The sequence below is a fragment of the Spirosoma radiotolerans genome, assembly GCF_000974425.1.
Classification (GTDB): domain Bacteria; phylum Bacteroidota; class Bacteroidia; order Cytophagales; family Spirosomataceae; genus Spirosoma; species Spirosoma radiotolerans.
Genome location: NZ_CP010429.1, coordinates 6,299,020 through 6,356,690, shown reverse-complemented (window position 1 = coordinate 6,356,690; position 57,671 = coordinate 6,299,020). Strand labels below are relative to the sequence as shown.

General features: G+C 47.9%; 51 protein-coding genes and 1 tRNA gene (2 of these 52 only partly in view). 34 read left to right on the top strand and 18 right to left on the bottom strand.

The genetic code is table 11. The features are described 5' to 3' along the window. The 7 genes from SD10_RS25850 to SD10_RS25820 all read right to left on the bottom strand — a co-directional run. Positions 1-1,334, bottom strand: the 5' portion of a protein-coding gene (locus SD10_RS25850; RefSeq protein ID WP_046578007.1) for a GH3 auxin-responsive promoter family protein. 193 nt of this gene lie to the left of the window's left edge; 1,334 of the gene's 1,527 nt are visible here — the first part of the coding sequence; it begins with the start codon at positions 1,332-1,334; its stop codon lies beyond the left edge, outside the window. A 71-nt stretch (positions 1,335-1,405) separates the two neighbouring features. Beyond that, complete coding sequence (locus SD10_RS25845) at positions 1,406-2,311, bottom strand: glycerophosphodiester phosphodiesterase family protein (protein WP_179945477.1); 906 nt, start codon at positions 2,309-2,311, stop codon at positions 1,406-1,408. Between the two features lie 48 nt (positions 2,312-2,359). Then, complete coding sequence (locus tag SD10_RS25840) at positions 2,360-5,956, bottom strand: VCBS repeat-containing protein (protein ID WP_046578005.1); 3,597 nt, start codon at positions 5,954-5,956, stop codon at positions 2,360-2,362. 93 nt (positions 5,957-6,049) lie between these two features. Further along, the gene (locus tag SD10_RS25835) at positions 6,050-7,585 is read right to left on the bottom strand and encodes a RagB/SusD family nutrient uptake outer membrane protein (RefSeq protein WP_046578003.1); all 1,536 of its coding nucleotides are present in this window, start codon (positions 7,583-7,585) and stop codon (positions 6,050-6,052) included. Positions 7,586-7,610: 25 nt separating this feature from the next. Then, a complete protein-coding gene (locus tag SD10_RS25830) occupies positions 7,611-11,084 on the bottom strand; it encodes a SusC/RagA family TonB-linked outer membrane protein (protein WP_227699071.1) in 3,474 nt (1,157 codons plus the stop codon). A 17-nt stretch (positions 11,085-11,101) separates the two neighbouring features. Continuing rightward, complete coding sequence (locus tag SD10_RS25825) at positions 11,102-12,094, bottom strand: FecR family protein (protein WP_052731296.1); 993 nt, start codon at positions 12,092-12,094, stop codon at positions 11,102-11,104. A gap of 79 nt (positions 12,095-12,173) precedes the next feature. Then, entirely contained in the window at positions 12,174-12,758 is a 585-nt protein-coding gene (locus tag SD10_RS25820) for an RNA polymerase sigma factor (RefSeq protein WP_046577999.1), read from the bottom strand. 164 nt (positions 12,759-12,922) lie between these two features. On the opposite strand from SD10_RS25820, the gene SD10_RS25815 reads away from it, so the two are divergent. The 28 genes from SD10_RS25815 to SD10_RS25685 all read left to right on the top strand — a co-directional run bounded on the left by SD10_RS25815 (position 12,923) and on the right by SD10_RS25685 (position 41,197). Continuing rightward, positions 12,923-15,349, top strand: coding sequence for a penicillin acylase family protein (locus tag SD10_RS25815; RefSeq protein ID WP_046580171.1), 2,427 nt, complete (start codon positions 12,923-12,925; stop codon positions 15,347-15,349). A 91-nt stretch (positions 15,350-15,440) separates the two neighbouring features. Further along, on the top strand, positions 15,441-15,818 hold the full coding sequence (locus tag SD10_RS25810; protein ID WP_046577998.1) for a hypothetical protein: 378 nt from the start codon (positions 15,441-15,443) through the stop codon (positions 15,816-15,818). Positions 15,819-15,875: 57 nt separating this feature from the next. After that, entirely contained in the window at positions 15,876-16,472 is a 597-nt protein-coding gene (locus SD10_RS25805; protein WP_046577997.1) for an OmpH family outer membrane protein, read from the top strand. A 345-nt stretch (positions 16,473-16,817) separates the two neighbouring features. Then, positions 16,818-17,279, top strand: coding sequence for an SsrA-binding protein SmpB (smpB, locus tag SD10_RS25800; protein WP_046577996.1), 462 nt, complete (start codon positions 16,818-16,820; stop codon positions 17,277-17,279). A gap of 176 nt (positions 17,280-17,455) precedes the next feature. Further along, a complete protein-coding gene (locus SD10_RS25795) occupies positions 17,456-17,971 on the top strand; it encodes an HNH endonuclease (RefSeq protein WP_046577995.1) in 516 nt (171 codons plus the stop codon). 257 nt (positions 17,972-18,228) lie between these two features. Further along, a complete protein-coding gene (gene rpsA, locus SD10_RS25790) occupies positions 18,229-20,016 on the top strand; it encodes a 30S ribosomal protein S1 (RefSeq protein ID WP_046577994.1) in 1,788 nt (595 codons plus the stop codon). Positions 20,017-20,161: 145 nt separating this feature from the next. After that, a tRNA-Cys gene (locus SD10_RS25785) sits at positions 20,162-20,232 on the top strand. A gap of 228 nt (positions 20,233-20,460) precedes the next feature. Continuing rightward, positions 20,461-21,792, top strand: a complete 1,332-nt coding sequence (locus tag SD10_RS25780; protein WP_046580169.1) for a c-type cytochrome — start codon at positions 20,461-20,463, stop codon at positions 21,790-21,792. A 93-nt stretch (positions 21,793-21,885) separates the two neighbouring features. Continuing rightward, the gene (locus tag SD10_RS25775; RefSeq protein ID WP_046577993.1) at positions 21,886-24,999 is read left to right on the top strand and encodes a TAT-variant-translocated molybdopterin oxidoreductase; all 3,114 of its coding nucleotides are present in this window, start codon (positions 21,886-21,888) and stop codon (positions 24,997-24,999) included. A gap of 104 nt (positions 25,000-25,103) precedes the next feature. Beyond that, positions 25,104-26,534, top strand: coding sequence for an NrfD/PsrC family molybdoenzyme membrane anchor subunit (gene nrfD, locus SD10_RS25770; RefSeq protein ID WP_046577991.1), 1,431 nt, complete (start codon positions 25,104-25,106; stop codon positions 26,532-26,534). 99 nt (positions 26,535-26,633) lie between these two features. Continuing rightward, positions 26,634-27,167 (top strand): DUF3341 domain-containing protein, encoded by a 534-nt coding sequence (locus tag SD10_RS25765; protein WP_046577990.1) that lies wholly within the window; start codon positions 26,634-26,636, stop codon positions 27,165-27,167. A 14-nt stretch (positions 27,168-27,181) separates the two neighbouring features. Next, positions 27,182-27,793 carry a c-type cytochrome gene (locus tag SD10_RS25760; protein WP_148562512.1) on the top strand — a complete coding sequence of 204 codons (612 nt, stop codon included), beginning with the start codon at positions 27,182-27,184 and terminating at the stop codon, positions 27,791-27,793. Between the two features lie 92 nt (positions 27,794-27,885). Next, positions 27,886-29,196, top strand: coding sequence for a hypothetical protein (locus SD10_RS25755; protein ID WP_046577989.1), 1,311 nt, complete (start codon positions 27,886-27,888; stop codon positions 29,194-29,196). Positions 29,197-29,214: 18 nt separating this feature from the next. Then, entirely contained in the window at positions 29,215-30,336 is a 1,122-nt protein-coding gene (locus SD10_RS25750; RefSeq protein ID WP_046577986.1) for a cytochrome c oxidase subunit II, read from the top strand. Positions 30,337-30,363: 27 nt separating this feature from the next. Next, positions 30,364-32,247 (top strand): cytochrome c oxidase subunit I, encoded by a 1,884-nt coding sequence (locus SD10_RS25745; RefSeq protein WP_046577985.1) that lies wholly within the window; start codon positions 30,364-30,366, stop codon positions 32,245-32,247. Beyond that, on the top strand, positions 32,222-33,235 hold the full coding sequence (locus SD10_RS25740) for a COX15/CtaA family protein (RefSeq protein WP_046577984.1): 1,014 nt from the start codon (positions 32,222-32,224) through the stop codon (positions 33,233-33,235). The genes SD10_RS25745 and SD10_RS25740 overlap by 26 nt, the downstream gene beginning before the upstream one ends. A 1-nt stretch (position 33,236) precedes the next feature. Further along, positions 33,237-34,115, top strand: a complete 879-nt coding sequence (gene cyoE, locus SD10_RS25735) for a heme o synthase (RefSeq protein WP_046577982.1) — start codon at positions 33,237-33,239, stop codon at positions 34,113-34,115. Between the two features lie 9 nt (positions 34,116-34,124). Continuing rightward, the gene (locus SD10_RS25730) at positions 34,125-34,715 is read left to right on the top strand and encodes a cytochrome c oxidase subunit 3 (RefSeq protein ID WP_046577980.1); all 591 of its coding nucleotides are present in this window, start codon (positions 34,125-34,127) and stop codon (positions 34,713-34,715) included. Positions 34,716-34,731: 16 nt separating this feature from the next. Continuing rightward, complete coding sequence (locus SD10_RS25725; RefSeq protein ID WP_046577978.1) at positions 34,732-35,529, top strand: cytochrome c oxidase subunit 3; 798 nt, start codon at positions 34,732-34,734, stop codon at positions 35,527-35,529. A gap of 12 nt (positions 35,530-35,541) precedes the next feature. Beyond that, a complete protein-coding gene (locus tag SD10_RS25720; RefSeq protein ID WP_046577976.1) occupies positions 35,542-35,865 on the top strand; it encodes a cytochrome C oxidase subunit IV family protein in 324 nt (107 codons plus the stop codon). Between the two features lie 3 nt (positions 35,866-35,868). Next, positions 35,869-36,579, top strand: coding sequence for an SCO family protein (locus tag SD10_RS25715; RefSeq protein ID WP_046577974.1), 711 nt, complete (start codon positions 35,869-35,871; stop codon positions 36,577-36,579). 10 nt (positions 36,580-36,589) lie between these two features. Then, positions 36,590-37,132 (top strand): DUF420 domain-containing protein, encoded by a 543-nt coding sequence (locus SD10_RS25710; protein WP_046577972.1) that lies wholly within the window; start codon positions 36,590-36,592, stop codon positions 37,130-37,132. A gap of 13 nt (positions 37,133-37,145) precedes the next feature. Further along, positions 37,146-37,421 carry a hypothetical protein gene (locus tag SD10_RS29250; protein WP_082111692.1) on the top strand — a complete coding sequence of 92 codons (276 nt, stop codon included), beginning with the start codon at positions 37,146-37,148 and terminating at the stop codon, positions 37,419-37,421. Further along, complete coding sequence (locus tag SD10_RS25705; protein WP_046577970.1) at positions 37,372-37,749, top strand: DUF983 domain-containing protein; 378 nt, start codon at positions 37,372-37,374, stop codon at positions 37,747-37,749. The genes SD10_RS29250 and SD10_RS25705 overlap by 50 nt, the downstream gene beginning before the upstream one ends. Before the next feature lie 112 nt (positions 37,750-37,861). After that, positions 37,862-38,461 carry an RNA polymerase sigma factor gene (locus SD10_RS25700; protein WP_046577969.1) on the top strand — a complete coding sequence of 200 codons (600 nt, stop codon included), beginning with the start codon at positions 37,862-37,864 and terminating at the stop codon, positions 38,459-38,461. Next, positions 38,430-39,353, top strand: a complete 924-nt coding sequence (locus SD10_RS25695; protein ID WP_046577967.1) for a hypothetical protein — start codon at positions 38,430-38,432, stop codon at positions 39,351-39,353. The genes SD10_RS25700 and SD10_RS25695 overlap by 32 nt, the downstream gene beginning before the upstream one ends. Next, entirely contained in the window at positions 39,350-40,369 is a 1,020-nt protein-coding gene (locus SD10_RS25690; RefSeq protein WP_046577964.1) for an outer membrane beta-barrel protein, read from the top strand. The genes SD10_RS25695 and SD10_RS25690 overlap by 4 nt, the downstream gene beginning before the upstream one ends. A gap of 3 nt (positions 40,370-40,372) precedes the next feature. Then, on the top strand, positions 40,373-41,197 hold the full coding sequence (locus SD10_RS25685) for a Rossmann-fold NAD(P)-binding domain-containing protein (protein WP_046577962.1): 825 nt from the start codon (positions 40,373-40,375) through the stop codon (positions 41,195-41,197). On the opposite strand, the gene SD10_RS25680 is transcribed toward SD10_RS25685, so the two are convergent. Both SD10_RS25680 and SD10_RS25675 read right to left on the bottom strand, forming a co-directional pair. Next, positions 41,192-42,358 carry a glycosyltransferase family protein gene (locus SD10_RS25680; protein WP_046577960.1) on the bottom strand — a complete coding sequence of 389 codons (1,167 nt, stop codon included), beginning with the start codon at positions 42,356-42,358 and terminating at the stop codon, positions 41,192-41,194. The two genes, SD10_RS25685 and SD10_RS25680, sit on opposite strands and share 6 nt — an antisense overlap. Positions 42,359-42,370: 12 nt before the next feature. Next, positions 42,371-43,198 carry a UDP-2,3-diacylglucosamine diphosphatase gene (locus tag SD10_RS25675; RefSeq protein WP_046577959.1) on the bottom strand — a complete coding sequence of 276 codons (828 nt, stop codon included), beginning with the start codon at positions 43,196-43,198 and terminating at the stop codon, positions 42,371-42,373. A 113-nt stretch (positions 43,199-43,311) separates the two neighbouring features. Here SD10_RS25675 and SD10_RS25670 point away from each other — a divergent pair, with 113 nt between their 5' ends. Continuing rightward, a complete protein-coding gene (locus SD10_RS25670; RefSeq protein ID WP_046577957.1) occupies positions 43,312-43,944 on the top strand; it encodes an acetyltransferase in 633 nt (210 codons plus the stop codon). A 35-nt stretch (positions 43,945-43,979) separates the two neighbouring features. On the opposite strand, the gene fcl is transcribed toward SD10_RS25670, so the two are convergent. Further along, the gene (gene fcl / locus SD10_RS25665; protein WP_046577955.1) at positions 43,980-44,921 is read right to left on the bottom strand and encodes a GDP-L-fucose synthase; all 942 of its coding nucleotides are present in this window, start codon (positions 44,919-44,921) and stop codon (positions 43,980-43,982) included. A gap of 118 nt (positions 44,922-45,039) precedes the next feature. Here fcl and SD10_RS25660 point away from each other — a divergent pair, with 118 nt between their 5' ends. Next, positions 45,040-46,053: a toxin-antitoxin system YwqK family antitoxin gene (locus SD10_RS25660; RefSeq protein WP_227699070.1), complete on the top strand. Its 1,014-nt coding sequence runs from the start codon at positions 45,040-45,042 to the stop codon at positions 46,051-46,053. Positions 46,054-46,143: 90 nt separating this feature from the next. Here the strand turns inward: SD10_RS25660 and SD10_RS25655 are convergent, their stop codons facing one another. The 3 genes from SD10_RS25655 to SD10_RS25645 all read right to left on the bottom strand — a co-directional run bounded on the left by SD10_RS25655 (position 46,144) and on the right by SD10_RS25645 (position 49,422). Further along, a complete protein-coding gene (locus SD10_RS25655; protein WP_046577953.1) occupies positions 46,144-46,953 on the bottom strand; it encodes a tetratricopeptide repeat protein in 810 nt (269 codons plus the stop codon). A gap of 73 nt (positions 46,954-47,026) precedes the next feature. Next, on the bottom strand, positions 47,027-48,454 hold the full coding sequence (locus tag SD10_RS25650) for a DEAD/DEAH box helicase (RefSeq protein WP_046577951.1): 1,428 nt from the start codon (positions 48,452-48,454) through the stop codon (positions 47,027-47,029). Positions 48,455-48,525: 71 nt separating this feature from the next. Beyond that, positions 48,526-49,422: a fructosamine kinase family protein gene (locus tag SD10_RS25645; RefSeq protein WP_046577949.1), complete on the bottom strand. Its 897-nt coding sequence runs from the start codon at positions 49,420-49,422 to the stop codon at positions 48,526-48,528. Between the two features lie 82 nt (positions 49,423-49,504). Here SD10_RS25645 and SD10_RS25640 point away from each other — a divergent pair, with 82 nt between their 5' ends. Further along, positions 49,505-50,719: an anhydro-N-acetylmuramic acid kinase gene (locus SD10_RS25640; RefSeq protein WP_046577947.1), complete on the top strand. Its 1,215-nt coding sequence runs from the start codon at positions 49,505-49,507 to the stop codon at positions 50,717-50,719. 78 nt (positions 50,720-50,797) lie between these two features. On the opposite strand, the gene mog is transcribed toward SD10_RS25640, so the two are convergent. The 3 genes from mog to SD10_RS25625 form a co-directional block, all read right to left on the bottom strand. Then, on the bottom strand, positions 50,798-51,322 hold the full coding sequence (mog, locus tag SD10_RS25635; RefSeq protein WP_046577945.1) for a molybdopterin adenylyltransferase: 525 nt from the start codon (positions 51,320-51,322) through the stop codon (positions 50,798-50,800). Positions 51,323-51,368: 46 nt separating this feature from the next. Next, complete coding sequence (locus SD10_RS25630) at positions 51,369-53,189, bottom strand: glycosyltransferase (protein ID WP_046577943.1); 1,821 nt, start codon at positions 53,187-53,189, stop codon at positions 51,369-51,371. Between the two features lie 95 nt (positions 53,190-53,284). After that, positions 53,285-54,298: an isoaspartyl peptidase/L-asparaginase family protein gene (locus tag SD10_RS25625; protein WP_046577941.1), complete on the bottom strand. Its 1,014-nt coding sequence runs from the start codon at positions 54,296-54,298 to the stop codon at positions 53,285-53,287. Positions 54,299-54,378: 80 nt separating this feature from the next. Between SD10_RS25625 and purU the strand changes: the two genes are divergently transcribed. After that, the gene (gene purU, locus SD10_RS25620) at positions 54,379-55,284 is read left to right on the top strand and encodes a formyltetrahydrofolate deformylase (protein WP_082111691.1); all 906 of its coding nucleotides are present in this window, start codon (positions 54,379-54,381) and stop codon (positions 55,282-55,284) included. A 35-nt stretch (positions 55,285-55,319) separates the two neighbouring features. Here purU and SD10_RS25615 read toward each other — a convergent pair whose 3' ends face one another. Then, positions 55,320-56,048, bottom strand: coding sequence for a copper homeostasis protein CutC (locus SD10_RS25615; RefSeq protein ID WP_046577935.1), 729 nt, complete (start codon positions 56,046-56,048; stop codon positions 55,320-55,322). 316 nt (positions 56,049-56,364) lie between these two features. Between SD10_RS25615 and SD10_RS25610 the strand changes: the two genes are divergently transcribed. Beyond that, positions 56,365-56,586: a DUF2795 domain-containing protein gene (locus SD10_RS25610; RefSeq protein ID WP_009284883.1), complete on the top strand. Its 222-nt coding sequence runs from the start codon at positions 56,365-56,367 to the stop codon at positions 56,584-56,586. Between the two features lie 94 nt (positions 56,587-56,680). Here SD10_RS25610 and SD10_RS25605 read toward each other — a convergent pair whose 3' ends face one another. Next, the gene (locus SD10_RS25605) at positions 56,681-57,169 is read right to left on the bottom strand and encodes a sterol desaturase family protein (RefSeq protein ID WP_046577933.1); all 489 of its coding nucleotides are present in this window, start codon (positions 57,167-57,169) and stop codon (positions 56,681-56,683) included. 220 nt (positions 57,170-57,389) lie between these two features. Here SD10_RS25605 and SD10_RS25600 point away from each other — a divergent pair, with 220 nt between their 5' ends. After that, positions 57,390-57,671 carry the 5' portion of an AlbA family DNA-binding domain-containing protein gene (locus tag SD10_RS25600; RefSeq protein WP_046577931.1) on the top strand. Its footprint extends 387 nt past the window's final position, so the window shows 282 of its 669 coding nt (coding positions 1-282); it begins with the start codon at positions 57,390-57,392; its stop codon lies beyond the right edge, outside the window.

Sequence of the window (57,671 nt, the reverse complement as noted above, 5' to 3'; positions counted from 1 at the left end):
TTTATTTGCCGGAGGGTTTCGTCCAGGATTTGATTAAACCGCTGCTGATTGTCGGGTTCCTGCGTAAACTCGATCACCCATTCGTGGCAGCCATTGGCGCCGTTACTCATGTAATTTGGGCCAGCTGTATAATCGGCGATAACGGCTCCCGTTGCCTCACAGGCCTGTGTAATCGCTGTTTCGGCGTTTTCAACAATAACCTCTTCGCCAAAGGCATTGATGAAATGCTTGGTACGGCCACTCACTTTTAGCCGGTGTGGATAGAGGGAGGTAAACCGAACCGTGTCGCCAACTTTGTAACGCCATAAGCCCCCATTGGTCGAAACGATCAGGGCGTAGTTTTTATCTAACTCGACCTCATCAATCGTGAGCGCCTTGGGGTAGGGTTGATCGGCTTCTTGGAGAGGAACGAACTCGTAAAAAATGCCATAATCGAGCATCAGCAGCATTTCGCCCACGCGGGTCAGGTCATCCTGGATGGCGAAAAAGCCTTCTGAGGCATTATAAACTTCCTGATAACGAACGGCTTTCGACGGAAAAACGTGGTGTTGGAACAGCTCCCGGTAAGGCTGGAAGTTAACGGCTCCGTGCATCATTACTTCAAAGTTTGGCCAAACTTCCAGAATATTGGCTTTACCCGTTAAGGCCAGAATTTTATCGATCAGCACCATTCCCCAGGTTGGCGTACCAAGTAAACTGGTTACGTTTTCCTGCGATGTGATCTCGGCCATGCGCTCCAGTTTGGCTTCCCATTCATCCATCAACGCAACCTGAATAGAGGGTGTACGGATATACTGGGCCCAACTGGGCAGATTCGCCATCACCACTGCCGATACGTCGCCAACAGCACTGTTCGTACCGAGCGTATTGGGGTGGAGACTGCCGCCGATGGACAAGCCTTTTCCCTCGAAGGCCCGGCTGTCCGGATTATTGGCCACGTACAGAGCCATCATGTCTTTGCCACCTTTGAAATGGCTCTCGTCGAGTGACTCGGTCGTAACGGGGATAAACTTGCTTCGGGCATTGGTTGTGCCCGACGATTTGGCAAACCAGCGCACCGGCGAGGGCCATAACACCTTGCTTTCGCCTTTCATGACCCGTTCGATATACGGGAACAGATCTTCGTAGCTCGAAACAGGCACCTGTTGCTGAAAATCGTGGATTGTCTGAATGGATTTATAGGCGTGCTTTTTCCCCCATTCTGTTCGGCGGCCTGCCCGAATAAGTTGAGTAAAGACCTTCTGTTGCACCGCACCGGGTTGTTTCATCATGGCGTCAATACGCGGCAGTCGCCGTTGGAGGAGCCATTTGAGCGTGGTATTTAGAACAGTCATGGGGCTAAAATAACATAAACTAACCAGATTGAGGAGGTTAGTGATGAAAACGTAAATCAGACCGATAGGGTTTATAATCCGTTTGCCCGGTCCGGGTAATCGGTAATCAAGCCATCGACTCCCCAGCTTTTGAGTCGTTCCATGTCGTCGCGCTGGTTGACTGTCCAGGGAATGATTTTAATTCCTTGCTGATGCAGCCGGGTAATTTTATCCTGGCTGATCAGCCGAAAATGCGGGCTGTAGATGTCGGGTTTGAAGCCAAGATCATTCAGGTTTTTTTCCGGGCTCCGCAAGTTTTCAACCAAAGCCGACAGCCGAACGGTAGGATACTTGCCTGCCTGCATTCCTTTTTTCCATTGGTTTAATATGGCAAAGTCAAAGCTCTGAATAACGATATGTGTCGGATCGATATTTTTTGCCAACAGTTGTTTTTTCAGTACGGCCTGCACCAGATCGCAAAAGGCCTCGGGTTCTGGCTGGCTCTTGTTATACTCGGAACGTTCACTTTTGATTTCAATATTGTACGAAAATGAGGGAAGAGCCTTTGCCTTTCGGTAAGCTTCGGTCTGTTCGATTACCTCGCTTAACAAAGGTTTGTAAACCTTGATCTTCTGTTGTTCCGGATAGGCGGGATTACCGTTTGAACCGACATCATACCCCTTGATATCGTCGTAATCCATCTCGTAAAGAACCAGATTTTTCTGCTCTTTCTTATCGACTGGTACGCCATTGGGAGCAATGCTGAAAGCCGAGTTGAAATAAGGTTCGTGCGAAACAACTACCTGCCGATCTTTACTAATAACTACATCCATCTCAAGAGTGGTTACACCAAGATCGATTGCTTTCAAGAAGGCAGGTATCGTGTTTTCGGGCATTAGTCCCCGACATCCCCGGTGCCCCTCCAGGTCGAACGGCGATGAATCTGACTGAATAAGAGTAACATGAGCCATGAAAACCAGGAGGACAAGCGAGCGCATAGAACAAATGAATAGGCTGTCAAAAGTACAGTTTCTTTTTTAGCCATGTTATTTTTCTAAGGGCCTCGACGGAACAACCCGTGAGGACTGCGATAGGTAGCCACTTCCATAACTGTACTCCATCTTCCGTTTTCTGCCACGGCTTACTGATGTAGAAAGCGAAAAAGTGCCTGATCCTACGCGTTTGTAGCTGATCTGGTCGTCCACTTCCCTGAATACGCGTAGTGGGCCGTTGTTCTGCGTCGCTATATAATATAATTGTCCGTTGCCTAGCATCAGGCAGGCCAGCGCTTTGGCGTCTTCATCGACGACAAAGCCAGAACTTGTGGGCGTGAGGGTCTTAAAATTTCCTCGTCCGTCGCCTAGCAGACACAAGCCCAGGCCAGCATCCTGCAAGCCGGATAGCACTTCGGTTGCGTAATCGTTGCCTGCAAGCAGAACGTCCAGGTTACCATCGTGGTTGAGGTCGGTGGCCAAACTGCCAAAAACGGGCGAAAACTGAGCTTCGATGGGCAACTCGTGTAGGACAAATGCACCTGCCCGGTTTTCGATATAGGCGGATTTTAAAAATGTCGCTCGTTTAATGAGGGCCTGTTTCTGGTCATCGGCTGATAGGAGACTGGCCAGGGTGGTTTTGCCATAGGCGGCATAAGACGTCATCTTCTTTTTGAAGGACGGAATCTGGTCAGTGAGCACATCACGGGGGTGAAATGGGTATTCGACTCCACCGTTGAAGAAACTCAGGATAGGATCGAGAGTGCCGTTTTTATCGTAATCAGCTGCGTATACCGAAACGGGCTGATTGCTGGACGCCTGCAATCGGCTGTTGAGGCCAACGTTTCCGGCGATGTAATCCATATCACCGTCGTTATCAAAATCACCGGCTGTCAAACTGTTCCAGAAACCAGTAGCGTTTGCTAGTTCAGGAGTCGGTTTTGGCGAGAATCCACGACCGGCTCGGTTTTTAAAGACACTAATGGGCATAAACTCACCCGCCAGCATCAGGTCCTGCCAGCCGTCGTTGTCTACGTCTGTCCAGAGGGCAGCACACACCAAACCCACGCGGCCAAGGCCAGGAGCCAGTTGGTCAGTTACGTCGGTGAAGCGAGCGTCTACTCCTCTTTCGCTGTCATTGCGCAACAAATAACTGCGGGCAGCTTCGGGATAGCGCTGCGGAACAATCCGCCCACCAATGAACAGGTCTACATCGCCATCATGATCGAAGTCCGTTGCTATGACGCATGAGCCACTTGACATGGTGTTGGGAAGCGCCTTTGGCGACGCCCGAAAATTTCCTTTTCCATCATTCAGGTACAGGCTATCCTGGCAACTGGCTTCGTCCCGGCCAAACTCCGTACTACCATGAACGGTGTATAGATCGAGATCGCCGTCGGTATCGGCATCGACTAACAGAACACCGGTCTCTTCGGGCTTTTTGGCCGGTCGGTCTTTGCGCCGAAATGTAGCTTTACCGGTAGACGCATCCGTTTGCTGTAGCAAAAACGTACCGCCTTTGTAGGCACTTCCCGCTATATATATGTCATCCAGTCCATTCCCATCCACATCACCGATGGCCATCCCCGGCCCAATTTGCGAATGTTTATGTGAAAGGAGTGTTTGCTGAGCTTTATAATCAACGAAATCGTCTTCCTGATGCTGGAAATTCAGACCATAAGAAGCCGGTACCTCCGTCAGTAGAGGCTTAGCTGAAGGCTGCATCTGCATAAACGAAGGAGGCTGGCGAACGGCCCTTCGTTCGTCCAGAACCACCGTTTGGTTCGTGACCAGATTGCGAATCACCTGTCCATTGCCCGTTGGCCATAGAACGTGGAGCGAATCAATCCGTTTGGCCTTGCCCATGCCCAGGTGAATACCCGATGCCATTGTCGATTGATAGCCGCGCTGCCGTGTGTATTCACTGTAATATAGCTGTCCTCCGGCCCAGACGGCCACTTTAGCGCCGAGCCCTTCCAGATTACCAGACATGCCCAGGAAGCTTATTTTTAGAAAGTGATTTGCTGATGAATCAGTCGTGTTTTCGATGGTTTTATTCTGGTAAATGAACGCCGGATCGTTGATGTTATTCATGACCAGATCCAGATCCCCATCGTTGTCAAAATCAGCATAGGCGGTGCCGTTCGTGAAAGAAGATTCCGAAAGGCCCCACTCCTGAGCAAGGTCTGTAAAGTGCAGATCGCCCGTGTTATGGAAGAGGAAATTTGGCTTGTAAACGGGCTCCAGATCATGGATGCGTTTTAGTAGCTGTGTACGACGGTCAGCATCGCTACCAAACGTACCTGACTCCCGGTTATAGCTGGTAAAATCCAGGTCGGTGATGTCTTTTCGATACCCATTGGTAATCAGCATATCCCGGAAGCCATCGTTATCCAGATCTGAAAAGAGCGCGCTCCAGCTCCAGTCCGTTGCGGCTGTACCGGCCAGATAACCAATATCAGAAAAGAGAGGCAACGCTGGCGAAGCAGAGGCTGTTTGTGCGCTCTGCCAGAAACCTCTGTTCAATTGCAGCATATTCCGGATGTACTGCGGTTGATAACCAAGGCGTCGGGCCATTTGGAAGCGGTCGTAGGGAATCGACGCGAACATCGTTTTCTGCCGCAGGTTGTCATCCGGCAGCATGTCGACAACGGCGAGGTCATTCAGGCCGTCATTATTGATATCGGCCATATCCATGCCCATACTGTTGTGACTCTGGTGCTTGAGGGTCTCCGCAATTCGATTGCTGAATGTTTTATTTTGATTGTTTACCAGCCAGACGTCATTAGACTGAAAATCATTGGCAACATAAATGTCTGGCCATCCATCCTGATTGACGTCGTTTATAATAACCCCCAGGCCCCACCCTTCATGTACCAGCCCGGCTTCATCGGAAACATCCGTAAAGTGTAATGCGGCCCGCCGGAGCGATGTATTTTTGATAGCTTGTTGCGAAATAGAATTATGGGATGTTGTCGGCGTGACGGCATCATTTCGGAAAAGTTTGTCCCGGCTGCGAGCGGAGCCGTCGTTGCGTGGGCCGGTAACGTTGTTCCGGTTAAAGGTTTCCAGGGCATTTGTCAGCAGAAAAACGTCCAGATCGCCATCGCGGTCATAATCCAGAAAGGTGGCTTGTGTGGAGTAGCTCGAATCGGCCAGACCGGCTGCCTGAGCCGACTCCTCAAAATGCGGAATACCGTTAGCGTCGTTTCCCTGATTAATGAACAGAAGATTAGGAACGGCTTTTTTACGGTCAGGATGAATTGTCGAAACATAAATATCCTGTCGGCCATCCTGATTAATGTCAGCGACGGCCACGCCCGTACACCAGTAGGCTGTCCGCACACCGGCCGAATCGGTTATGTCATTAAAGGTGAAGTTTCCCTTGTTGAGGTACATCCGGCTCGACACCTGATTGCCGGCAAAAAAGACATCAGCCAGCCCATCCCCGTTAAAATCGCCGACCCCGACACCACCTCCGTTGTAGAGGTATTCGAACTCCAGTACATTCAGTGAATCGCTTTCGGTAATGGTATTGGCAAAGTCGATCCCGGTATGGCTGGCGGTTAACCGTTCGAATCGCTTGGGCGTTTGGGTACAGCCGACCAGCGTAAGTAACCCTAATATAGTCAGCCTGACTAAGTAATGCATAGTTGAAATGTAGCAAAAATCCCCGGCCTGGCAACGCGGCCAGCCGGGGATTTTATCGTTTGAGTTGAGCGTTAGCCCGGCCCGGCCAGCGTACTAATAGCCCGGATTCTGGTCTTTCTGGGTCAATTTGCTGTTGTTGTCCAGTTCCTGTTGTGGAATGGGAAGTAACTCCTGCTTGCCTTTTGCGAAATACGGAATCGGGTCAGTTTTGAATTTATTCTGTGCCCGCCAGCGTAGAATGTCACGGTTGCGAATCTGCTCTCCAGCCTGTTCTACCCGTTTTTCGTGCATAACCGCCCGGAGCACTTCATCTTTGCTGTTTACCGGGTATTTTGCTGTTGGATAGGCGGGCATGGCTACGCTTTTCCGCGCCCGAACCTGGTTAAGAAGGGCAATGGCGTTGGCGCTGTTGCCGGTTTCATTCTCTGTCTCGGCCATCATCAGCAATACTTCGGCGTAACGGATCAGGCGCATATTGATGCCCGACGTATAAAACGTTTCATTGTTTTTGTACATCGCCGTGTATTTCCGCCAACTGATTTTCTGGGCCGTACCGTTGAAGATCGACGTATTGCCCTGCACCTGCGAATCCATCAGGGTGTTGAGTCCGTTGTTGTAAGTATCGCCGATGAAATAAAAATTATACTTCAGTCGCGGATCAGTTTTGGCATCGCCTTTGGCCGTATGCTCGTATTCGGCTAGTAAACTCTCTGACGGAATCAGGTTTCGCCAGCCAATAGCCGAGTATTCCTGACTCCGGGTCATGTTTTCATTGGCGCCGTTATCATTGCCGTCGGCATCCCAGTTAAACCCGCCGATTAGGGAAAAGCCTATTTCAAAAATAGACTCGGAGTTAAACTCGGTCTCCTCAATGAAGTTGTCGGTATATTCATCCGTCAACTTGTAGAGCCCCGAACTAATAATCGACTGCAGTTGGGTTTTGGCACTGGCGTAGTCACCTTTCTGCATGTACACCCTGGCCAGTAGCGCCTGAGCGGCCCCTTTCGTTGCACGGCCAAGATCCGCTCCGCTGAAACTGGCCGGTAAGTCAGTTTGGGCTGCCAGCAGATCAGTGGTTAGCAGGGTGTAAATCTCGTCGACGGAAGACTTGGCTTTTGTACCATTGACTTCAGTTACGTAATCTGTATACAGGGGTACCGCGCCCCAAAGCGTAACCAAATCGAAGTAGGCCAATGCGCGGAGAAATTTAGCTTCGGCCACTACCCGTTTTGCCAGCGTTGGGTTGTCTTTAACCGCCGGGCCGTTATCAATCACCACGTTGGCCCGGTGAATGGTCCGATAAAGGCCGTTCCAGACGGAAAAGGCTACGGGATTCGTCGGATTTTGAGCACCAATCAGAATTTGGCTGCGTGGCGCTTCTAACTGGCCACCGCCCGTCGCTACGTCGTCCGAACGAAGGTCATTGAGAAAGAACCACTCGCGGCCAGTCAGGTTGGCACTTTGCCAGACGGCATAGACGGAGTTAACGCCCTTAAGCAGTTCGTCGGATGTTTTGTAATAATTATCCGTAATAACCTGATTCGGATTCACTTTGTCGAGGCTGCTGGTACTGCATCCGAAGAACAGTCCCATGGCCACTATACCCGTTGTCCAATATGTCGATTTCATTGTGACGTTAGTTATGTCTAATTTCTTAAAAACCAAGTTGTAAACCTACCATAAACGTGCGGGCCTGTGGAAACTGACCATAGTCGATGCCATTGGTCAGCGTGGGATTGGTATTGCTGGTCCGTGAGCCGACTTCTGGGTCGTAGCCCGTGTATTTGGTGAAGGTCAGCAGGTTCGTTGAGGCTACATATACCCGGGCCCGGCTTAGTGTTCCGCGGGAGAACGACTGGAGAACGCCCGATGGTACAGAATAGCCAATGCTCAGATTTTTTAACCGCAGGTAAGAACCGTCTTCAATAAACCGGTCTGATGTACGGGTATTGCCGTTAGGGTCGCCGTCGACAGCCCGGGGCACGTCCGTATTCGTGTTGGTTGGTGTCCAGGCTCGTAAGACATCTGTCCCGGCGTTGAACAGCCGCAGCATTCCCTGCTCCAGCACTTTCACCCCATTATAAATTTTGTTGCCCTGAACACCCTGAAAAAACAGGGACATATCGAACCCTCTGTAGTTGGCGGAAAGGTTTAGGCCATACGTGAATTTAGGCAGGAAACTACCCAGATTTACACGGTCATTCGCGTCGATTTTACCATCGCCGTTTGTATCCACGAAGCGGAGGTCACCCGGCTTGGCATTGTCCTGGGTAGGCGCTGCTTTAATCTCATCGGCGTTCTGGAAGATACCTGCTACCCTATAGCCATAGAAATACTGAACCGACTGCCCGGCTTCGGTCCGGGTGATGTCGCCCCCGCCGTAATCGGCATTGGCTCCATTCAGCAATGGCGAAACCGTTGGCCCCAGACTTAGCACTTTGTTGCTGATAAAACTAATGTTGCCCGATGCATTAAAACGAAAAGCGCCTTTTGTTTTATTGTAGCCCAGTTGCATTTCTACCCCGTTGTTCCGCATGCTGCCGACGTTCACAATCGGCGACTGCGAGTAGCCAATGGAGGGCGCAATGGGCTGATTCAGAATCAGGCCATCCGTGTTGCGCTGATAAACTTCGGCAGAAAGGGTGATGCTGTTGCTAAACAAGCCCAAATCCACCCCGAAGTTGCTCATCTTGGTTACCTCCCATCTCAAATCAGTATTACCCAGCCGGTCGAAGTAGGTTCCCTGCGCCCGGGCGTCGCCCAGGATGGCATTGGTATTTTGAGAAACGGCTACCTGCCATGAGTAATCACCAATGCCGTTGAAGCCCATGGTGCCATAACTTGCCCGAAGTTTCAGTTCTGAAATGGCCGGAACATTTTTCAGGAAAGCTTCTTCGCTGACCCGCCAGCCTGCCGATACCGATGGGAAGTTGCCCCACTTATTGCCGGGAGCGAACCGGGATGAGCCGTCACGACGGAACGAGGCACCGAGTAAATACTTTCCGGCATATTCGTAATTAACACGGCCCAAATAGGAGAGGAGCACGTTTTGCGAGCGGGTGCCGGTTAAGCCTGCACTCGTGCTGATAACCGCACTCAACTCACGGATGGTGTTCGAAGCCGCCTGACCCGTTCCAATTATTTCCAGGGTGTTGCCCGCCTGCCGTTCCGCAACAGCCACGACATTCAGCGAATGCTTGCCAAAGGTCTTTTCGTAGGTTAACTGATTCGAGATCAGGGGAGACGAATAAGTGTATCGGTCGTCGGATATACTGGCTAAAGCACGCGCGTTGAAGCTTTCGCTATAAATAGGCAGGAATGAAAACGTACGTGCCGACACATAGTCGATACCACCCCGTAGCCGGTACGTCAGGCCGTCAATGATTTTCACATCCACATACGCGCTACCCAGAATCTTCATGCGTTGGGTAGTGCTCTGATCCTGCAAGGCAGCCCGTACCGGGTTTTGCGGATCGGAGCCATCCGACCCATCAGGGCCACGGTAGCCACCGGGCAGCGTTGGGTCTTCAACGGGCATGTAAGGCGTCATCCGGATCATGTTTTGCACCTGCGTTCGGCCACCAGCACTGACTTCGTTAAGTTTGTCATCATAGGAGATGGTGAGCGTCTGACCGAACGAAAAACGCTTGCTGATGGCGTGGTCGGAGTTGATACGGAAATTGCCGCGCTTGTAGCCCGTTCCAATCATGATGCCCTGCTGATTGAAATAGCCAACAGATGAATAAAAACGTGACTTTTCATTGCCACCCGACAATTGAACGCTATGCTGGGTAATGGGCGCATTCCGAAACACCGCTTTCTGCCAGTCAGTATCCGTTTGAGCGTAGGTTTGGGTTGCCCCGGCGTAAATGGGTTGATTTAGGTTCGCAAATCGGGTTGGCACCGGCTGCCCAGCATTGGTGCGCAAGGCCGTTCCAAATTGAATGTATTCGTCCCGATTCAGCAGATCAAGTTGACGCCAGGCACTTTGCGTACCCACGTACCCGTCGTAGTTGACGTGTAGTTTACCATCGCCGGTTCCTTTTTTTGTTGTAACGATAATAACGCCGTTGGCTGCCCGCGACCCATAAATAGCGGCCGAGGAAGCATCTTTCAACACATCGACCGACTCAATGTCACGAGTGTCGAAGTTATTGAGATCACTGGTCGGAAAGCCATCGATAACATACAGCGGATTGGCTGCATAGTTAATTGAGCCAATACCCCGGATGCGCACAATCGGGGTTTCGCCGGGCGAGCCGTTCCCTACAACGGTCACGCCGGGCACGCGCCCCTGAATAGCCTGCTCGACACTGGGTACCGGCAGTTGGGTCACTTCCTGCGCCGATACCGACGAGATCGCGCCGGTTACCGATGCCCGCTTCTGTGTACCATAGCCAACAACAACGACTTCGCTGAGCGCTTTGACATCGTCCTGTAATGTGATTGTAATGCGGCTTCGACTCGATACCGGTACTTCCTGAGACACATAGCCTACGAAGCTAAAAACGAGTGTTGCGTTGTCTGGTGCGTTCAGATTATAGTCGCCGGTGGCGTTGGTTGTGGTACCCCGGTTGGTTCCTTTGATAATAACGCTGACGCCGGGAATACCCTGCCCGTTTTTATCCAGCACCTTTCCATTGATATCGGCCAGCGGTTGAGCCGACGTCATGGACCAGCCAATTCGTTCAAGCTTGTTGATTGTCTGTGTAGGCAACGTCACGGCCTCGCTTGTCTGATCGGAATTAACCTTGGAGTCGATGTGCTCAATTTTCCGAAAAAGCCGGTTATTCTTTTCCTTCATTGACACAATGGCGTAGAAATTTGGTTGAACTTTCCGGTAAGTCAACCCCGTCGTGGTCAATAGACTGGTCAACTCAGCCTCCAGATTCTGGTCATGCCGATTGGTCATGATAACTTTCGTATTAACCAGATTGGTTGGGTAAATGAATGATACGCCGTAGTGCTTCTCAAGTTCACCTAAGGCACTTTTGAGCGAAATCAGGCGAGTGTCGGTTGTCCGGCTCTGATAGGAAGCATACCGATTGCTGGAAGCCAGAAGTTGGGCCTGAGCGGGTATACTACCAATCACAAGCAGCAAACCAAGTGCAATTAGCTGTTTAGTCATAGTTTTGGAAAGGTGATTCATTGGATAATGATACGGTTTGAGTGTTGAGTAATGCGGAGGTCGAATAAGGTAGAAAGTCCATTCAGAATGGTTTGCATAGATTGATTCGGGATGGTGCCGGACAAAGTCTGCTGGCGCAAGTCGGGGTCGGCAATAACGACAGTCACCCCGTAGGTATCTTCCAGCATTTGCGCGACTTCCTGAAGTGTAGTGCCATCAAAGGTTAGCTTACCGGTTTGCCAGGCCGATTGAGCAGCGGCATCAACGCGCTTACGGTAGTATACCTTTGCCTTCACATCTGCGTAAAACAGGTCACCGGGTTGCATGATTAATTTCTCCTTCGCCTGTTCGCCTACATCGAGTCGAATTTTGCCATTGTTCAGCACGACCTTCGCCCGATTTTCCCGCGCCATTACATTGAACTGAGTACCCAGTACCTCGATGTTCAGCTTATTGGGTAAGTGGACCACAAATCGTTCATGATTTCGCTGGTGCGTTACCCGGAAAAAGCCTTCGCCATTCAGCCACACTTCGCGGGTTTGGTGGCCCGCCCAGCGAGGAGCATAACGCAGGCGACTATTGCCATTCAGGGTAACAACCGAGCCATCTGGTAAGGTGAGCGTCGACATTTTCCCGAAAGCCGTTTGGTGAATCAGATCGTCTGGGTATATTTCCTTGTAGCCATAAAAAGCAGCCGTTGCCAACACCAAAGCCCCAATAAGTACGGCAGCCCAGCGCATGGGTTGATGCCACCAGGGTAGTTGCCGGACGGGTGTCTCGACAACGGGTATAGCAGGAGGCATTCGCTGGCGAATCGATGCGAGCAGTTGATCTGCATCAGGAGCCGGAACGTTGGGCGGAGCATGCCAGTCTGCTTGTTCGAGTTGTGTGTCGAGCCGATGGGTCAGGTACGTCTGTCCCTCATCGGTCGCAAACCAATCCAGTACTTGTTGTGCTTCGTTGGCTGTAATCTGGTTGGCGAAGTAGCGTTGGAGTAACTGTTCGGTCATAGGTATAAAAAGCCTGATTGCTTACCTATACACCAGTCAGAAAAGAAAGTATTATTGAAAAGAGAAAAATATTTCTGGATTAATTCCAAAAAGAAGCAACTAGCAGTAGTATGGCTTCGATACCCGCATGTTGACGTAAATAATTCCGAAGAAACTGGCAGGCCTGGTAATAATGGACCTTAACCGTATTGATGGAAATGTGAAGTTTAGAAGCTACTTCTTCATTCGACAGACCCTGTTCGGAACGAAGCATAAAGACCAGCTTCCGCTGGGCCGGTAATTGCCGGAGACCATCCAGAAAGACAGAGCCGTATTCGTTGAGCGTGAGGGTTTCTTCCGTAGTTGTATCAACTTTGGCTTGGGTCGTCTGATGGTCTAAGTGACGAAGAATAGCTCGTTTTTCGTCCCGAATAACATTTAGTACCTGATGCCGCATGGCTGTAGCCAGGTAGTTTCTAAGGGACTGAGATTCGTCCAGTTGTGCCCGGTGTGTCCACAGTTTAAGGTATACCTCCTGAAGCGCATCCTCAGCCAGGTCGGGATTTTTTACATATTGAATAGCAATGCTGTACAGATAATGGTAATATCGCCGAAACAATGTCTCGAACGCTACCTCGTCGTCTTGTCTCAAACGAAGTGTCAATTCCATGTCTGTCAGTTCCATATCGTTTTTCGAAAGAACTTGCTAGGGAGCCAGATCAAAATGAGTTTCTAATTTGGCGTTACCGACAAATTTAAAAAAGAATTCATCTGATTAGGAAAAGAATACTTTTTATTTGCTGTGTGCAATAGTAAATGTACATTTATTCTCCGTTGCTTGTCTTTATGATGCGTTACACCAAGGCGATCACTGTTTCGCTACTTACCGTACTAGTTGTTTGGGCACTCAATCGCCCCTGGGGGAGTATACCAGCTTTTGGCCCTCTACTGAGCCCCTTTGTTGGATTCTGGCAAAATGCCGAGGCAGTTAATAACACTGATGAAGAGATTATCCTAAACGGGACCAACTCTCCCGTTACGGTTGTCTTCGACGAACTGGCTATTCCCCATGTATTTGCCCAGAATGACCACGACGCTTACTTCGCCCAGGGTTACCTTACCGCCCGCGACCGACTTTGGCAAATGGAGTTTCAAACGCACGCGGCTGCTGGGCGCGTTTCTGAACTGGTAGGCGACAAGGCTCTGGAACTGGATCGGTACAATCGCCACCTCGGCATGGGTTTCGGGGCCGAACGGGCGGTAAAAGAGATGCTAACGGATCCCCGTTCGAAGGAGTCGGTTGAGGCTTACACAGCCGGTGTAAATGCTTGGATCAATCAGCTAAAACCGGCACAATATCCTCTGGAATATAAATTGCTCGGATACGCACCTGAACCCTGGCAACCCATTAAATGTGCTTACTTCCTGAAATACATGTCGGGCGTACTAGCCCTCGGCGCCGATGACCTCAACATGAGCAACGTCTTGAAAAAGGTTGGCCCCGTTGTTACGGCCGATCTTTTTCCGGATTATCCATACCGCGAAGACCCTATCGTTCCCGTAGGCACAAAGTGGGACTTTACGCCCGTCAAGGTGCCTGCCATGCCCGACAATGTTTTGCCCGATACAAAGCCCGTTGCCATGACGTGGCAGGAACATGATCCCGGCATTGGCAGTAACAACTGGGCCGTTGGCCCCCAGAAATCCGCAACGGGCTATCCTATTCTGGCCAATGACCCACATTTGTCGCTGAGTTTACCCTCGATCTGGTACCAGATGCAGTTGGTGACGCCAACCATGAATGTGTACGGAGCTACCATGCCTGGCTCACCGGGGGTCATTATTGGCTTTAATAAGCAGGTCGCCTGGGGAGTCACCAATGTGGGCGCTGATGTGCTCGATTTTTACCAGATTCGGTTCAAAGATGCGTCACGGCGTGAATACTGGCATAATAACCAGTGGAAACCGGTTCGCCGTCGGCTGGAGATTATCAAGGTAAAAGGGAAGCCAGATGTTGTCGATACGGTATTATACACACATCATGGACCGGTTATGTATGAGGCTGGTCAGAAGCCATTTGCCAAAAACGTTCCGGTTGGTTACGCGGCCCGTTGGATCGCCCACGAAGCGTCCAATGATTTCCTGACCTATTATTTGCTCGATCGCGCCAAAAACCACGATGATTACCGGAAGGCGCTATCGTATTATGGCGCCCCGGCTCAAAACTTCGTTTTTGCCGATGTAGCCAAAGACATTGCCATATCACCCAATGGCCGTTTTCCGCTCAAGTGGAAAGACCAAGGCAAATTTTTGCTGGATGGTACTAATCCTGCCCACGACTGGCAAGGCTGGATTCCGGCCAGTCAGAATCCCCATGTGAAAAATCCGCCCAGAGGGTTTGTCAGTTCGGCCAACCAATCGTCTACCGACCCAACTTATCCTTATTACATTAACTGGCAATTTGCACCCGCCGAGCGGGGCACTCGCATTAACCAGCGATTGGCCGCCATGCAACAGGTCACCCCCGATAGTTTGCGGATGCTGCAGAACGATAACCTGAATTTGCGGGCGGCCCATGCGTTGCCAGTTTTTCTGCCTTATGTGCAGGAGAAGACGTTGACGGGAGAACAGGCAAAGGCGTTGGCCATCATGAAGACGTGGCGCTATAACCACGACGTTGCCGAAACGGCACCTACCATTTTTACGGAGTGGATGCGCCAGTACATGGATGGTGTCTGGAAAGATGATTTTCCGAGTAATGATACAACCACACTGCGTTATCCAAGTTTCGACCGGACGCTTCAGCTTGCTGAAAAAGAGCCTATGGCACACTGGTTTGATGACATCACGACGCCTGCTCAGGAGACAATCGGCAACGTGTTGACCCAAAGCTTTCGACTGGCAGTTGATTCGCTCGTCCGCCAGCATGGACCCATCGGTACGGCCTGGCAATGGGGAACTCATAAAGGCACCCGCATCAGTCATTTAGCCAGGCTGGATGCGTTGAGCGCATTAAATGTACAGATTGGCGGAGGACGCGATATTGTGAACGCCACGACGGAGCGAACCGGCCCATCGTGGCGAATGGTCGTTGCTCTTGGCCCGACGCCCAAAGCCTACGGTGTCTATCCGGGTGGGCAATCGGGTAATCCCGGTAGTCCCTATTACCTGAATATGCTCGAAACCTGGCGGACCGGTCAGCTGAATGAATTGCTGTACCTACAATCAGCGCAGGACAAAAGCCCCCGGATTAAGCGGAAAATGATCTTGAAATAAAGTGGACGTTGGGTCTGCCAATAATGCACTTTCCTGCGCGCAGTTGCCTGTATAATTTTATAAAAGTGGCTCTCTGGCCGTTTCATATCGTATGATTGAACTCATTCTTATTGCAATAGTAAGCCTATTGGCTCAACTTATTTTGCCGTGGTGGAGTCTTGCCGTGGTGGCGTTTATTGTCTGTTTCTGGCGCAGTCCGGGCAGTGGTCGGGCATTTTTATCCGGTTTTGCTGGCATTGCGCTGGTGTGGCTGATTTATGCCCTTGTTATTCACACCCGCACCGATGGCGTTTTTACTGGACGAATGAGTGAATTACTTTTTAAAACGAATGCAAGTGCACTGCCCCTGCTAGTGACGGCGCTGGTTGGTGGTTTGGTTGGCGGACTGGCCGGACTGTCAGGCTACTTTGCTAAACAGGCCATTGGAAATCAGGCTGAAAGCCGGACGGCCAATCGGCCCCACGCATAATTCCATAAATCCCTGTACCTTTGTATTATAAATTGCTAACTAACTGATTCGTTTCCTGTGAAGAATGCCTCGTTAATTCTAAACGTCATCCTGACGATTGCCGTAGCCGTACTGTACTACCTGCATTTTAAAGATCACCAGCCAGAAGCTGTTTCTACCGTAAAAGCACCCGCCGAAGCAAAAGGTAAAGCGATCGTTTATGTAAACGTCGATTCGCTTTTAACAAAATACGATTATTTTAAAGACACCCAGAAAGTCCTTGAAAGCAAGCGTTTCCAGTTAGAAAACGATCTGGCGACCAAAGGCCGTAACCTGCAGAATAAAGTTGCTTTCTTCCAACAACGGGCGGCTACCATGACTCAGGAGCAGGGGCGTGCTACCGAGGCATCGCTTCAGAAGGAGCAACAGGATATTCTGGCTTACCGGGAGCGGGCTGCCCAAAACCTTGCGGCTGAAGAGCAGGCAAAGAACAAGCAACTCTACGATCAGATTTTCGATTACCTGAAGAAACAAAATGGACAGAATAAGTACGAATTCGTGCTGGGCTATACAAAAGGTGGCGGGATTCTGTTCGCCGATCAATCGAGTGACCAAACCAGCAAAATTCTGGCCGGTCTGAATAAAGAATACCAGGACAAGCAGACGAAAAAATAAATCCTGTCGTTCCTGACAATTGCCTGACTCATCCGGCTACTAAACGAAAGTTTGGTAGCCGGATTCGTTTCTGGTTGAACAAGCCTATGTTACATTACACCGGGTTTCAACCCGGCGCAAGGCAATTCGTGTTATCATTTACGCCGGGTTTCAATCCGGTGTAAATGGTATTCTATTAAACTCAATGCAGGTAGGCTTATCAAATTTTTCAGCTTCGGTAAACCTCTCTTACTTTTCAGATGTTCCTGCTCTTACCGGGTTACTTCAGTAGCCCGATTCATTATTTAGCCTGTTGGAAACAGACCGTGCGTCATATATCCAACATCATATATCCTACATCCATACATGGCTTCTGCGTCTATTGTTAAACAAGTTGATATCCGAAATCGTCGGGCTTCCTTCGAGTATTCGTTTTTAGAGACGTATACCGCTGGTATCGTTCTGACGGGTACCGAAATAAAATCGGTTCGGCAGGGGAAAGTGAACTTGCAGGATGCCTATTGCCTAATTCATGGCGAAGAGCTTTTTATTCGTCAGATGAGCATTGCGGTCTATACCGAAGGCACTCATTATAACCACGAGCCTCTTCGGGACCGTAAACTGCTGCTGACAAAGCGGGAGATCAGACGGCTTGCTGAAAAATTGAAAGACCAGGGCCTGACTATGGTACCGATCCGCATGTTCACGAATGAGCGCGGCTTTGCCAAGGTCGATATTGCGCTGGCAAAGGGTAAAAAGCTGTTCGATAAACGCGACAGCATTAAAGAGCGCGACGTCGAGCGGGAGATGCAACGGGAGCGCTATTAGGGCAATTTATGGCAAAAAACTAGTGACCAAGTAGGGTAAAATAGTCCTTACGGGCTTTTTGACTATGTTACCTGAGTTTTGTTTTCACTCGGTATGGCCTGATATATTTTTCACAAGTATTGCCGATATGTGGATAACTCTGTAACTTGCTACCGTACAGAGGCTCTAAACGCAATATGGGTAGGAAAGTATTAGTCTTAAACCAAGATTACAGTGCCTTCAGCATCTGCTCCGTTCCCAAAGCATTTTTGCTGGTTTATTTAGACAAAGCCGAACTCGTAGCTGAATCGGAGCAATTTATGCTCCGTACTGTTTCGGCGGAGTATCCGATGCCATCGGTCATTCGCCTGCATCGATACATAAGTTTACCCTACAAAGGGGTCATGCTCACTCGGCAGAATATATTCAAACGGGATGGTCATCACTGCCAGTACTGCGGAACTACGGACGATCTAACTCTCGACCATGTGTTACCAAAGTCGCGGGGAGGCAAAACTAGTTGGGACAACCTGACCACGGCCTGCAAGCGGTGTAATTCACGCAAGGGTGACTACACGCCTGAAGAGGCTAATCTCAAGTTACGACAGCGGCCCTTTAAGCCAACATTTCTGGTGTTCCTGCGTGAATTTTCGGGTTCCCTTGAACAAAGCTGGATGCCATTTTTAACCAAAAAGGAAAAGGCCTTTAAATAGGGCTATCCGTCGAGAAGGAAAAAGCAGCGGGTGGAGTAGGTGATGCGGGCGGTTTGTGCCTGGTTTACCTGCTCCACCCGCTGCTTTTTTTGTCTTCGGCCCTCAACATCAAAGAGTTTTGCCTCTGGCGAAACTTTTTATGGAAACCAATTGCTATCTTTGCAGTCCTTTTCCGAAAGGGAAAAAATTTACAACTAAAGTCAGCCCGCCATTGACCCACGGACTGATGTACTGAGCGGGTCAGGAAACATTTTTTTATGAGCAAAACGCAGCAACGCGAACTGCCGGCATTTGATTGGGACCGGGCAGACAACAAAGGGTTTGGAAGCGGCTATTCGGTTGAAGAACACAACCGGATGTTGGAACTTTACGACAATACACTGTCGGAAGTTAAAGAAAAAGAAGTGGTTATGGGAACCGTCGTTGGGATAACGGATCGGGAAGTACTACTCAACATCGGCTTCAAGTCGGATGGCTTAGTGCCAGCTTCTGAATTCCGGGATATGCCGGACCTGAAGATGGGTGATGAAATTGAAGTTTACGTAGAAAATCAGGAAGACCCGAACGGTCAGCTGGTTCTGTCGCGCAAGAAGGCGAAAGTGATCACAGCCTGGCAGAAAATCCAACGTGCGCTGGATGAAGACCTCGTTATCGATGGTTTCGTGAAGCGCCGGACGAAAGGTGGACTGATTGTTGATATTTTCAGCATCGAAGCGTTCTTACCTGGCTCGCAAATCGACGTGAAGCCAATTCGCGACTTCGATGTGTTCGTTGGCAAGAAAATGGAGGTTAAAGTCGTCAAGATCAATTATGCTAATGACAACGTAGTTGTTTCGCATAAAGTCCTGATCGAGAAAGACCTTGAAGCACAACGCGCTCAAATCCTGAACAACCTCGAAAAAGGTCAGGTACTGGAAGGCGTTATCAAGAACATGACAAACTTCGGTGTGTTTATCGATCTTGGTGGCGTAGATGGTCTGCTGCACATCACGGATATTTCGTGGGGCCGCATCAGCCACCCATCCGAAGTACTGCACCTCGACCAGAAGGTCAACGTGGTTGTTCTTGACTTCGACGAAGACAAGAAACGTATTTCGCTGGGCATGAAGCAACTCCAGGCTCACCCTTGGGATGCTCTGGCTGAAGACATTCAGCTTGGCTCGAAAGTGAAAGGCAAAATCGTAAACGTAGCCGATTACGGCGCGTTCCTCGAAATTCAGCCGGGTGTAGAAGGTCTGATCCACGTATCGGAGATGTCGTGGTCGCAGCACTTGCGTAACCCACAGGAGTTCCTGAAAGTTGGTGATGAAGTTGAAGCACAAGTGTTGACACTGGATCGTAACGACCGCAAAATGTCGTTAGGCATCAAACAACTGACGGAAGATCCCTGGACTCGTCCTGAACTGCGTACAAAATACGCCGTTGGTACCAAGCATAAAGGCATGGTACGTAACCTGACCAACTTCGGTCTGTTCCTTGAACTGGAAGAGGGCATTGATGGTCTGGTACACGTATCGGATCTATCCTGGACGAAAAAGGTGAAACACCCTTCGGACTTCATCAAAGTTGGTGACGAACTCGAAGTTGTGGTATTGGAGCTGGACGTTGACAACCGTCGTTTGGCACTGGGCCACAAACAACTCGAAGAGAACCCATGGGATACGTTTGAAACCGTATTCGCCGTTGGCACCATTCACCGTTGTACGATTCTGAACAAAAACGACAAGATGGCTACCCTCGAACTACCTTATGGTATCGAAGGCTTCTCGTCGCTCAAGAATCTGGGTAAAGAAGATGGTACCTTCGCTGAAGTTGGTGAATCACTTGACTTTAAAGTAACGGAGTTCTCGAAAGAAGAAAAGCGGATCATGCTCTCGCACACCAAAACGTGGCAGGAGAAAAATGAACCCGTAAAAGAAGCAAAAGCACCGAAAGCCGCTGCACCAAAGGCAGCTTCAGCACCGGCTCAGGCCGAACGTGGTGCTACGCTTGGCGATCTGGACGCTCTGGCAGCTCTGAAAGAGCAACTGGAAGGCCGGAACTAGGCTAAATAGCTTACTTCGTACGAACGAAATGCCCCTAACCTTTTTGGCTTAGGGGCATTTTTTTAAAGAAGAGTTTCCTTATACAAGATAAAATCGTATGTTTGCACTCCCGAATTGGCGACCTGCGCTTAATTCAATTCAATAGGGTTCCGTGGCCGAGTGGCTAGGCAGTGGTCTGCAAAACCTCGTACAGCGGTTCGAATCCGCTCGGAACCTCCCTTATATAAAGTGCCATTTGACTAACATTCTCGGACGAGAACCGGTCAAATGGCACTTTTTTTTGTTAGAAAAAGATTAAATCCAGACCCCGATTTTAGGCTTTAACTGGCTTGTTAATTAGAAACAATATAAATAAAATAGGCAATCAAATAACTAAAGAGCAAGTTTTGACTATACAGCAATCGTGTCGTACTTTTGGGCGCTAATAAAATGGCGGTGGTGATTATGTCAATCAACTCAATAAATATAGTTCATAAAATGAGTCGCTTCTATAAGCTTTGCGTGGCTATTGTTCTATCGCTGACACTGTTGGTTTCCAACAGCCAAGTGAAAGCGCAGGATGCAGCAGCCGGTGGTGCTCCAGCTGCAGGTGCGGCAGCCCCTGCTGGGGGCGGTGGTGATGCCGAAAAAGGGAAATCACTGTTCACAAATAACTGTGCACAGTGCCATGCGGTAACCGATGAGAAAGTTGTTGGTCCTGGTCTGAAAGGAATTGAAGGACGGGCACCCAGCAAAGACTGGTTACACAAGTGGATCAGAAATTCATCGGCGGTGATTGCCTCAGGGGATGCCTATGCAAACCAGGTTTTCAACGCCAATGGTAAAGTACAAATGTCGAGCTTCCCGAACTTAACGGATGCAGACATTGATGGCATTCTGGCTTATATTGATCAGCAAGGTAAACCTGCACAGGCTGCCGCAGTTGCTGGGGAAAAAGACTCTAAAAATGCCGGTGGCCCTGGTGGGTCTGGTCCATCAACAAGCGGTGGCCCATCGGAACTGTTCACCTTTGTTCTGGTGGCATTACTGATTGTTATGTTACTGGTGCTTGGCGTATTATTAGCGATCGTCACAATTCTATCGAAAGCTGTAACCCCTGCAACGGTTGACGGCACACAGCCAGTCGGTTCACTAGGCCAACGCATCAAAACAGGTTTGTCAGATGCATTCAACAACACAACCCTTCGTTCGATTGTCATCTGGTTGTTTCTACTGGTCGTTACCAAAGCGACCATCGATGGGGCTTATGGTGTAGGTATCCAACAGGGTTATGCACCAAAGCAGCCGATTGCTTACTCGCACAAACTACACGCAGGTCAGTACAAAATTGACTGTAACTACTGCCACACAGGCGTTAACAAAGGTAAGAGTGCAACGATCCCATCGGCAAACATCTGTATGAACTGCCATGGCGTCATTAAGAAAGAGTCGCCGGAAATTCAGAAAATCTACGCGGCTATTGAAAATAACCAACCTATCGAGTGGGTTCGGGTGCACAACCTACCTGATCTGGCTTACTTCAACCACGCTCAACACGTAAACGTGGGTAACGTACAATGCCAGACTTGTCACGGTGCCATTGAGCAAATGGAAGTAGTTGAACAGCGCTCGTCGTTAACGATGGGCTGGTGTATCGATTGCCACCGTCGTACGGAAGTTAACACCAAAGACAACGCATACTATGACAAGCTGGTCGCTTTGCACCGCAAGGAAAGTAAAGAGCCGCTCAAAGTAGCGAACATCGGTGGTCTGGAATGTTCTAAATGTCACTATTAATTTAATGTATCACGAACGTCAGGAGCGCTATTGACTCTTGGTTGATCTCACTGTATACATTACTCATTTTAACCATTGCCGCATACAACACGCATGGAAAATACATCTAAACGGTATTGGAAAGGGGTTGAGGAGTTACGCAATGACGCGACGTTTGTCAAGAACGCCAATAGCGAATTTGCTAACCCCGATCTGAGTGAATCATCGAAGGACCTGGACGGTCTGCTCGGCGGTTCAAACACCCAGCGCCGTGACTTTTTAAAAGTAATGGGCTTTGGTATGGCCGCTGTATCACTGGCTGCCTGCGAAACGCCGGTACACAAGGCTGTTCCCTATATTAATAAGCCAGAGTTTACATTCCCTACAATCTCTGATTACTACGCGTCTACCTATGTTGAGGGGGGCGATTATGCCGCAATTTTAGTAGAAACCCGCGAGGGACGGCCTATTAAAATAGAAGGTAATCCGCAGTCGAGTATTACAGGAGGTGGTACTACCGCTCGTGTTCAGGCTTCTCTTTTGTCGCTGTATGACATCGATAAACTAAAAGGAGCAAAGCGTGGTGAAACAGATATCGATTGGGCTACTGCCGATCGTGAAATTGTTAACCAGTTGAACTCGGTTGCTAGCAAAGGTGGTGCAATCCGAATAGTATCGTCAACCATTCTCAGTCCGGCTACAAAAGCGGTAATTGCTGACTTTGCGGCTAAATACCCAACCGTACGGCACATCACTTATGATGCGAACTCTGTGTTTGGCATTGTACAGGCTAATCAGGCGTCGTTTGGCAAAGCAGTCATTCCTTCCTATGACTTAAGCAAAGCGGAAACGATTGTTAGTATCGGTGCTGATTTCTTGGGAACCTGGATAGCTCCTCTCGAATTTATGGGGAACTACGCCAAAACACGTAAGATTGGTGCTATTGGTGGTGGCAAAAAAACCATGTCACGCCATTACCAGTTTGAAACAGGCTTGTCCATGTCGGGCGCTAATGCTGATTACCGGACGCCGATCAAACCTTCACAGGAAGGGCTGGTCGTCGCAGCGCTTTACAACAAAGTCGCGGCTAAACTGGGTGGTACCGCAATCAGTACGCCATCGGTGGCGGTTGATAACTTAGATAAAGCTGCTAACGATCTAGCCAAGTCACGCGGCAAGGCGTTAGTTTTAGCGGGGTCTAATGATCCAAACGTACAGATTGTTGTCAATGCGTTGAATAGCTTGTTAGGCAGCTATGGAACGACAATTGATCTGAATACCCCCGTCAATTACCGTCAGGGTAATGACCAGCAAATGAACGCCTTCATCAATGAGGCAAAAGCTGGTCAGGTTGGTGCTGTTCTGTTTTATGGTGCCAACCCAGTATACGATCATCCAAGAGGTGCTGAATTAGCCGAAGCGCTGCCAAAAATTCCGCTATCTGTGTCGTTTGCTGACCGCGCTGATGAAACGGCTTCGTTAGTCAAATACATTACGCCTGCTCCTCATTATTTAGAGTCGTGGAACGATGCTGAACCAAAGCAGGGCTATTACAGCCTCATGCAGCCAGCAATTACCCTCATCTATAAAACGCGTCAATTCCAAACAAGTCTGTTAACATGGGCTGGTAAACCAAGTGACTATCAGGTTTATCTGAAAAATTATTGGCGTACCAACTATTTCCCAAAAACATCGGGCTTTAGCTCATTTGATGCTTTTTGGGTACAGTCGTTGAATGATGGTGTATTTGAACCAAATAAAGGACAGGCTGTAGCGGGCGGTGCCTCTTTCACAGGTAATGTAGCCCAAGCGGCTGCCGGTATCGCGCAACGGTACAAGCCGACAACAGGCATGGAGCTTGCGTTGTACGAAAGCTTTGCAATTGGTACCGGGTCGATGGCCAACAACCCTTGGTTACAGGAACTACCCGATCCAGTTTCGAAAGCTTGCTGGGATAATTTCGCTGCTATTTCCCAGAAAACGGCTAAGGATATGGGTGTGGCCCAAAATGATCTGGTGACGGTTTCTGCGAATGGCAAGTCAATAGAACTACCCGTTCTGATTCAACCTGGGCAGGCAGACAACACTGTTTCCATTGCCGTTGGTTATGGCCGTGAGAAAGCGGGTCGGGCTGCTAATGGTGTTGGTAAAAATGCCTTCCCGTTCGTAACATTAACGAATGGTTATGTTACCTACGGCTCAACTAGTGCTAAAGTTGAAAAAGCAAGCGGCCGGCATGAGATTGCCCAAACGCAGACCCACGATACCGTAATGGGCCGTAAGGCTGTATTGCAGGAAGCTAGATTAGCTGCTTATCAGAAAGATTCACAAGCTGGTCGATACAAGCCAAAAGTTCAAACGTCCGTAGGGCCAACAGACCCAACAGATATCACCTTGTGGAATGGCTACGGTAAGCCAAACCACTCATGGGGTATGGTTATCGATTTGAATTCCTGCATTGGATGTAGCACTTGTATCGTAGCTTGTAACGCAGAGAATAACATTCAGGTTGTTGGCCGTCAGGAAGTACTGAATCGGCGTGAAATGCACTGGATGCGTATTGACCGCTACTATAGCAGCGATGCTGAAGCAGAAGATTACTCCGCTCTGGAAGTCGCTTCGGCTAACCCTGAAGTCACGTTTCAGCCAATGCTTTGCCAGCACTGCAGCAACGCTCCTTGCGAAACGGTTTGTCCGGTTTTAGCCACGACACACAGCACAGAAGGCTTAAACCAAATGACTTACAACCGTTGTGTAGGTACTCGTTATTGCGCTAATAACTGCCCTTACAAAGTACGGAGGTTCAACTGGTTCAAGTATTTTGACAACGATAATTACGATTATCATTTCAATAATGACCTTGGTAAAATGGTCATTAATCCTGACGTGACTGTGCGCTCACGTGGGGTGATTGAAAAATGTTCTTTCTGTGTGCAACGGATTCAGGAAACCAAGCTAACGGCGAAGAAAGAACGCCGTCGGTTAGCGCCTGATGAAGTTCAAACAGCCTGTGCTCAGTCTTGTCCGACTAATGCTATCGTTTTTGGCGATATGAACAATCCCGAAAGCACAATTTCTAAACTACTTGAAGTAGAAGGAGAAGGTCGGGCTTTCCATGTGTTGGAAGAAATTAACGTGAGACCACAAATTTCATATCTAACGAAAATTCGGAATAAAGACGAAGAACCTAAGCAGAATAAAAACGCCACTCAAGAATCACACGCTTAAAATAACCGCGGATTGCCAGGGCTGGTAACTGAATTTAGAACAAACCATTACCACAAATCGTAATTCGTGTATTATAAATCATACATCGTAAATTAGTAAGATATATGTCGCATGTAACATCAGCCGTTAGAACTCCCCTCGTCACCGGTGGCAAGACCTATGCCGATGTGACGGAGGATATCAGCAGACAGGTTGAGGGAGCCCCCACCCGCGAGTGGACTATTGCCTTTACCATCGCGGTAGTTGTGCTACTTTACGGGGCCGCCTGTGTATTCTGGACCTGGTGGGAAGGATTAGGTGTTTGGGGCCTGAACAAAACAGTTGGTTGGGCATGGGATATCACCAACTTCGTATGGTGGGTAGGTATCGGTCACGCCGGTACACTGATCTCCGCTATCCTTCTGTTATTCCGTCAGAAATGGAGAACGGCGGTAAACCGGGCTGCTGAGGCTATGACCATTTTCGCTGTATTATGTGCTGCCAGCTTTATCCTGATGCACATGGGCCGGCCATGGTTAGCCTACTGGGCGTTACCGTTACCTAACACTTTTGGCTCATTGTGGGTAAACTTTAAATCCCCACTTGTATGGGACGTATTTGCCATCAGTACATACTTCACTGTATCGCTGGTGTTCTGGTACATGGGTTTGTTGCCTGATTTAGCTACGATTCGTGACCGCGCTCGCAGTAAAGTATCACGGTATATTTACGGTGCCTTTTCCTTAGGTTGGAATGGTTCGGCAAAGAGTTGGGCACGATATGAATACATGAGCTTAATTTTGGCTGGTCTGTCGACTCCTCTTGTATTGTCTGTACACACCATTGTAAGTATGGACTTTGCTACGTCAGTTATTCCTGGCTGGCACACGACAATTTTCCCTCCATACTTCGTTGCGGGTGCTATCTTCTCTGGTTTCGCCATGGTGCAGAACCTGGTTCTGATTATCCGTGTGGTTTTTAAACTGGAAGATTACATTACGATTGAGCACATCGAGTCGATGAATAAAGTCATCACCTTGACGGGTTCGATTGTAGGGGTAGCCTATCTGACAGAGTTTTTCATCGCTTGGTATTCAGGTGTTGAATTTGAGGGCTACGCCTTCATCAACCGGGCAACCGGTCCGTACTGGTGGGCTTATTGGGCGATGATGACCTGTAACGTAATTACGCCACAGCTATTCTGGTCTCGGGCTATTCGTCGGAGTATAGTCTGGACATTTGTACTGTCAGTTATTGTGAACATCGGTATGTGGTTTGAGCGGTTTGTTATTATTGTAACATCCCTTCACCGCGATTACTTGCCATCAAGCTGGGCCATGTTTCACCCAACCTTGTTTGACATCAGCGATTATATTTTCTCGTTCGGTTTCTTCTTCACATTATTCCTGCTGTTCTCGAAGTTCCTGCCAGTAGTGAACATGGCCGAAGTAAAAACTGTAATAAAATCATCATCTGAGAGACTGCCTGTTTCTGTATCGGGAGTAGCTAAAGGTGAGCGCGTTACAAACCCAACGTTTAATAAAGACGTAGAATAAGACTGTCTCAAGTTCCAGACTTATGTGAGTGTCGCTTCAAGCATTACTCATATAAGTCTGAAGGTTGAAGCTTGAAACCTGAAATAGACTAATAAAAGTATGTCAGACGTAAATGGTAACGGTAAGTTTTTGGTCGGCATCTATGATGATGATGATGTCGTATTGAAAGCCGTTAAAGATGTTAAGGAAGCAGGTGTTCGGATTCACGAAGTCTACACCCCATTTCCGATTCACGGATTAGATATTGCACTTGGTCATCCTCGTACTCGTCTGGGTATTGCTGCTTTCCTGTTTGGTTTAAGCGGTACGCTTTCTGCACTGGCCCTAACTTACTATACAGAAGGTTTTGACTGGCCAATGATTGTTGGTGGTAAAGATTCTTACTCACCCATTATATATGTGCCGATTTTCTTCGAATTGACTGTTCTTTTTTGCGCCTTAGGAATGGTTGGTACATTTCTGGTTTCAAATGGCTTAGGGCCAACAGTAAAGCCATTAATGTATGATTTAAGAACAACCGACAATAAGTTTGCTATGGCTATTGATTTAAGCAAAAACAATATTGTCGAAAGTGATATTGAGCAGATTCTGAAAAGATCAGGAGCTGCTGAAGTAAATGTTAAGCAGTTCTAATGTCCAGAATAGGAATGATTACTAAACATACAAGTGTAGCAACACTAGCTGTTATTGGACTGTTATTTGTGGGAACTTCCTGCACAGATAGCCATAATGACACAGGCGTTGTGTATGCACCGCAGATGTACGAACCCGTTGGTTACGAGCCGTACAAACAGGTTCGGGCTAATCCAATTAATGCCAGAGAGCATGGCCTGAATATGCGTCTTCCGGCACAGGGTACAGTAGCACGTCCAAATTACCATACAACATTTGGTGAAGGCGCAAATAAGACGACTGACCTAATGATGTATAATATTCCAGCTGATAGCATTGGAATAGCTGAACGGGTTTTAACAAACCCAATTGCCGATTCTGAAAAAACGCAGGCAGAAGGTCAGGTGTTGTACACCCGTTATTGCAGCCACTGCCACGGTGCTACCGGCAAAGGCGATGGTCCTGTTGCAGCACAGTACAAAGGTGTGCCAAACTACTCCGCCGATGCCTACAAGACTATGAATGACGGACACATTTTCCACGTCATCACACATGGTAAAGGCCGGATGTGGCCACATGGCTCGCAAATAACACCGGAAGATCGGTGGAAGATTGTTCAGTACGTTCACAAACTCCAGCAAGGATAATTTAACGTAAGGCGCGACGACATGAATTGATAATTATCAGTTTATAACTCCCTACGCCCATCGTATTTTAATTAATTGACAAACCAATAAGAATGGCATCGGCTCACGCAATACCGTCCTTAGACGAAGAATTTGAATTTACTGCGGACTCCAAACGCCGGTTAATGATTGGCATTGGAGCCGGAGTCGCGTTAGTAGCAATTGGCGCTTACCTGTTAGCGTCTGGTGCTGGTTCGCACGAAACCCATGCAGTTGCACATAGTGCTGGAGGACATGAGGCACATGGCGCTGGTCATCATGCGTACAAGTGGACAAATCGTTTGTGGGCTAACGTTTGGTTGAACGCCATTTATTTTACAGGCGCAGCAGTTATCGGGATGTTCTTTATTTCCTATAATTATTTGGCTCAGGCAGGCTGGTCGTCGGCTTTTAAGCGGATACCCGAAGCGTTACCTGCCTTTTTACCATTTACAGGAATTGCCATAATCGCTGTATTCTTTCTAGCAGGACAAGATTTATTCCACTGGACAAATCCAGCCCTTTATGATGTAAAGAGTCCCGAATTTGACCCAATCATCAATGGTAAGAAGGGATTCTTAAATACTCCTTTCTATCTAACGCGTATAGTGGCCTACTTCGGTTTATGGTACTTCATGTGGCGCATGATCCGCAACTATTCCCTACAGGAGGATCTGGAGGGTGGAACGGCGTATTATGACAAAAGCATCAAACTTGGCACTGCATTTCTACTAGTATTCGGTGTAACATCATCGACTTCAGCTTGGGATTTTGTCATGTCAATTGACACCCACTGGTTCAGTACCATGTTTGGTTGGTATACGCTGGCTAGCTGGCACGTAACAGGCCTGGCAATCATTACATTGGCAGTTGTTACGTTAAAAGAGCAGGGTTACCTGAAAATTGTAAACGACAGCCACTTACAGGATCTGGGTAAGTTCATGTTTGCCTTCAGTATCTTCTGGACATACGTATGGTTCGCTCAGTTTATGTTGATCTATTACGCCAATTTGCCCGAAGAAACAATTTACTATAGAGAGCGCTTTAGCGGGTTTGGGGGTATTTATAAAGCGCCCTTCTTTGTTAACTTGTTCCTGAACTTTGTTTGCCCATTTCTCATTTTAATGACAAGGGATTCAAAGCGTACGTACATTATTTTGAAGATAGCAGCATGGTGTATCATCATTGGTCATTACTTCGACTTCTATGTCAATATCATGCCTGGAACGGTAGGTGAGCACGGTGGTTTCGGGCCGGTTGAATTCGGTATGATTCTCATTTTTGCGTGTGGTTTTATCTGGACGGTTTCTTCGCAGTTAACAAAGGCTAATTTGATTCCCAAGAATCACCCGATGCTCGAAGAAGCAATACACCATGATATTTAATTAATAACCTGTATCAAGATGGTTTATATAATCGCTATATTATCGGTAATCTTTTTGGGCCTGGCTGCAATGGTCGTTTCCAGAATGGGTGCCGTTGTGAAAAATGCAAGCGGGCCTTCAGTGGAAGGTCAAATAGGCATGAGCAACCGGATCAACGGAGCTATGTTCATGATCTTCTTTATTGTCGGTTTGATTGGCGCTGTCTGGTCGTTTATGTATGCGCGACAGTTTTTCCTGCCAGAAGCTTCGTCTCCCCACGGTCGGCGGACAGATAACCTGTTCTGGATCTCGATGGCTATGATTACAGTAGCGTTTGTCATCACCAATGCGCTGCTGTTTTATTTCGCCTGGAAGTATCAGCATAAAGAAGGACGGAAAGCCGCTTACTATCCAGAAAACCACAAACTGGAGTTGATCTGGACTATTGTTCCGGCTGTAATTATGGCCGTGATGGTCTTTACTGGTTGGCGTGCATGGCGTGACATTATGGCTGAAGCACCAGCGAATGCTCAGGTATTCGAAATCGTAGGAAAACAGTTCAACTGGATTGTACGCTACCCAGGTGTAGATAACAATAAACTTGGTTCGTATAACTACAAGCTGATCGACAATAATAACGATACTGGAATTGACTATACGGATGAAGCATCGTTCGATGACTTTACCTCTACATCGGAGTTACACATTCCTGCCAACAAGCCCGTCTTGTTAAGAATCCGTGCCCGTGATGTATTACACAGCGTATTTATCCCTCACTTACGGGTTAAAATGGATGCTGTACCGGGTATGCCAACGCGTTTTTGGTTCATAGCTGATAAAACGACGGATGAAATGCGAAATATCACAGGCAATCCGGATTTTGGTTATGAAATCGCTTGTACAGAAGTTTGTGGTCAAGGCCACTTCTCTATGCGCATCCGCTTGATTGTTGAAGATGAAGCGTCATGGGCAGCCTGGTGTAAGCAACAAAAGCCTTTACTAACGTCGACTCCAGAACTGGCCGCTCGTATTCCTGCTAACCTGAAAGCAAAAGCGGCTAAATACTTGCCCGCTGATGCTACGGCCGCTCCTGCGGATAGTTCAACTGCGTCACTACCAAAAACAGGCGGAGTAACAACAGCTGTTGCAAAACTTCGTTAAATCTAAACTTACAACAAACCAAATACTATGGCGACTGTAGCAGCTAATTCGGCGGTTGTGGCACATGCAGCTGAGCATGACCATCATGAACCGCAAAGTTTTTGGCGCACGTATATTTTTTCTGAAGACCATAAAACCATTGCTAAACAGTACTTAATTTCGGGTATTGTTTGGTCGATTATTGGAATCAGTTTGTCCGTTATGTTCCGGCTTCAGTTGGGTTTCCCAACTATGAAGCTTGAATTTCTGCGTCCTATTTTAGGTAGCTGGATTAATGAAACGGGCAAATTGGATCCTGATTTTTATCTGGCGCTGGTTACCATGCATGGTACCATCATGGTGTTCTTTGTATTAACGGCTGGTTTGAGCGGCACCTTCTCAAACTTCTTGATTCCGTTACAGATTGGTGCCCGCGACATGGCATCGGGTTTCTTAAACATGTTATCCTACTGGTTTTTCTTTATTGCCAGTGTTATCATGTTCTCATCGATGTTTATTCAAACAGGGCCTGCTGCGGGTGGCTGGGTAATTTATCCGCCTTTAAGTGCATTACCACAAGCGCACAAAGGTTCTGAGTTGGGTATGACACTTTGGTTGACGAGTATGGCACTCTTCATCGTGTCGCAGTTACTGGGTGGTATTAACTACATCACTACTGTTATCAACCTACGGACTCGGGGTATGTCATTCAGTAAGCTCCCATTAACAATTTGGGCGTTCCTACTAACGGCTATTTTGGGCTTGATTTCTTTCCCCGTGCTTCTTTCAGCGGCTTTACTGTTGATTTTCGACCGTAGCTTCGGTACAAGTTTTTACTTATCTGAAATCTACATTAAGGGTGAAGCACTTCCAAATGTAGGAGGTAGCCCAATTCTGTTCCAGCACTTGTTCTGGTTCCTTGGTCACCCTGAGGTGTATATTGTGTTATTACCAGCACTTGGAATGACTTCGGAAATCATTGCGACAAATGCTCGTAAGCCTATTTTTGGCTATCGTGCCATGATTGCCTCAATGATGGGTATTGCCTTTCTTGCCTTTATCGTTTGGGCGCACCATATGTTCGTAACTGGTATGAACCCATTCTTGGGCTCTATCTTTATGTTCTTGACGCTGATTATTGCTGTCCCATCGGCTGTTAAAGCGTTTAACTACATTACGACCTTATGGCGTGGTAACATCCGTTTTACTCCTGCGATGTTGTTCTCCATTGGTCTGGTATCGTTCTTTATCTCGGGTGGTATTACAGGTTTGATCTTGGGTAACTCAGCGCTGGATATTCAACTGCACGATACTTATTTCGTTGTGGCTCACTTCCACTTGGTGATGGGTGCTGCTTCGGCTTTTGGGCTGTTAGCGGGGGTTTACCACTGGTTCCCCAAAATGTTTGGGCGGATGATGAACGAGAAATTAGGGTACATTCACTTCTGGTTAACGTTTATCGGAATTTACCTTGTGTTCTTCCCAATGCACTACGTTGGTATTGCAGGGTTCCCTCGGCGGTATTATGCATTCACAAGCTATGATTTCACGAAGAACATCTTCGCTGACATGAATGCATTTATTAGCCTAGCGGCTATCTTCACCTTTACAGCTCAGTGGATATTTGTCTACAATTTTGTTCACAGTCTGATTAAGGGACGGAAAGCTACTTTGAATCCATGGAGATCAAACACGCTGGAATGGACTACACCAATTCAACCAGGACATGGCAACTGGCCTGGAGAGATTCCTGCAGTTTATCGCTGGCCTTATGATTATAGCAAACCAGGTGCAAAGGATGATTTCATTCCTCAAAACGTGCCTTATTCCCAAACACCAGAGTCAAATCTTCCCCACGAGAATGAACTGATTGGTTTGGAGAAAGAAATCGAGGCACAAAACTTGAATGATCAATTCAAACAGCCTCATTAATAAAAAAGAACAGCGGTTCCGGAGCCTGGTATCCCTGACAATAGTTATCATCTATCTGCTTATTCTGGCAGGTGGCATTGTTAGAGGAACAGGCTCTGGAATGGGCTGTCCAGATTGGCCAAGATGCTTTGGCCGTTGGGTTCCTCCAACTGAAATTTCTCAGCTGCCAGCTAACTACCAAGAGATTTATGGAGCAAAATTGAAGGGTGAAGTTTTATTTAACCCCGTGAAAACCTGGATAGAATACGCCAATCGTTTGCTGGGTGTTTTGTCAGGTTTTCTTGTATTTGCTACATTGCTTGCCTCCCTCTATTACTTACATATAGACAGAATTATCGTCTGGGGGAGCTTAATGGCCTTTCTTTTAATTGGTTTAAATGGCTGGCTTGGTTCTCGTGTTGTGGCTACGGAATTAGCGCAGTATGTAATCACGCTGCATTTATTGTTAGCCATTTTGCTTGTATTTACCTTATTGTTTGTGTGGGTTCGGTCTAGCTCGAGTAAATGGAGAGTAGAAAGCGAAAAAACAAGCACACTTCGTCTATTACTCGCCATTGCGTTGCTATTAACCCTTGCGCAAATTGTATTGGGGGCGCAGGTTAGAGATGTGCTTGATAGCGTAGTAAAGCGGATAGGTTATGGAGAACGGGATAGCTGGATTAGTCAATTGGACTGGCGCTTTTATGTCCACAGATCTTTTTCGCTTGCCATATTTGCCTTCCACATTAGCATTATCTATCAGCTCCGTAAGCTTAATAAGAGAGGCCAATTAGTTAAGTTAACAAACATACTAATAGGTTTTATTGTAGCAGAGATTGGTACAGGCGTTATCATGGCCTACTTAGGCGTACCTGCTTTTGCTCAACCTATCCACTTAGTTTTAGCCATTTTAATAATTGGTCTACAATTTTCGATAAGTCTGCTTTTGACACCCAAGCTTATAGCAACAGGTAGCGTGAATCAAGCGACTCGACTAATAAAAGCATAATATGGAAAAAGTATTGGATTGGTCTATTATCAACGAAAAGGCAAAAGCATATATAGAATTAATAAAACTCAAGCTTACACTAGCTGTCGTTTTTTCTGGCATATTCGGTTATTGCCTTGCCGTTGATCAGGTTAGCTGGTGGAAAATAATGATCTTGTCTATTGCATCAATCAGCATCACGGGGGCAGCAAATATTATCAACCAAATAATTGAGAAAGAGTCGGATAAACTAATGAAGCGCACGGCTGTGCGTCCATTACCAACCGGTCGTTTATCGGTAAATGAAGCGGCAGCTTTCGCTTTTATTTTATTCGGAATGGGTTGCTTTCTCTTTGTTGAGTTTTTTAACGTTAGAGCAGCAGCACTTGCCGTATTGTCTCTTTTGCTGTATGGCTTCGTTTATACACCGTTAAAGCGCAAAGGCCAGATTGCCGTATTCGTCGGAGCGCTTCCAGGCGCGTTTCCACCGATGATTGGATGGGTTGCAGCAACAAACCATTTTGGCTGGACACCTGGGATCTTGTTCGCTATACAGTTCTTCTGGCAATTTCCGCATTTTTGGGCCATCGGCTGGTTAGCCTTTGATGAGTATAAGAAAGCAGGTATTCAGATGATGCCTGGCGACGGAAAAACAACCGAAACCGCGTTTCGCATCATGATTTATACCCTGTTTCTAATCCCGGTTGGTTGGTTACCTTATCTTCTCGGTATGACAGGTATAAATTCAGCCCTAGTTGCAATGGTGGGCGGAATCTTGTTTCTGGCACAAACGTTTCACTTAATGAGAACATGTACGGATAAAGCAGCTTTACAAATGATGTTTGGATCATTACTGTATCTGCCTGTCGTACAGATTGTTTACCTACTAGATAAAGTATAACAACAAATCATGAGTGAGTTAGTCAACGATATTTCTATTATAGAAGAGCCACAGGAAACGCTCTCAATGAATCCCCGCAAGTTTATCATGTGGTTGTTCATCGTTAGTATTATTATGCTCTTTGCGGCCATGACAAGTGCCTATCTTGTCCGCCGGGCAGAAGGTAACTGGCTTGAATATGATATTCCTTCTGTATTCTCGTATAGCTCCGTTGTATTGGTCATTAGTAGTTTGACTATGCACTGGGCTTATCTAGCTGCAAAAAAAGACAACTTTAGCAGTCTTAAAATAGCGATAACTATTACTTTTGCACTTGGAATAGCATTTTTGTACATGCAGTTCCAGGGCTGGGTAGAGTTAGTCAAAGAAAACGTCTTTTTTGTTGGCAATCCGGCGGGTTCATTTATGTACATTTTTACCGGTTTACACGGATTTCACCTAATCTCCGGTTTGATCGTACTAGTATTTGCACTGGTAGCTGCCTTTAAGTTCCGAATTCATGGGAAGAGCTTAAATCAGCTTGAAATAGCGGCTACTTACTGGCACTTTTTGGATGTTTTGTGGTTGTATTTGTTTTTCTTTTTAGTCTATTTTCATTGATAATCCTTTTAGACGCATGGCGGCTACTGTAACGCACGATACCCTGACAACCGACTCGGAACAAGTGTTCGACAAGAAAACCTGGATGGGTGGTGTTGAACCGATGAAAGTGAGCTACGGCAAGCTGATGATGTGGTTCTTCCTGATTTCGGATACATTCACCTTTTCAGCTCTGCTGGTAACGTACGGCTTGATCCGTTACAGCTATCCCGCCTGGGATCCAGCTATTTATGGAGAAGTGTTTAAGTTCTCAAACTTGTACTGGCCAACACCAGAGAAGGTGTATAACTCCGTACCATTTTTACATGGTGTTGATCTGCCCCTGATTTTCGTTGGTATCATGACCTTTATTCTTATCTTTAGTAGCGTAACGATGGTACTAGCCGTAGAAGCTGGTCACCGGATGGACCGAAAAGATGTAGAGAAGTACATGTTATGGACAATCCTGGGGGGATTCACTTTCTTGGGTAGTCAGGCGTGGGAATGGAGCCACTTTATTCACGGTACAGAGACCGGCACGACAATTACCGAGTTAGTGAATGGACAAGCGCTTCAACGTACAATTTTTGGGGCAAACCTAGTTGAAAATCAATACGGTCCTCCTGCATTCGCTGATCTGTTCTTCTTCATAACGGGTTTCCACGGAACGCACGTATTTAGTGGTGTTGTCCTGAACATACTGATTTTCTACCGGGCTGCTACTGGTCTTTACGAAAAGCGTGGCCATTACGAGATGGTTGAAAAAGTAGGTCTTTACTGGCACTTTGTCGATCTTGTTTGGGTGTTCGTATTTACATTCTTTTACCTGGTTTAATTACCTACTACCATGTCTGATCAAACACACGGAACACACGAAGTTGGTGAGATACCACCAGCGAATACAGGGCTCATTTGGCGTACTTTCGTTATTCTTTCAGTTATCACAGCCTTTGAATTTACATTAGCTTATTTCATGAAGGCGGGTGGCTTTAGAACATCCATATTCGTCATCATGACATTAGTAAAAGCTTTTTATATCGTTGGTGAATTTATGCACCTTAAACACGAAGTAAAAAGCCTGATCTGGGCTATCGTTATACCTGTAGTTTTTATCATCTGGCTACTTGTTGCTTTATTAACCGAAGGCGGTTCGATATTTCAATTACGATAATACATGACGGTCAATCGAAAAGCCGGGATCCTGCTCGTAACATTGCTGGTCCCGGCTTTGCTGTATATTTTCCTGCGGTTCGCTACCCAGAATCATTTCGTACTGCCTCGATACTTACCCAAAATTGACTCTACAAAGGGTGAGCCATTAATGGGAAAAGTTACTCTTGCCGATGGCCGTGTCGTGACCGATACCATCTTCAATCGAATTCCCCATTTTAAGCTTATTGATCAGGATGGGAAAACGGTGGATGAATCGATTGTAAAGAATAAAATCTACGTAGCTTCTTTTTTCTTTACTCGTTGTGGTACTGTTTGCCCTCGGATTTCGTCGCAGCTCACCCGCGTTCAGGATATTTTTCGAAGCAATCCATCAATTGTTTTTTTATCCCATTCGGTTGACCCTGAACACGATCGTCCGGAGCAGCTAAAAGCCTATGCGAAAAAGTATGATGCTATTCCGGGCAAATGGTATTTTCTAACAGGAACCAAGTCTGATATTTATGATTTGGCCATGCATGGGTATTATTTGCCAGCGGTTGACGCCGGGGTGAAAGAGGGCAAACCGGACGAAACTTTTATCCACAGCGAAAAGTTGGTATTAGTAGATAAAGAAGGGATTGTCAGGGGGTTCTACGACGGAACTGACAAAGAAGATGTGGATCGGCTGGTACTCGAAATTCGAGTACTGCTGGACATTTATAGCAAAGAATAATCTACTGCTTATGGAAGCACTACAACCCGTTAAAGAGCAGAAAGCAAATCAGGTTATTACCGTTCTCTCCTTAGCTATTCCAATTGCTGTTGCCATACTGCTGGGTATTCGGCAAAAAGTAGATTTAGGACCCTGGACGACTTACCTGCCGCATCTGAATGGAATTATTAATTCCATTACATCCGTCCTGCTAATAGTAGGGTTCTATTTTATCCGTCAAAAGAACATTGTAGCCCACAAGCGTACAATGTTAGCCGCGTTTAGTTTCGGTGCGTTGTTCTTGGTTAGCTACGTGCTCTACCATTTAACAAACGAGTCAACACCATTTGGTGGTCAAGGTTGGATTCGGCCGGTTTATTATTTCCTGCTGGTATCGCATATCGTCCTCTCGGTGGTGGTAGTGTGGTTTGTGTTGAGAGCCGTTTATTTTGCCTTGAGTGGACAGATCAGCCGGCATAAGAAAACGGTTAAGTATGCGTTTCCTATTTGGTTATATGTAAGTGTCACGGGCGTAATCGTGTATCTGCTGATTAGGCCGTATTATACCCATTAACGCCGGAAAAATTATGAGAAGCTGGAAAGTGTGGCTAGTCATTATTACCCTGATGAGCGTTGCGCCGGACCTGATGGCCCAGTGTGCCATGTGTCGGGGTACAGTTGAAAGCACAATAAGTAACGGTCGTAGCGTAGTCGCGTCTGACCTAAACATTGGAATTGTTTATCTGTTAATGATTCCGTATCTCATTGTAGCCTCTATCGCTTATTTGTGGTATCGAAATAGCAAACGTGAGTATGGAAGACGTCTCGAAATTGCAGGCCGCGTTAAGAGGGCTATGTCCTAGGTGTCGGCAGGGCAAAATTTTTAAAAGGCCCTTTTACTCGCCCCGTGGGTTTGACGAAATGTATGAGCATTGTCCACATTGTGGATTACGCTATGAAGTCGAGCCAGGCTACTTCATTGGGGCGATGTATGTTAGCTATGCTATATCAGGCGGAGTTGCGTTAGTGCTCGGGTTTTTGATCTTTTACTTGGGCCATGATCCTGATGGTTGGGTATATGCTGGTATTGTGGCGCCCGTTATGATTATCATAGCACCTATCAATTTTCGAATATCACGTGTCTTGTGGCTGCATTATGTAGCCGGTATAAAGTATGTAAAAGGGCTGTAAAGGCCCTTTTTTTCATACAAAAAGGTGCTGGTTGCATGGGTGTAAAAAATATTTTTACGCCCGTGCAACCAGCACCTTTTATATTGCATCCGATAGACGAACCTAAACAAATATGCTTCGACTTATACCGTTTTTTACGACAGAGGCACAACTGATCGTTGCGCTGAAGCGGGGCGAAAGCCGCGCGCATAAGGTCGTGTATGAGCGGTTTGCGGGCAAAATGCTGGCCGTATGCACACGGTATTGCGCCAATAGAGATGATGCCGAGGAAGTGATGCTCGATGGTTTCATGCGTGCCTTCGAAAAGATTGAGCAGTTTCGGGAGGAAGGTAGTTTCGAAGGCTGGATCCGACGTATCATGGTGACGGAATCGTTGATGTTTCTGCGGAAAGCCAAACAGTGGCGGCTAGAAATACCTATGGATGAGGTTACTGTTGAACCAGATTATGAGTGGGCTGATACCGCTGTGAATGAGAGTGATTTAATGCGTCTGGTTAATCAATTGCCTGATGGTTATCGAACTGTATTTAATCTATATGCGATCGAAGGATATTCACATGCCGAAATAGCCGAAATGCTGGGCATATCAGAGGGCACCTCGAAATCGCAATTGAGCCGGGCCCGGATGCTGCTGCAGACGAATCTAAAAAAGATGGAACAAGACTTTAGGAACGTATCCTATGAAAAAACATACAGAAAAGCCGCCAATTGACGAGCTATTTGCCCGAAAGCTTGGCAATACTACGTTAAGACCTCGTTCGGATGGCTTTGCCCGGTTGCAGGCCCGTATGGATCAGAATAAACTAGAACCCCGTATGGTATTCTGGCGCAATCCTGCGGTGCATCGGTATATGGCTGCTGCGGCCTGTCTGCTGCTGGTTTGTTTGTTCGGGTGGCTCTACTGGCCATCAACTGCCCCAACAGAGCAAGGGAAAAATCAACTGGCAACGAATCAACCAGTAGAGTCAGTACGGGAAAAGTCGGTTAAGAAACGGGTGAATCGGCAGCAGGATAACCGGTCTCCCACTGTTGACAAAGAGGAAGTCTTAATGCCGGAGGATAACCCGAACCAACTGGCTGTGGTAGACAACTCGGACAAAACTAGTAGTGTTAAAAAGGATAAAACCAGCCGTGTAGCTGGGCGTCAAAATCCAGTTCAGTTGAGCCAATCATTACCGGCAGCGCCTGTGCTGGCACAAGAAAAGCCCGTTAAGAAAAAGACAAAAGTTGACGTAATATCACCAGTTTTCGATGCTACAGTCGCGCAGGCCCCAACCGAACAGGTGGCCGAGGCTAAACCGATAGCTAAACCTGGTCCAGTAGCTGAGCGGGTTTTAGTAGTCACTATTGCTGAACCGGAAGCTTTAGTGGCTGCTCGTCAGGTGGCTAAGGCTTCTGTTGAAGAAAAGGCGGCCGTAGCGCAGAATGAGAAGTCTGCCAAAGAAACAAAAGCCAGCGGCTTATGGCAGCAAGTAAAACGCATTAAGCAGGGAGACGTTTTTGCTCGTCAGGACAACAATAATGGCGATGAAAGTGGGCTGCTGGGCCGGGCATATACTGGTCTGAAACACAGTTTAGAGAAAGAAAAAACAACAAAACAATGAACCGACTGCTACGTACATTCGCTGTACTAACTGGCTTATTTATAGCGATACAGGCTCAGGCCAAATCAATAAATCCAACAGATTCGCTGGTGATTCGATTCGCCAACCGTACACGCCTGGTCATTTATGCACCCGATAAAGCGGGAATCCAGGCTCTGTCAAACTATGATCTGAATAAGATAGTGCGGGAAATGGGCATGAAACTGGATTCAGTGCCGGGAGGACAAACGGCTATCTCACAGGATGGCGGACGGTTTTTGAAAGACACGGTACTGGTTATTACAAAGCAGAAAGAGGGTGTAACGATCGTCGTTAATAGCGATGGAGACACAACAAGAAAATCATCCCGAAGAAAAGATAATACTGACCATGACTACGATCGGGCCAGACGAAGAAAGCGGAACGACGGGAGCAATTTTGATTATACCATTAGTATCGGTCTAAATACCCTGATTCAGCAAAGCGCAAATCCGGCCTATCCTGAAGATAGTTACGCGTTGAAGCCGCTGGGGTCGCGCTACTTCGCCTTTTCAGCGGGCGCTATGCCTACGCTCGTCCGAGGCAAGTACGCATCCTTAAAGCTATATTACGGGGTTGAAGTAGCCTGGAACAACTTTATGTTTGAAGACAACAAAATTGCCGAAAAAGGGCCAACGGGCGTTTCCTTTACTGATGCAGGTAGAGAGTTGCAAAAAAGTAAACTAACTGTTTGTACGCTGGGTATTCCGGTCGTACCCAGGGTGACGTTTTACAATAGCGATGGCCGGAAAGTCTGCCACATTGGTTTTGGTGGCTATGTAAACTATCGACTCGACAGTTACCGGAAGATCAAGGAAGCGGATGGTAATAAAGACCGGCGGCATTCCGACTATTACCTGAATAGCTTTCGGTATGGCCTAGTCGCCCATTTGGGCGTGCGTAGTTTCGATTTTTTTGCCAAATACGATCTCAATCCATTATTTCAAACGGGTAAAGGTCCCGACGTCAGAACCCTTACCTTTGGTATTGGATTCTAATGTATGACAAAAAAAACTGTTTCTATTCTAGGATGTGGCTGGTTGGGTATACCTCTGGCCGAAAAACTCTTCGCCACTGGCTATACCGTGAAGGGCAGTACAACATCGGCTGAAAAGTTGCCCATGTTGCGTCAGAAGGGAATTGATGCTTACCAACTGAATTTAAGTCCAGAACCAGTCGGCGATCTTGCGGCTCTATTGCAAGCGGATACCGTGATCATCGATATTCCGCCGAAAACCGGTAAACTGGGTGATCGTTTTCATCCGGAACAGATTCAATACTTGACGAATGCCCTACGCCAATCGTCAGTCGCGCATGTAATTTACGTGAGCTCGACATCGGTGTATCCTGAACTGAGCCGGGTTATGGTGGAAGCGGATGTAAAAACGCCGGGTCAATCAGCCGCCCCAGGTCTGGTACAAGCCGAGCAAAATATTCAGCAACTTACGCCAAACTGCCTGACAACTGTGTTGCGCTGTGCTGGTTTGATGGGATACGACCGTATTCCGGGAAAGTACGTAGCCGGGCGAACCGTTGACAGTGGCGCCGTACCTGTCAATTATCTCCATCAGGATGATGCGGAGGGGCTTATATCCGCTGTAATAAGCTTAAAGCTGGCAGGAACCTACAACGCCGTTGCGCCGGAACACCCCACTCGCGAAGCCATTTACCGAAAAAGCTGCGCTGATTTTGGGTATCAGCTACCTGCCATTGTGATACCTGACCAACCGGCTCCCTACAAAATTATTTCAGGGGAAAAACTAATGCAGGCAACGAACTACCAATTTCGGTATCCTGATCCATTACAGTTTTTATATCGGCTATGACCGAAGCAAATGCCGAACGCGTGTTGATAGAAAACCACCCGACGACGGCTTGCTGGTTGGCGTAACGGCCCGGTTCAGCGCTGCCAGAAATAAGAAATAGCCCTGTGCATGCCAGGCCCGGAACCGCTCGCTTACCTGTGGGTCATATCGAGGAATATAGTCTAGAAGCTGATTCAGATCAAACCGGTCTGATGCGATGCCAACACCAGCCCGCTGGCTGTCGATAGCGTTGCAGGCTTGTTCATAGTGATTTGGTTGCGGAATCATCAGTGCCGGTTTCCCCAGATACAGTGCTTCGCAAACCGATTCAAAGCCAGCCGTGGTCACAATTGCCTTGCAGCGGGCCATAAACTCCAGAAACCGTTTTCCATCTATGGCGTGGTAAGTCAGTGTATCATCGATCAACTGATCGGGGCCGCTTGCATCCGAATGGAACGCATCCATCCGAACATCGGGTCGTTGCTGGTGCGCTTTCTCCAATTCGACCTTCAAGCCGGGCTGTGTGACATAAGCCAACAAAAACTCTTTGGAAGCATCCGTGCCAGCCGTTTTAGGCTTTAGTTCGGTTACTTCCCGACGCAGTAAAGGAGGCACCACACGAAGCCGTTTTTGGGGCTCGTTGGCCTGCTTATCGAACGATAAAGCAAGTAATTCCTGTGCGCCAAAACACGTTAGCAGCGTATTGAACTTAAAGGCCTGCCGATAGAACCATTGCCCTTTAGGACGCTGGAAATCGGGATGAAAAGCCATGTACTGGTGAGCGATGCAAATCATTGGGACCGACGGCCGCAGAAGGGCGTACGTCATGCCGCCCAGCATTTCGTAGAAATTAACGACTACATCAGGTCGTTGTGTGTCGATATGGTCTCGTACCTGCTTTAAACTGCGCCAGAATGGACGCATGCTCTGAATGGCCTGTACGGTCGTCTTGAACGGTTCCAGCGCATTTGTGCCGGCATTATAAACCAAGCCTGGACTAAAGACGGGTGAAATTGGTGCGCTGAACTGTTCACTAAAAAAGGTTGGCACCGTTCGCTGAGCCGTTATGCCTACAATGGCACCAATTACATCGTGGCCCGCCATCTGAAGAATCTGCGCCAGCGATAACGCCTGTGTTAAATGACCTCGGCCTTCTCCCTGTATTAAGAATAAAACACGCATGATAGGAAGGAATTAGGTTGTTTGAATCGGTGAACCAGCACTCACGGCTTGATTGGACGAGTTATTAACGGGCTTTTTTTCTTCTTCATCGTCGGAGTCAGATGTGTAGTATAGCAAACTCCAGTCGCCGTCATGGTCTTCAACCAGCGCACTGAGTGATTCGACCCAATCGCCGGAATTCATGTAGATGATGCCTTCGTATTCGTGGATGGCAGCCTGATGAATATGGCCACAAATAACACCGTTGCAGTTACGGGCACGGGCCAGCTCGGTTAATTTCTGCTCGTAGTCGGAGATGTAGCTAACGGCCTGCTTAATACGGGACTTTACCAGTTGAGAAAGCGAGTAATACGGCAATCCGCGCCAGGTGCGGTACTGGTTATAAAACTTATTGACCCACAGCAGAAACGTGTAGCCTAGATCGCCTAGATAGGCCAGCCACTTCATGTGCGAGGTAATGGAATCGAATACATCGCCATGAGTGACGTAAAACTTCTTTGATCCCGAAGTCAGGATATAATCTTTCTGTATCGAAAAATTTTTGCCCACTTTGAGGGGCATGATCTGATCCAGGAAATCGTCGTGATTACCCCGCAGATAGATAACTTTGGTATCGTAATGAACGATTTGTTTTAAAACCGTTTTAAAAAAAGCGGTATGTTTCTTTTTCCAGGTTCCATATTGCTTCAACTGCCACCCGTCAATGATGTCGCCGTTGAGGATAAGTTTCTGGCACGAATAGTTTCGTAGAAACTCAGTGGCTTCTTTAGCCTTGGACCCGGTTGTGCCCAGATGAATATCTGACAAAACAATCGTGCGAAACTGGGTACTTAATTTCATGAACGAAACTAACCGCCAGACGTTAAATAGGATTTAACGCATTGTTACCAAATTGCCAAGATTAAACAGGTATAAGACAAGTAATTAATATTGACTTAACAAATTCGAGATAGATGGAGAATCCGGTGCTTATTTTAGGGGCAGGCAGCCTTGGGCTAACAGCTCTGGACCTTTTTCAGCGCAACAATGTCGTTGTATATGGTCTGCTGGATGATAATAAAGACTTGCACGGGAAGGAGTTCAGCGATGTGTCGGTGCTGGGAGAGACAGATGACGATGGCTACCTGAAGCTGATCGGTCAAAAGTGTGAGGCCTTCGTGGCTATAGCCGACAGTCGCGTGCGCAAGCGGCTCGTTAAGATGCTTAATGAACGGCGCAAGGTGCAGCCGGTGAACGCAATTCACGATACCGCAACGGTATCAGCCCTGGCCGTTATTGGGCACGGCAACCTGATTGCGGCCCGTGTGGTAGTGAACCCATTTGCCGAGTTGGGACAGCATTGTATTATTCAGGCTGGGGTAATTATTGATGCCAAGGCCAAAGTGGGTGATTTCGTTCACATTGGAACGGGATGTATCATCAATAGTAACGCAATCATTGAGGAGGGCGCCTTCATTGGTACCGGCGCAACGATTGTTGCGGGTATCACTATCGGAAAAAACGCCCGCATAGGAGCGGGCTCGGTTGTGATCGAGAATGTAGACGCTGGCACAACCGTATTTGGCAACCCCGCAAAAAAACTGTAGTAGAGACGCATACTTGCGTCTCTACATTACATCAATTATTCAATATAGACCACCTCGTTCGCCAGGAAATCCTGATAGGTACGCTGAAGGCCTTCTTTCAGTTCAGTGGTATGTTTCCAGCCCATATTATGCAGCCTTGAAACATCCATCAGTTTGCGGGGAGTGCCATCGGGTTTATCTGTATTCCAGCGTAGTTCGCCCGTAAAGCCAACCGTCTCTTTAATCAATTCGGCTACTTCGCGAATCGTAACGTCTTCGCCCGTGCCGATATTGACAAACAGCGCATCGTCGTAATTCTCCATCAGGAAGAAACAGGCCGCAGCCAGGTCGTCGGCATGAAGAAATTCGCGCTTAGGCGAGCCTGTTCCCCAGACTTCAACCGTAGGCTGCCCATTGATTTTGGCCTCATGAAACTTGCGAATCAGGGCCGGGAGTACGTGTGAGCCCTGTAGGTCATAATTATCATTAGGACCATACAGGTTCGTTGGCATAGCCGAAATGAAATTACAGCCATACTGACTCCGATACGCTTCGCAGAGTTTGATACCCGTGATTTTAGCAATCGCGTAGGGCTCGTTTGTTTCTTCGAGGAAACCGCTCAGCAGATACTCTTCTTTGAGCGGCTGAGGAGCTAATTTCGGGTAGATACAGGACGAGCCCAAGAACAATAGTTTCTTTACGGCTGTCTGATAAGCACTGTGAATGATATTTGCCTCGATCAGCAGGTTATCATACAGGAATTCGGCACGATAGATGTTGTTAGCTAAAATGCCACCAACCTTGGCCGCAGCCAGAAATACATAGTCGGGTCGTTCCTGTTCAAAAAAATCAGCAACGGCAGCCTGATTGCGTAGATCAAGTTCCGACGAGGTGCGGGTGATAATATTAGAAAAGCCTTCGGTCTGGAGTTTTCGGACGAGGGCCGAACCAACCATACCCCGATGTCCGGCAACGTAAATGCGAGCGTGTTTTTCCACAAGTTTAGCGTATTAAATTGACTGTCTGGAAGGTAGTCTGTGTAGTGGATAAAATAATAAAGCTTTTTACAGCGTTGCAAAACTAACAAACTTAAGGCACCAATCGTTTGTCTATGCCATGTTTGCACCTAACTTGAAACGACTGATTCCAATCTTATTATCGAGTGGTCTCCTGACGCTCACCGCTCAGGCCCAAACGGCCCCGGCTTCACTCACGACGGCATCGAAGCCGGCGTTAGCCCCGTCAGGAGCGGCTCCGTCACCTTTATCGGGTTTTTCATCGGTTCCCTCATCACTCACCACGCTGGGTTTACCAACAATGTCATCGCTGAAAGACCAGAAAGATGCCTATCTGGCTGGCATTATGCCCGATTTAGGCTTGAAAGTAAAACAGCTTAAAAAACTGAAAGCTGACCGGAAAAGTAAGAGCAAACTATCCAAAACGGAGTACGAAGGTTTGTCGATGATCAAAGCCTATACCAAGTTTGGCAGTGGTGACCGAACCGTTGTGGAAGAGTTTTATGTCCTGCGCGACAATAATGCCGCAAAACCGCATCCATATATCCGGGACATCTACCGGTATTATCAGAGATCGGCACGGGTAACCAGCTCCATCGTACGCGATGAAGGAACGGGTTTATTGCTGCATGGTCCTTATAAGCGCTATCAGAACGGCGATCTTGTTGAAGAAGGCTACTATTATGCGGGCATGAAAGATGGTCGTTGGGAGAAGTACGACAGTAAGTTTATGCTTACGGATAAAGTGCGCTGGCATAGGGGCGTGCCCGCTGAGTCTCGCCTGGTATTTTATGATTCAACCCACCATAAGATCAAGGAAATTATTCCGGTAGAATATGGCAAAGTAAAAGGAACATACATGGCCTTTTATGAAAATGGATTAATAGCCGAAGAAGGAAAATACGACAACGGTGTAAAAGTGGGTCGATGGACAGAATACTATCCTGTCAATCCCAATGGTCGGCGTATGCGACGGAAACTTACCCAATATGCCAGTAATCAATGGGACACCGAATTTGAGCCCTACACCATCACTGAGTGGGACGAGAAGGGCAAAGTGACCTTTGAGCGAGCCAAGGAGAAAGTCGTTCAGGACGAAGAAACGGAGAATTAAGTACTGTCTGATTTCTGGCATTTTTTCATTCCGACGATAGCCGGAATGAAAAAGTAAAGAAGCCGTCGCAAGTGTGTTGCGACGGCTTCTTTACTTAAAGACCTTCTTAGGGTCAGGCTGTTTGGCCAGTAGCTCGTTCAGGTAACCCAGGTCGAGTATGGACATATCCAGGTTACGGGTTTGGTGGAAATAGTCCCAGGCCTTCATATAATCAGCCTTCAGGTAATACACGATGGACAGCTTCTGGTACGACGAAGCGTTGTTCGGACTAAGGGTGAGCGCCCGTTGAAGATAGTTTTCTGCTTCAATAAGCAGTTCGGACTCGGGCTTGATCTGGTACTGCTTTATTTCTACAGTAGCCAGATCGGTTATCAGCGCCACATTACTATCCGCCATAGCTATGCCTTTTTTCAGCATTCGGATGGCCGTTGGCAATTGGTTTTTTTGGTAGTAGACGACACCTAATCCCCAAAAAGCATCGGCATTTCGGTCATTGAGCAGCCAGGATAAATTGAATCGGTAGGCCGCTGTATCCAATTGCCCGTCGGCAACATAATCCCAGCCACGAGCTGCAAAAAAATCACTGGCCTCGGAGCGGCTGGCAAAATTGCGATCGCAGTCGTTCAGGAAATGGATTTCGGCATCAATCTGATCCGCCGTTTTGGGTCGTTCGCCAAAGAGAGGCAGCGTATTTAATGATCCATTCGCTGATTCGGCTGCATCCGTTGAAACGGATTCGGCGGGCTGTTGCGTCATCGGTTCAACGGGTCGCTGAGTGGCCTGGGTTTGTCGAACCGAATCGCCCGAACGTGCCGATATAACAAGTTGCTTTGGCTGAGCTTCCGTTAAAAACGGTAGCGCAATTAAAGCCCACTGTATCAGATTCATCCGAACGTTCATAGAAAATACTATACCAGGGAGTTTTGTCTCGATAGAACGAAATGGGAATCCAAGTTAGTACATTTCAAATGGATTACCGACGTCCTCCGCGTGGTCCCGACTTCTTGGCGCCACCTGACTTACCACCTACTTTATTACCAGATTTGTTCTTAAAGCCGCCAGAACGGGCACCTACACTCGATGCCGCAGCTTTTGGGGTCCCCATCCGTTTCGCCTTTGCTTTCAGACGAGCTTTGTCAGCGGGCGTATTCGTCGTTTTTTTATCGTGAAAAGCCCCTAAAAAAGTAGGATCTTCTTTCCGGCGTTGTTCGTCAATCTCCCGCAGCATCGCCTGTTCTTCCTCAAAGGGCGTTTCCGTTACCTCCACTTCGGGTGGCAGCGGTTGGCGGGGAATCGTCATGCGAATGATTCGTTCAATCTTTTGAACATGATATTCCTCGGCTTTAGTCAGAAACGTGATAGCTTCGCCCGAGCGATTAGCGCGACCCGTCCGACCGATTCGGTGAACATAATCCTCATAAATCAAGGGCAGGTCGAAATTAATGACGTGACTTACTTCGGCTACATCAATTCCGCGAGCCGCTACATCCGTTGCGACCAACACCTGAATATTGCCTTCTTTAAAGGCCTCCATAGCATTAATCCGCGTATTTTGCCCTTTGTTTGCGTGAATAACCCGAACCTTATCGGTATCTAACACTTTGCGTGCCAGGAATTTATAAATGTTCTCGGCAGTACCTTTTGTCCGGGCAAAGATGATCACCCGCTGAAAGGCTTCTTTCGTAATCAGGTAATCCAGCATGTTGATCTTGGTGCGGAAGTTCGGTGCTTCATAAATCACCTGATTCACCATGTCGGCAGTGGATGCTTGCGGAGACACTTCTATTTTGATGGGTGCTTCCAGAAATTCGGCCGACAACCGCTCCACGCGCCCACCAAACGTAGCCGAGAACAACAGATTCTGGCGTTTGCGCGGGATAATTTCCAGAATTGACCGAATCTGAGGCATAAAACCCATATCCATCATTTTATCGGCTTCATCAAGGACCATCGTGCGAATTTCTTTCGTCACAATCTCACCGGTGCGGTATAAATCCATGAACCGGCCGGGGGTCGCCACAATGATATCAATTCCTTTGCGAAGCGCTTCAATCTGGGTTTTCGGTCCGAGCCCGCCATATAGAGCCACATGACGTAGGTCGGTGAACTTACCTAATTCGCTCACCGCCTGATTAATCTGCATGACCAGCTCTCGGGTAGGTGCCAGGATTAACGCACGCGGATTTTGGCCCTGTGCGTATTTCACTTTCATCAGAATTGGGAGCAGATAAGCTGCTGTTTTGCCCGTCCCGGTTTGGGCAATGCCCAGCACGTCGTGGTTTCCCAGGCTCAGCGGAATGGTTTGCTGCTGAATAGGGGTCGGTTCTGAGTACCCAAGTTCCGCTACGGCATTAAGCAACTGCCGGTTCAACTCGAACTGTTCGAACGAAGTAATTTCCATAAATGTCTGGCCTAAATTTCTGAATCGGCCGTTTGAATAATGCGCGGATAATCTCCCGATTAGCCTGAATATTAGAACTGTTTCAATACCCGTTCTACGCCACTAACGTAGCCCGAGCCAAACAGATTCACATGAACCAGCAGTGGATACAGGTTATAGATGGCGATGCGCTCGCTGAAACCATCCTGAAGAGGAAACGTTTCGTGATAAGCTTCGTAAAAACGGTCGTCGAAACCGGCGAATAATTTAGTAAAGGCGAGTTCCGCTTCACGGAAGCCATAATAAACCGCCGGGTCGATCAGCGCCGGTTGCCCGTCCTCATTAACCAGTACATTACCTGACCATAAATCGCCATGGAGCAAGGCAGGACGCTCATTCGGTAATAAAGCGGGTAAACGTTCACGGAGTCGGAATAAAGCGTCGTACGTTGATTTGGTCAGCAACCCTTTGTACAACGCTAAGCCAGCCTGGGGGAGCAGTCTTTGTTCAAAAAAGAAGTCGTACCCGTTGGTGGTAGGCGTATTGGTTTGTGCTAATGAGCCAATATAATTGGCAAAATTTAACCCAAACGTTGGTTGCGTGTGCGAATGCAAAACGGCCAGCGAATGGCCAAGGGTTTCCCAGTAAGCTTTATCCGGTATTCCGGGATCAATGTAGTCAAGAATGAGGTAAGCCTTTTCCAGATGGCGACCATGACCAATTACGTTCGGGATATGGATAGTATCGGTCTGCCGAAGTAGATCAAGGCCTCTCGCTTCGGCGGCAAACAGCTCGGATTGCCCATCGGCAGCCGGTTCCAGTTGATTCCATTTAACGAAGAAAACGCCTTCCGACGAAAATACCTGGGCCGATGTATTAATATTACCACCGGAGATGAACTGCATTTCAATCACCTCGACCGATTGGCCCAGGGCCGAAAACAGAATGCTTTCAAAAAAAGAAAATTGCTCGTCGCCCCAAAAATCCATGCGTTATTTGCGTGTCGGTTTTCCAAAGGCTACTGGTCAAGTTGCCGTTTCTGGTAGCCCCGTTCTATTTGCCTGATTGTCTATGAATTCCCAAATTCAACATCTTTACGATATAGCCCGGAAAACGGACCGCCGGATCATTGGGCTTATGTCGGGTACTTCACTCGATGGCCTTGATGTCGCCTTATGCCGTATTTCGGGCAGTGGGCCAGCGACAGCCGTTACGCTCGAACGTTTCTCAACGGTTTCCTTCGATGAGGAATTCAAAGCTGAAATCCGTACCATTTTTGCTAAGCCCACCATCGACTTCGAACAGCTTTGTTTGTTAAATCCATACATTGGCCGGCTTCATGGTCAACTTATTCTCAACTGCCTGCACAACTGGGGAGTAGCCCCCGATGAAGTGGACATCGTGGCAAGCCACGGACAAACCGTATATCACGCCCCCAAAAGTCAGCACCGGCGCGATAAGTTCCCCAATGCCACGCTTCAGATTGGTGATGGCGATCATATTGCCGCTGTAACGGGGATTTTAACCTTCAGCGATTTTCGACAAAAACACGTTGCGCATGGGGGAGAGGGAGCTCCCCTTGCTGTATATGGTGATTATTTTATGTTTTCTCAACTGGGCGAGAATCGGATTTTGCTCAACATGGGCGGTATTGCCAATTTCACGTATTTACCTGCCGATGGCGATGCTAACCGGGTCTTTACCACCGATACTGGTCCGGGGAACACACTTCTGGATGCGTATGCCCGGAAGTTTCTCAACAAACCCTACGATGAAGATGGCCAGTTAGCCGCTCAGGGGCAGGTTAATGCTGATCTATTGCTGGCCTTGAAGAAGAATCCTTTTTTCGACGCTCCTTTCCCCAAAACCACTGGTCCTGAAGTCTTTAATGTGCCTTATGTGGAAGAAGCTCAGGTACGTAGTCAGACCCTTGATCTACCTGCAACCGACCTGATGGCCACGCTCGTGCAGTTCAGCGCCGATACCATCACGCAAGCCATAGAGCGCGTTTTGCTCAATTCGTCCTCTGAAAAGAAGGAAGTCGCTTTTCGGATTTACATGAGCGGGGGCGGAGCCCATAATCCGCAATTGACCCAAAGGCTGTATAAGGCACTTCCCGATTGCCAGTTTGACCGTACGGACAGTCTGGGCATCGATGGCGATGCCAAAGAAGCGGTCCTGTTTGCGGTCCTGGCCAACGAAAGCCTGGCTGGCGGAAGCACCTCTTTCGGCGACAGGCAGGGCGTACCTACAGTTTCAATGGGAAAGGTTAGTTTTCCAAAATGAACGTTAATTGTACCCACGGCCTTCAGCCCTCGTATCAATTGGAAAGAACTACGGACGGGCTAAAGGCCGTGGGTACAACTAGCTTTTAGGCCTGAAAACAGCCATTTTATTCTCGTGTGTGGTCAGGAACGGTCCACCAATGAGATCAACGCAATAGGGAATTGCGGGAAAAACGACCGACAAACACTGACCAATCGCTTTTGGCTTACCCGGTAAATTGAGAATAAGCGTCTGATTACGAATGCCGGCTGTCTGGCGCGATAATATAGCCGTAGGAACGTACTTAAGACTTTCCTGGCGCATCAATTCGCCGAAACCAGGCATCATTTTCTGGCAAACCGCTTCTGTCGCTTCGGGGGTAACGTCGCGAAGGGCGGGACCAGTGCCCCCCGTGGTTACGACCAGGCAGCATCCTTCGGTGTCGGCCAGTTCAATCATCGTAGCTTCCAACTGATCCTGTTCATCGGGAATAATGCGGTATACGGGTTGCCAGTCACAACTAAGCCATTCCGTCAGAAAGCCAACAACGGCCTTTCCCGGTATGTCTTCATATACACCTGCGCTAGCCCGGTCTGAAACGTTGATAATGCCGATATAAATCATAAGCAATGTGCGATGTATATACTAACAGTCTATATCATACATCTGTCTACGGTTTCCGGCGTTTCAGGGCTAAATCATGGGCTGTATCGTAATAAGAGCGGAGACTGCTCCAGTCAAAGACATCGGCAATGCTTTCGACGCGGTTGCGTTGCTGAATCCGGTCGCGCTGAGCCATCCGCACAAAGCGATAAAGAACATCAGCTAGCTGATCAGCCGCTTCTTCGAACGACTGGGTTCGGCGATTGATCACGTAAATACCCCGGTTCTCGTAATCGCGCATGATTTGCATAATGAAATCACCAAAACCCGACTGATCGCTGGTCACGGTTGGAATTCCCCGGACTACACATTCCAGGGGTGTATATCCCCACGGCTCGTAGTAACTTGGAAATACGCCCAGGTGACATCCACGCACAAACTGGCTATAATCCAGGCCAAAGAGCGGATTCGTAGAGGCAATGAAATCGGGGTGATAGACAATTTTTACCCGGTCGAATTCATTATTGACCAGATTGGCTTTTTGAATAAACCGTGTCATATCGTCCTCCTGCACCAGGTTGTGCGTTACGAAGGGCGGTAAATGCTTGGTTTTCCAGCTTTGTACCGTGCGCCGAAGCCGAAGCCGCCAGTATTCATCGACAAAATTATTCAAGTCTGGTAGCGCTGTGCCTTGCGGATCAGAAGCGGCTGCCTGAAACAAGCGTTCGCCCACCTGTTTCTCAATGCTTTCACAGGTTTCCTGGATTTCGTCGAGCAGGGCTCGTGAGTGAAGCACGTCGGGATTGATGGAGGTGTAGGGTTGCTTGGTAACCATAAACATCACCACCGTCATGTCCATACCAGCTTCACGCATCCGGTAGTTCAGGCGGGCCAAAGCTTCGAGCGTGAGGTCATAGCCTTTATTGGTAAATTCGAACCGGCCAGATGTGAAGAAGTAGAGGGTTTTTTCCAGATCGAATGAATAACTCTGGAAGAAGTGGCCCATCACAAATTCATGGATCTTCTGCTTGTAGCGAACGTGCAGGTTCTGAAACTCGTGGACAGCCGCAAACCGCGTTACGTTCAGGCCGTTGGGCAGAACAAGATCAGGATTTCGCCCTAGGAAAACCTCACATTCACGCGCTGTTACATCACTTACCGTTGTAAAAACGTGCGCTTGCAAAGCCGATAACCGCTCAATCGTGGCCTGGCAATCAATGCCGTAGTGCTGGGCTTCCCGCTTCCAGTCGAAAAAAGGCAATTTGCCATAAAAGCCAGGTTCGTTCTGGGCCAGATAGCGCCCAAGCATAGTCGCGTGGGTAGTAAAAACGGTGGCCACTTTCACATTGTCACGGCGCAGGTCGGGCAAACCAGTGCTGGCCATCCATTCGTGAAAATGCGCCACGAAATCGACGCGCCGGGCATGGTCTTCAGCCAGCAGCGTAATAAACAGGCGCACCATTTCGCCAAAGGCAATCGTCTGGTTAACGAGGTCTTCAACGTTTAGCGTAGAAAGTTGATAGTTGATCCAGAGATCGGTCTTTATTTTATTGAGTTGATCAGGTGTAATGCTGCTGATATCGAACAAAACGACCCTTGGACGGCCCGTAACGAGCCAGTATCCATACTCAACACGGTAGCCTAGCTGGCGCATTTTTCGCACCGTTTGGCCAATTTCAGTTTCGTCGGAATCCGTGATGGGTTCAAATTCAGCGGCTGCCCGCTGCGGAAAATAAGGCCCTAAAGCGACGTAATTGTCATCCCATTTTTCAACCATTGCCGGTACTTTCGACCGGATAACTGTATAGATACCGCCTACCTGATTACACACCTCCCAGGCGATTTCGAGTAGTAATTTACGCTTCGATGTTGAGAATACCGCTTCCAAATTAGTTAGTTGTTTTGGCGCAATGGTTAATTACGACGACTTCCTGGCTGTTTTCCGTGCAAGTAAACAATATAAACAATGCGAGATTATTTTGTTTATTTTAAATATGACTTGGCGTCGGTCACTTTTGTCTCTTTATCCTGAGACAACGTGAAGTTAAAACCCGGCTGAATACTGAAGGCACCGTGCTCACCTTTCTTATTAACGGCCAGAAAACCGACCTGTATGTCTTTGAATTCCTGCTTGTTCACAATGCGTAAAGCCGCTTCTTCGCAGGCCTGCTGTGGCGTTCGTCCTTGTCGCATTAATTCCACAACTAAAAATGAACCGCAGGTACGCATCACCAACTCACCCAGTCCAGTAGCGCAGGCTCCCCCAATTTCATTATCGACGAACAGACCTGCCCCAATAATGGGTGAATCGCCTACACGGCCGTGCATTTTGTAGGCGAGTCCACTGGTGGTACACGCTCCCGAAATATCGCCTTTGCTATCAATGGCCAGCATGCCGATGGTGTCGTGCCGTTCAATGTTCGCAATGGGTTTATAATTGGCCGTTTTCAGCCATTCGCGCCATTCCTTCTCGGCTTTTTTCGTCAGTAGATTCTCTTTCTTAAACCCCTGGGCAAGGGCAAAACTGAGCGCCCCTTCGCCGGAAAGCATCACGTGGGGCGTTTTCTCCATGACGGCCCGTGCTACTGAAATCGGGTGCATGATATGTTCCAGAAACGTAACAGACCCTGCATTCCCCTTCTCGTCCATAATACAGGCATCGAGGGTAACATGGCCATCGCGATCGGGGCGGCCCCCGTACCCAACGCTCATATCTTCGGGGTCGGCTTCGGGTACCCGGACACCGGCTTCGACGGCCTCCAGGGCGCGCCCGCCCCGATCAAGCACAGCCTGAGCGGCTGCGTTGGCTTTGGGTTGTTTCCAGGTTGAAATAACCAGCGGGGATGGCCCAGCTGTGTGTATGGTAGAATTAGGAGAATCGGCAGTTGAAAGCGTCTTTGATGCGCCTATGTGCATTAGTTTTGAGTGGCTGAATGACAGCGAAGGAACAAGTCCGGCTAGTGAGCTAAGGGTTAGGAAACGACGTCGATTTACCATTGATATAGGGCTTACGGCTCAAATTAAAGGAATAAACGGCAGGCATTTACTACTTTTAAGCGATTTATTCGAAACGAAGGATGGCAGTTCCCGATAAACACATATTGCTTATGGATGGCCCCGATAGTAAGGGCTTGATTTATCACGTAACAGGCGTACTGTTCCGGCATGGTCTTAACATCATTCACAATGATGAATATGTAAGCCCGTCAGGACGGTTTTTTATGCGGACAGAGTTTGAGGCTGGGCCGATCCAGGCAGGAGGGGCAGCAGATGCGTTCGACAGTGCCGCTTTGCTGAATGAATTGCAAACTACGGTGCCCGGTTTTGACGAGCAAGTGGAAGGTGCTACCAAGTCGTCGGGGATTACGTTTCGCCTAAATCCCAAGCGCAAAAAGAACATTGTCGTCATGGTAACCAAGGAACATCACTGCCTGGGTGAGTTACTAATTCGCTATGCGTTCGATGAGCTGGATGCCAATATTCTGGCCGTTGTGAGCAACTATAATAGCCTGCAGCCGCTGGTTAGTAAGTTTGGGATACCATTCCATTATATCTCGCATGAAGATAGAACCAGGGAGGAGCACGAAGAAGCAATCTTGCGAACAATGGCCATTTATGAACCCGAATATGTGGTACTGGCTAAGTACATGCGTGTGCTGACCGCCGGGTTTGTCAATCATTTTCCAAACCGGATCATTAACATACATCACTCATTTCTACCGGCTTTCGTGGGGGCCAATCCCTACCGGCAAGCCTACGAACGGGGCGTTAAGATCATCGGGGCAACGGCTCACTTTGTCAATAATGACTTAGACGAAGGCCCAATTATTGCCCAGAATGTAAAAGAAGTGGACCACCGCCACACTGCAGCTGATATGGCGACAGAAGGGAAAGATGTCGAAAAGATTGTGTTGTCCCAGGCACTGAAATTAGTATTCAACGACCGTGTGTTTATATCAGGTAACCGGGCTATTGTCCTGTAATGCAGACAGGACCAGGGATGTCCGTGCGATCCGCGTTATGCTGCAAACCTAACCACTGCTCGGATTTTCGCTTCATTGGCTTCGACGTTTTCGTACTCGCCAGGCAACGATGATGCCATTGACACCGACGGTTGCCGAAATACCATGCCGCTATCTTCTTTCTGACTTCCACTTAAATGCAGGGCGTCAACGCCTGTGTCAATGAGTAATTGTGCATTTTGTTCATTCACGCCGGCCCCCGCCATAATTTCGATTCTGCCGGCCGCTGCTTCGCTGAGTTGACGAAGAACAGGTAAACCCCGTTCGGCCGTTTGCTGCTGACCAGAGGTAAGGATGCGGACGGCCCCCGCCCGAACAACGGCTTCGAGGGCTTCGAGCGGAGCTCGGGTCATATCGAAAGCCCGATGAAATGTAACGGGAAGCGGAGCGGCTAAATCGATAAGCTGGCGGGTCCGTTCTTCATCAACCGATCCATCGGGTTTCAACAGGCCAAACACCAGTCCGTCGGCTCCCAGCGCTTTGGCCAATTGGATATCGGCCTTCATAACGGCAAATTCAGTCTCCGAATAAAAAAAATCTCCCCCTCGTGGCCGAATCATCACATAGAAAGGAATTGTTACCTGTTGACGGACCAATTGAATAAGGCCCGCGCTGGGCGTAGTGCCCCCTTCGGCCAGGCCACCGCACAGTTCGATCCGACTAGCCCCGGCTCGTTGAGCAGCAAGGCACGAATTAAGCGAATAAGAGCACACTTCAATCTGCATGAAACAACTTAGGTAGAGGTAGAAGATAAATTTGGCAAATAGCCCTGGATTAATTACATTAGGACTTATTGGCGGACAGATAACGAAATTATGGTCAATGAAAAAGCAGGTTACATAGGCTTTTCTTTCGTGTTTGAAACGCCAATTAGTGCCTTTCTTTTACAGAAGAAAAACAATCATCTATTTTCCACGTTAATGGCCTAAATCCATTTAAAAGACCAAGCGCGAACATTTTTGCTAAAAAGAGCTTGGATATTAACGGTTTTTTTACTTTTGCACCCATTGAAAAAATAGTCATTCAAATATCGAACATACTATGTACTGGACACTCGAATTAGCATCCTATCTGGAAGATGCCCCCTGGCCTGCCACCAAAGACGAACTAATTGATTACTCGATTCGCTCTGGAGCTCCACTTGAAGTTGTTGAGAACCTTCAGGAACTTGAAGATGATGGGCAGCCTTACGAGAGCATCGAAGAGATCTGGCCGGATTATCCAACCAAAGATGACTTCTTCTTCAACGAAGACGAGTATTAGTCGTTCGGGCATCATCATAAAAAAGGCGTACTCCAGCTAACGGATACGCCTTTTTTATGTGTTTGCTGGTTATGAATAGCCAACCAATCACACATTAAGCCGGGGTCGATTTAGAGTTGGTTTCTGGTTTGGCAGTTTTTATTGGCCGGTCGTACTTTTTGGGTGCGTAGAGAAACCCAAAGGCTTCTGCTCCTTCCCGCGTATGTACTTTATGGTGAATGTAGTGCGCCCGCATAATGCGCTGCATGTATCGGCCGCTGGTGTCGACTTTCAGCTTCACGCGCCGGTGAACGATGACATCGTGGAAAATAAAATAGAATAAGCCATACAAGGTTACACCAGCCCCAATCCAAGTCAAAAAGCCTAATTCCGGTATGGCAACACCTGCCAGAAACATACCGATAGCGGTCAGGCTGAAAACGACCGCAAACAAATCGTTCACTTCAAAAAAACCGTTATGATGATTGTGGTGGTCGCGGTGCCAATTCCATAAAAAACCGTGCATAATGTACTTATGCGTAAACCACGCCACACCTTCCATAAACAGGAAAGTCCCCAGGACCAAAGCAACATTTACCAGCATTTTTGTGTTTCTTTAGTAGTACAGATAAGAAAATGACAGATACTTTTAGCGTTTTGCCAGTTCTGTCTTATTTGTCAGATTATCTACTTCGCTAACGGTTTGCGGCATCAAAAAGTTGACACCAGTAAACCCGGATTTTGTGGCAAAGTAGAGATACGAGCCAAATAATTGCAAGTTTGTGGAAAAGCCGTATCTTTATCGGGAGTCAGTTGTCAACCAGATGAACCCATCGGTTATGGACTATCAAGCACTCAAGAACCTGGTCAAACGGGGAGAGGGTAGCAATTTAGAGTTCAAGCTGAAAACAAATCATCCCGAAAAAATTATTCGGGGCGTGGTTGCCTTCGCTAATACAAACGGAGGCATCATGCTCATCGGCGTCGGAGACGACAAGAAAATTCCGGGATTGAAATATGCCGATGAGGACGAATACCTGCTCGTCCGGGCTATCAACAAATTCTGTTTTCCGCGCATTTCTTACACCATCGAACGGGTACAGCTT

What these genes read in the sequence shown, in the direction of transcription:
- SD10_RS25845 (WP_179945477.1), bottom strand. Translation starts at nt 2,311, where the DNA reads ATGCGCTCGCTTGTCCTCCTGGTTTTCATGGCTCATGTTACTCTTATT.
- SD10_RS25840 (WP_046578005.1), bottom strand. Translation starts at nt 5,956, where the DNA reads ATGCATTACTTAGTCAGGCTGACTATATTAGGGTTACTTACGCTGGTC.
- SD10_RS25835 (WP_046578003.1), bottom strand. Translation starts at nt 7,585, where the DNA reads ATGAAATCGACATATTGGACAACGGGTATAGTGGCCATGGGACTGTTC.
- SD10_RS25830 (WP_227699071.1), bottom strand. Translation starts at nt 11,084, where the DNA reads ATGACTAAACAGCTAATTGCACTTGGTTTGCTGCTTGTGATTGGTAGT.
- SD10_RS25825 (WP_052731296.1), bottom strand. Translation starts at nt 12,094, where the DNA reads ATGACCGAACAGTTACTCCAACGCTACTTCGCCAACCAGATTACAGCC.
- SD10_RS25820 (WP_046577999.1), bottom strand. Translation starts at nt 12,758, where the DNA reads ATGGAACTGACAGACATGGAATTGACACTTCGTTTGAGACAAGACGAC.
- SD10_RS25815 (WP_046580171.1), top strand. Translation starts at nt 12,923, where the DNA reads ATGCGTTACACCAAGGCGATCACTGTTTCGCTACTTACCGTACTAGTT.
- SD10_RS25810 (WP_046577998.1), top strand. Translation starts at nt 15,441, where the DNA reads ATGATTGAACTCATTCTTATTGCAATAGTAAGCCTATTGGCTCAACTT.
- smpB (WP_046577996.1), top strand. Translation starts at nt 16,818, where the DNA reads ATGGCTTCTGCGTCTATTGTTAAACAAGTTGATATCCGAAATCGTCGG.
- SD10_RS25795 (WP_046577995.1), top strand. Translation starts at nt 17,456, where the DNA reads ATGGGTAGGAAAGTATTAGTCTTAAACCAAGATTACAGTGCCTTCAGC.
- rpsA (WP_046577994.1), top strand. Translation starts at nt 18,229, where the DNA reads ATGAGCAAAACGCAGCAACGCGAACTGCCGGCATTTGATTGGGACCGG.
- SD10_RS25780 (WP_046580169.1), top strand. Translation starts at nt 20,461, where the DNA reads ATGTCAATCAACTCAATAAATATAGTTCATAAAATGAGTCGCTTCTAT.
- SD10_RS25775 (WP_046577993.1), top strand. Translation starts at nt 21,886, where the DNA reads ATGGAAAATACATCTAAACGGTATTGGAAAGGGGTTGAGGAGTTACGC.
- nrfD (WP_046577991.1), top strand. Translation starts at nt 25,104, where the DNA reads ATGTCGCATGTAACATCAGCCGTTAGAACTCCCCTCGTCACCGGTGGC.
- SD10_RS25765 (WP_046577990.1), top strand. Translation starts at nt 26,634, where the DNA reads ATGTCAGACGTAAATGGTAACGGTAAGTTTTTGGTCGGCATCTATGAT.
- SD10_RS25760 (WP_148562512.1), top strand. Translation starts at nt 27,182, where the DNA reads ATGATTACTAAACATACAAGTGTAGCAACACTAGCTGTTATTGGACTG.
- SD10_RS25755 (WP_046577989.1), top strand. Translation starts at nt 27,886, where the DNA reads ATGGCATCGGCTCACGCAATACCGTCCTTAGACGAAGAATTTGAATTT.
- SD10_RS25750 (WP_046577986.1), top strand. Translation starts at nt 29,215, where the DNA reads ATGGTTTATATAATCGCTATATTATCGGTAATCTTTTTGGGCCTGGCT.
- SD10_RS25745 (WP_046577985.1), top strand. Translation starts at nt 30,364, where the DNA reads ATGGCGACTGTAGCAGCTAATTCGGCGGTTGTGGCACATGCAGCTGAG.
- SD10_RS25740 (WP_046577984.1), top strand. Translation starts at nt 32,222, where the DNA reads ATGATCAATTCAAACAGCCTCATTAATAAAAAAGAACAGCGGTTCCGG.
- cyoE (WP_046577982.1), top strand. Translation starts at nt 33,237, where the DNA reads ATGGAAAAAGTATTGGATTGGTCTATTATCAACGAAAAGGCAAAAGCA.
- SD10_RS25730 (WP_046577980.1), top strand. Translation starts at nt 34,125, where the DNA reads ATGAGTGAGTTAGTCAACGATATTTCTATTATAGAAGAGCCACAGGAA.
- SD10_RS25725 (WP_046577978.1), top strand. Translation starts at nt 34,732, where the DNA reads ATGGCGGCTACTGTAACGCACGATACCCTGACAACCGACTCGGAACAA.
- SD10_RS25720 (WP_046577976.1), top strand. Translation starts at nt 35,542, where the DNA reads ATGTCTGATCAAACACACGGAACACACGAAGTTGGTGAGATACCACCA.
- SD10_RS25715 (WP_046577974.1), top strand. Translation starts at nt 35,869, where the DNA reads ATGACGGTCAATCGAAAAGCCGGGATCCTGCTCGTAACATTGCTGGTC.
- SD10_RS25710 (WP_046577972.1), top strand. Translation starts at nt 36,590, where the DNA reads ATGGAAGCACTACAACCCGTTAAAGAGCAGAAAGCAAATCAGGTTATT.
- SD10_RS29250 (WP_082111692.1), top strand. Translation starts at nt 37,146, where the DNA reads ATGAGAAGCTGGAAAGTGTGGCTAGTCATTATTACCCTGATGAGCGTT.
- SD10_RS25705 (WP_046577970.1), top strand. Translation starts at nt 37,372, where the DNA reads ATGGAAGACGTCTCGAAATTGCAGGCCGCGTTAAGAGGGCTATGTCCT.
- SD10_RS25700 (WP_046577969.1), top strand. Translation starts at nt 37,862, where the DNA reads ATGCTTCGACTTATACCGTTTTTTACGACAGAGGCACAACTGATCGTT.
- SD10_RS25695 (WP_046577967.1), top strand. Translation starts at nt 38,430, where the DNA reads ATGAAAAAACATACAGAAAAGCCGCCAATTGACGAGCTATTTGCCCGA.
- SD10_RS25690 (WP_046577964.1), top strand. Translation starts at nt 39,350, where the DNA reads ATGAACCGACTGCTACGTACATTCGCTGTACTAACTGGCTTATTTATA.
- SD10_RS25685 (WP_046577962.1), top strand. Translation starts at nt 40,373, where the DNA reads ATGACAAAAAAAACTGTTTCTATTCTAGGATGTGGCTGGTTGGGTATA.
- SD10_RS25680 (WP_046577960.1), bottom strand. Translation starts at nt 42,358, where the DNA reads ATGCGTGTTTTATTCTTAATACAGGGAGAAGGCCGAGGTCATTTAACA.
- SD10_RS25675 (WP_046577959.1), bottom strand. Translation starts at nt 43,198, where the DNA reads ATGAAATTAAGTACCCAGTTTCGCACGATTGTTTTGTCAGATATTCAT.
- SD10_RS25670 (WP_046577957.1), top strand. Translation starts at nt 43,312, where the DNA reads ATGGAGAATCCGGTGCTTATTTTAGGGGCAGGCAGCCTTGGGCTAACA.
- SD10_RS25660 (WP_227699070.1), top strand. Translation starts at nt 45,040, where the DNA reads ATGTTTGCACCTAACTTGAAACGACTGATTCCAATCTTATTATCGAGT.
- SD10_RS25655 (WP_046577953.1), bottom strand. Translation starts at nt 46,953, where the DNA reads ATGAACGTTCGGATGAATCTGATACAGTGGGCTTTAATTGCGCTACCG.
- SD10_RS25650 (WP_046577951.1), bottom strand. Translation starts at nt 48,454, where the DNA reads ATGGAAATTACTTCGTTCGAACAGTTCGAGTTGAACCGGCAGTTGCTT.
- SD10_RS25645 (WP_046577949.1), bottom strand. Translation starts at nt 49,422, where the DNA reads ATGGATTTTTGGGGCGACGAGCAATTTTCTTTTTTTGAAAGCATTCTG.
- SD10_RS25640 (WP_046577947.1), top strand. Translation starts at nt 49,505, where the DNA reads ATGAATTCCCAAATTCAACATCTTTACGATATAGCCCGGAAAACGGAC.
- mog (WP_046577945.1), bottom strand. Translation starts at nt 51,322, where the DNA reads ATGATTTATATCGGCATTATCAACGTTTCAGACCGGGCTAGCGCAGGT.
- SD10_RS25625 (WP_046577941.1), bottom strand. Translation starts at nt 54,298, where the DNA reads ATGGTAAATCGACGTCGTTTCCTAACCCTTAGCTCACTAGCCGGACTT.
- purU (WP_082111691.1), top strand. Translation starts at nt 54,379, where the DNA reads ATGGCAGTTCCCGATAAACACATATTGCTTATGGATGGCCCCGATAGT.
- SD10_RS25615 (WP_046577935.1), bottom strand. Translation starts at nt 56,048, where the DNA reads ATGCAGATTGAAGTGTGCTCTTATTCGCTTAATTCGTGCCTTGCTGCT.
- SD10_RS25610 (WP_009284883.1), top strand. Translation starts at nt 56,365, where the DNA reads ATGTACTGGACACTCGAATTAGCATCCTATCTGGAAGATGCCCCCTGG.
- SD10_RS25605 (WP_046577933.1), bottom strand. Translation starts at nt 57,169, where the DNA reads ATGCTGGTAAATGTTGCTTTGGTCCTGGGGACTTTCCTGTTTATGGAA.